This window comes from Haloarcula sp. JP-Z28 (assembly GCF_011440255.1).
GTDB lineage: Archaea > Halobacteriota > Halobacteria > Halobacteriales > Haloarculaceae > Haloarcula > Haloarcula marismortui.
Window position 1 is genome coordinate 1 of sequence record NZ_JAAOHT010000013.1, and the last position, 56,035, is coordinate 56,035.

At 63.8% G+C, this 56,035-nt stretch carries 57 protein-coding genes, 1 tRNA gene and 1 pseudogene (1 of these 59 cut by a window edge); 33 read left to right on the plus strand and 26 right to left on the minus strand.

Annotated features, from left to right (window positions below):
- The 3 genes from G9463_RS07425 to G9463_RS07435 all read left to right on the plus strand — a co-directional run.
- Positions 1–480 (plus strand): YegP family protein (locus G9463_RS07425; RefSeq protein ID WP_165896367.1); only part of this gene is annotated, 480 nt, incomplete at its 5' end.
- 88 nt (positions 481–568) lie between these two features.
- Positions 569–1,039, plus strand: coding sequence for a pyridoxamine 5'-phosphate oxidase family protein (locus G9463_RS07430; RefSeq protein WP_004960480.1), 471 nt, complete (start codon positions 569–571; stop codon positions 1,037–1,039).
- A 99-nt stretch (positions 1,040–1,138) separates the two neighbouring features.
- The gene (locus tag G9463_RS07435) at positions 1,139–2,272 is read left to right on the plus strand and encodes a thiolase family protein (protein ID WP_165896368.1); all 1,134 of its coding nucleotides are present in this window, start codon (positions 1,139–1,141) and stop codon (positions 2,270–2,272) included.
- 139 nt (positions 2,273–2,411) lie between these two features.
- Here the strand turns inward: G9463_RS07435 and G9463_RS07440 are convergent, their stop codons facing one another.
- The gene (locus G9463_RS07440) at positions 2,412–2,879 is read right to left on the minus strand and encodes an NUDIX domain-containing protein (RefSeq protein WP_004960485.1); all 468 of its coding nucleotides are present in this window, start codon (positions 2,877–2,879) and stop codon (positions 2,412–2,414) included.
- Positions 2,880–3,136: 257 nt separating this feature from the next.
- Here G9463_RS07440 and G9463_RS07445 point away from each other — a divergent pair, with 257 nt between their 5' ends.
- Positions 3,137–3,283, plus strand: coding sequence for a hypothetical protein (locus G9463_RS07445; RefSeq protein ID WP_007187853.1), 147 nt, complete (start codon positions 3,137–3,139; stop codon positions 3,281–3,283).
- An 88-nt stretch (positions 3,284–3,371) separates the two neighbouring features.
- On the plus strand, positions 3,372–3,824 hold the full coding sequence (locus G9463_RS07450; protein WP_004960489.1) for a PaaI family thioesterase: 453 nt from the start codon (positions 3,372–3,374) through the stop codon (positions 3,822–3,824).
- On the opposite strand, the gene G9463_RS07455 is transcribed toward G9463_RS07450, so the two are convergent.
- Both G9463_RS07455 and G9463_RS07460 read right to left on the minus strand, forming a co-directional pair.
- Positions 3,821–5,725 carry a cation:proton antiporter gene (locus tag G9463_RS07455; RefSeq protein WP_004960491.1) on the minus strand — a complete coding sequence of 635 codons (1,905 nt, stop codon included), beginning with the start codon at positions 5,723–5,725 and terminating at the stop codon, positions 3,821–3,823. The genes G9463_RS07450 and G9463_RS07455 overlap by 4 nt on opposite strands.
- Before the next feature lie 111 nt (positions 5,726–5,836).
- Positions 5,837–6,745, minus strand: a complete 909-nt coding sequence (locus tag G9463_RS07460) for an MBL fold metallo-hydrolase (RefSeq protein ID WP_127013898.1) — start codon at positions 6,743–6,745, stop codon at positions 5,837–5,839.
- 107 nt (positions 6,746–6,852) lie between these two features.
- On the opposite strand from G9463_RS07460, the gene G9463_RS07465 reads away from it, so the two are divergent.
- The 3 genes from G9463_RS07465 to G9463_RS07475 all read left to right on the plus strand — a co-directional run bounded on the left by G9463_RS07465 (position 6,853) and on the right by G9463_RS07475 (position 9,582).
- Positions 6,853–7,296 carry a universal stress protein gene (locus G9463_RS07465; RefSeq protein ID WP_165896369.1) on the plus strand — a complete coding sequence of 148 codons (444 nt, stop codon included), beginning with the start codon at positions 6,853–6,855 and terminating at the stop codon, positions 7,294–7,296.
- 81 nt (positions 7,297–7,377) lie between these two features.
- Positions 7,378–8,760: a serine--tRNA ligase gene (gene serS, locus G9463_RS07470; protein ID WP_011224444.1), complete on the plus strand. Its 1,383-nt coding sequence runs from the start codon at positions 7,378–7,380 to the stop codon at positions 8,758–8,760.
- A gap of 111 nt (positions 8,761–8,871) precedes the next feature.
- The gene (locus tag G9463_RS07475) at positions 8,872–9,582 is read left to right on the plus strand and encodes a class I SAM-dependent methyltransferase (RefSeq protein WP_165896370.1); all 711 of its coding nucleotides are present in this window, start codon (positions 8,872–8,874) and stop codon (positions 9,580–9,582) included.
- 27 nt (positions 9,583–9,609) lie between these two features.
- Here G9463_RS07475 and G9463_RS07480 read toward each other — a convergent pair whose 3' ends face one another.
- Positions 9,610–9,990, minus strand: a complete 381-nt coding sequence (locus G9463_RS07480; RefSeq protein WP_004960512.1) for a nuclear transport factor 2 family protein — start codon at positions 9,988–9,990, stop codon at positions 9,610–9,612.
- Positions 9,987–11,669, minus strand: coding sequence for a redoxin domain-containing protein (locus G9463_RS07485; RefSeq protein WP_165896371.1), 1,683 nt, complete (start codon positions 11,667–11,669; stop codon positions 9,987–9,989). The genes G9463_RS07480 and G9463_RS07485 overlap by 4 nt, the downstream gene beginning before the upstream one ends.
- Before the next feature lie 87 nt (positions 11,670–11,756).
- On the opposite strand from G9463_RS07485, the gene G9463_RS07490 reads away from it, so the two are divergent.
- The gene (locus G9463_RS07490; RefSeq protein ID WP_165896372.1) at positions 11,757–12,272 is read left to right on the plus strand and encodes a DUF367 family protein; all 516 of its coding nucleotides are present in this window, start codon (positions 11,757–11,759) and stop codon (positions 12,270–12,272) included.
- Positions 12,273–12,441: 169 nt separating this feature from the next.
- On the opposite strand, the gene G9463_RS07495 is transcribed toward G9463_RS07490, so the two are convergent.
- The gene (locus G9463_RS07495) at positions 12,442–13,515 is read right to left on the minus strand and encodes a hypothetical protein (protein WP_165896373.1); all 1,074 of its coding nucleotides are present in this window, start codon (positions 13,513–13,515) and stop codon (positions 12,442–12,444) included.
- Between the two features lie 137 nt (positions 13,516–13,652).
- Here G9463_RS07495 and G9463_RS07500 point away from each other — a divergent pair, with 137 nt between their 5' ends.
- A complete protein-coding gene (locus G9463_RS07500; RefSeq protein WP_004960523.1) occupies positions 13,653–13,802 on the plus strand; it encodes a 50S ribosomal protein L40e in 150 nt (49 codons plus the stop codon).
- Positions 13,803–13,852: 50 nt separating this feature from the next.
- Here G9463_RS07500 and G9463_RS07505 read toward each other — a convergent pair whose 3' ends face one another.
- Together G9463_RS07505 and G9463_RS07510 are read right to left on the minus strand one after the other, a co-directional pair.
- The gene (locus G9463_RS07505; RefSeq protein ID WP_165896374.1) at positions 13,853–14,758 is read right to left on the minus strand and encodes a hypothetical protein; all 906 of its coding nucleotides are present in this window, start codon (positions 14,756–14,758) and stop codon (positions 13,853–13,855) included.
- 50 nt (positions 14,759–14,808) lie between these two features.
- Complete coding sequence (locus G9463_RS07510; protein WP_049939184.1) at positions 14,809–15,420, minus strand: MBL fold metallo-hydrolase; 612 nt, start codon at positions 15,418–15,420, stop codon at positions 14,809–14,811.
- Between the two features lie 159 nt (positions 15,421–15,579).
- On the opposite strand from G9463_RS07510, the gene G9463_RS07515 reads away from it, so the two are divergent.
- The 4 genes from G9463_RS07515 (at position 15,580) to G9463_RS07530 (ending at position 17,647) form a co-directional block, all read left to right on the plus strand.
- Positions 15,580–15,765 (plus strand): DUF5786 family protein, encoded by a 186-nt coding sequence (locus G9463_RS07515; RefSeq protein ID WP_004515979.1) that lies wholly within the window; start codon positions 15,580–15,582, stop codon positions 15,763–15,765.
- Positions 15,762–16,313, plus strand: coding sequence for a DUF99 family protein (locus tag G9463_RS07520; protein WP_049939055.1), 552 nt, complete (start codon positions 15,762–15,764; stop codon positions 16,311–16,313). The genes G9463_RS07515 and G9463_RS07520 overlap by 4 nt, the downstream gene beginning before the upstream one ends.
- A 226-nt stretch (positions 16,314–16,539) precedes the next feature.
- The gene (locus tag G9463_RS07525; RefSeq protein WP_004960539.1) at positions 16,540–16,983 is read left to right on the plus strand and encodes a RidA family protein; all 444 of its coding nucleotides are present in this window, start codon (positions 16,540–16,542) and stop codon (positions 16,981–16,983) included.
- A 76-nt stretch (positions 16,984–17,059) separates the two neighbouring features.
- Complete coding sequence (locus tag G9463_RS07530) at positions 17,060–17,647, plus strand: uracil-DNA glycosylase family protein (protein WP_165896375.1); 588 nt, start codon at positions 17,060–17,062, stop codon at positions 17,645–17,647.
- A gap of 25 nt (positions 17,648–17,672) precedes the next feature.
- Here the strand turns inward: G9463_RS07530 and G9463_RS07535 are convergent, their stop codons facing one another.
- Positions 17,673–18,038, minus strand: coding sequence for a hypothetical protein (locus tag G9463_RS07535; protein ID WP_165896376.1), 366 nt, complete (start codon positions 18,036–18,038; stop codon positions 17,673–17,675).
- A 170-nt stretch (positions 18,039–18,208) separates the two neighbouring features.
- Here G9463_RS07535 and hisH point away from each other — a divergent pair, with 170 nt between their 5' ends.
- Genes hisH through G9463_RS07550 form a run of 3 tightly spaced genes read left to right on the plus strand, consistent with a single transcriptional unit; the run spans position 18,209 to position 20,507 of the window.
- A complete protein-coding gene (gene hisH, locus G9463_RS07540; RefSeq protein ID WP_011224435.1) occupies positions 18,209–18,907 on the plus strand; it encodes an imidazole glycerol phosphate synthase subunit HisH in 699 nt (232 codons plus the stop codon).
- A gap of 23 nt (positions 18,908–18,930) precedes the next feature.
- Positions 18,931–19,776 carry an SDR family oxidoreductase gene (locus G9463_RS07545; protein ID WP_165896377.1) on the plus strand — a complete coding sequence of 282 codons (846 nt, stop codon included), beginning with the start codon at positions 18,931–18,933 and terminating at the stop codon, positions 19,774–19,776.
- The gene (locus G9463_RS07550) at positions 19,773–20,507 is read left to right on the plus strand and encodes an acetoacetate decarboxylase family protein (protein WP_165896378.1); all 735 of its coding nucleotides are present in this window, start codon (positions 19,773–19,775) and stop codon (positions 20,505–20,507) included. Before G9463_RS07545 ends, G9463_RS07550 begins: the two co-directional genes overlap by 4 nt.
- Before the next feature lie 191 nt (positions 20,508–20,698).
- On the opposite strand, the gene G9463_RS07555 is transcribed toward G9463_RS07550, so the two are convergent.
- On the minus strand, positions 20,699–21,046 hold the full coding sequence (locus G9463_RS07555; protein WP_004960560.1) for a hypothetical protein: 348 nt from the start codon (positions 21,044–21,046) through the stop codon (positions 20,699–20,701).
- Between the two features lie 140 nt (positions 21,047–21,186).
- On the opposite strand from G9463_RS07555, the gene G9463_RS07560 reads away from it, so the two are divergent.
- From G9463_RS07560 to G9463_RS07575, 4 genes are all read left to right on the plus strand, one after another.
- The gene (locus G9463_RS07560) at positions 21,187–22,869 is read left to right on the plus strand and encodes a histidine kinase N-terminal 7TM domain-containing protein (RefSeq protein ID WP_165896379.1); all 1,683 of its coding nucleotides are present in this window, start codon (positions 21,187–21,189) and stop codon (positions 22,867–22,869) included.
- A 289-nt stretch (positions 22,870–23,158) separates the two neighbouring features.
- A complete protein-coding gene (locus tag G9463_RS07565; protein ID WP_165896380.1) occupies positions 23,159–24,262 on the plus strand; it encodes a tRNA (guanine(26)-N(2))-dimethyltransferase in 1,104 nt (367 codons plus the stop codon).
- Between the two features lie 104 nt (positions 24,263–24,366).
- The gene (locus G9463_RS07570) at positions 24,367–24,825 is read left to right on the plus strand and encodes a hypothetical protein (RefSeq protein WP_165896381.1); all 459 of its coding nucleotides are present in this window, start codon (positions 24,367–24,369) and stop codon (positions 24,823–24,825) included.
- Positions 24,822–25,232, plus strand: coding sequence for an SHOCT domain-containing protein (locus G9463_RS07575; RefSeq protein WP_193569558.1), 411 nt, complete (start codon positions 24,822–24,824; stop codon positions 25,230–25,232). The genes G9463_RS07570 and G9463_RS07575 overlap by 4 nt, the downstream gene beginning before the upstream one ends.
- 13 nt (positions 25,233–25,245) lie before the next feature.
- Here G9463_RS07575 and G9463_RS07580 read toward each other — a convergent pair whose 3' ends face one another.
- Both G9463_RS07580 and G9463_RS07585 read right to left on the minus strand, forming a co-directional pair.
- Entirely contained in the window at positions 25,246–25,932 is a 687-nt protein-coding gene (locus G9463_RS07580; RefSeq protein WP_241244094.1) for a helix-turn-helix domain-containing protein, read from the minus strand.
- Positions 25,933–26,007: 75 nt separating this feature from the next.
- Positions 26,008–26,424: a hypothetical protein gene (locus tag G9463_RS07585; protein WP_127013908.1), complete on the minus strand. Its 417-nt coding sequence runs from the start codon at positions 26,422–26,424 to the stop codon at positions 26,008–26,010.
- Positions 26,425–26,518: 94 nt separating this feature from the next.
- Between G9463_RS07585 and G9463_RS07590 the strand changes: the two genes are divergently transcribed.
- The 3 genes from G9463_RS07590 (at position 26,519) to G9463_RS07600 (ending at position 30,151) form a co-directional block, all read left to right on the plus strand.
- Positions 26,519–27,955, plus strand: coding sequence for an MATE family efflux transporter (locus G9463_RS07590; protein ID WP_127013909.1), 1,437 nt, complete (start codon positions 26,519–26,521; stop codon positions 27,953–27,955).
- A gap of 70 nt (positions 27,956–28,025) precedes the next feature.
- Positions 28,026–29,261: a YihY/virulence factor BrkB family protein gene (locus tag G9463_RS07595; RefSeq protein WP_004960133.1), complete on the plus strand. Its 1,236-nt coding sequence runs from the start codon at positions 28,026–28,028 to the stop codon at positions 29,259–29,261.
- A complete protein-coding gene (locus tag G9463_RS07600; RefSeq protein WP_165896382.1) occupies positions 29,258–30,151 on the plus strand; it encodes a phosphatase PAP2 family protein in 894 nt (297 codons plus the stop codon). Before G9463_RS07595 ends, G9463_RS07600 begins: the two co-directional genes overlap by 4 nt.
- A 12-nt stretch (positions 30,152–30,163) precedes the next feature.
- On the opposite strand, the gene glnA is transcribed toward G9463_RS07600, so the two are convergent.
- Entirely contained in the window at positions 30,164–31,519 is a 1,356-nt protein-coding gene (glnA, locus tag G9463_RS07605) for a type I glutamate--ammonia ligase (RefSeq protein ID WP_004960127.1), read from the minus strand.
- A gap of 126 nt (positions 31,520–31,645) precedes the next feature.
- On the opposite strand from glnA, the gene lrp reads away from it, so the two are divergent.
- The 3 genes from lrp to G9463_RS07620 all read left to right on the plus strand — a co-directional run bounded on the left by lrp (position 31,646) and on the right by G9463_RS07620 (position 34,325).
- Positions 31,646–32,104 carry an HTH-type transcriptional regulator Lrp gene (lrp, locus tag G9463_RS07610; protein ID WP_004960124.1) on the plus strand — a complete coding sequence of 153 codons (459 nt, stop codon included), beginning with the start codon at positions 31,646–31,648 and terminating at the stop codon, positions 32,102–32,104.
- 140 nt (positions 32,105–32,244) lie between these two features.
- Positions 32,245–32,841 carry a TetR/AcrR family transcriptional regulator gene (locus G9463_RS07615; protein WP_011224422.1) on the plus strand — a complete coding sequence of 199 codons (597 nt, stop codon included), beginning with the start codon at positions 32,245–32,247 and terminating at the stop codon, positions 32,839–32,841.
- Positions 32,838–34,325, plus strand: a complete 1,488-nt coding sequence (locus tag G9463_RS07620; protein ID WP_004960120.1) for an MATE family efflux transporter — start codon at positions 32,838–32,840, stop codon at positions 34,323–34,325. Before G9463_RS07615 ends, G9463_RS07620 begins: the two co-directional genes overlap by 4 nt.
- A gap of 45 nt (positions 34,326–34,370) precedes the next feature.
- On the opposite strand, the gene G9463_RS07625 is transcribed toward G9463_RS07620, so the two are convergent.
- Positions 34,371–34,913: a Rieske 2Fe-2S domain-containing protein gene (locus G9463_RS07625; RefSeq protein ID WP_007187830.1), complete on the minus strand. Its 543-nt coding sequence runs from the start codon at positions 34,911–34,913 to the stop codon at positions 34,371–34,373.
- Positions 34,914–35,010: 97 nt separating this feature from the next.
- On the opposite strand from G9463_RS07625, the gene G9463_RS07630 reads away from it, so the two are divergent.
- Positions 35,011–35,310, plus strand: a complete 300-nt coding sequence (locus G9463_RS07630) for a hypothetical protein (RefSeq protein WP_007187829.1) — start codon at positions 35,011–35,013, stop codon at positions 35,308–35,310.
- 167 nt (positions 35,311–35,477) lie between these two features.
- Positions 35,478–36,062 (plus strand): NADPH-dependent FMN reductase, encoded by a 585-nt coding sequence (locus tag G9463_RS07635; protein WP_127013910.1) that lies wholly within the window; start codon positions 35,478–35,480, stop codon positions 36,060–36,062.
- Positions 36,063–36,064: 2 nt separating this feature from the next.
- Here G9463_RS07635 and G9463_RS07640 read toward each other — a convergent pair whose 3' ends face one another.
- Positions 36,065–37,585 (minus strand): hypothetical protein, encoded by a 1,521-nt coding sequence (locus G9463_RS07640; RefSeq protein ID WP_165896383.1) that lies wholly within the window; start codon positions 37,583–37,585, stop codon positions 36,065–36,067.
- Positions 37,586–37,723: 138 nt separating this feature from the next.
- Positions 37,724–38,218 (minus strand): hypothetical protein, encoded by a 495-nt coding sequence (locus G9463_RS07645; protein ID WP_165896384.1) that lies wholly within the window; start codon positions 38,216–38,218, stop codon positions 37,724–37,726.
- 171 nt (positions 38,219–38,389) lie between these two features.
- Here G9463_RS07645 and G9463_RS07650 point away from each other — a divergent pair.
- Positions 38,390–39,249: pseudogene (locus tag G9463_RS07650) on the plus strand (transcription initiation factor IIB family protein).
- On the opposite strand, the gene G9463_RS07655 reads toward G9463_RS07650, so the two are convergent.
- The 6 genes from G9463_RS07655 to G9463_RS07680 all read right to left on the minus strand — a co-directional run bounded on the left by G9463_RS07655 (position 39,228) and on the right by G9463_RS07680 (position 45,850).
- A complete protein-coding gene (locus G9463_RS07655) occupies positions 39,228–39,944 on the minus strand; it encodes a P-loop NTPase (RefSeq protein WP_121302145.1) in 717 nt (238 codons plus the stop codon). The pseudogene G9463_RS07650 and the gene G9463_RS07655 sit on opposite strands and share 22 nt — an antisense overlap.
- The gene (locus tag G9463_RS07660; RefSeq protein ID WP_165896385.1) at positions 39,941–40,708 is read right to left on the minus strand and encodes a hypothetical protein; all 768 of its coding nucleotides are present in this window, start codon (positions 40,706–40,708) and stop codon (positions 39,941–39,943) included. The genes G9463_RS07655 and G9463_RS07660 overlap by 4 nt, the downstream gene beginning before the upstream one ends.
- 32 nt (positions 40,709–40,740) lie before the next feature.
- Positions 40,741–41,550: a hypothetical protein gene (locus tag G9463_RS07665; RefSeq protein ID WP_165896386.1), complete on the minus strand. Its 810-nt coding sequence runs from the start codon at positions 41,548–41,550 to the stop codon at positions 40,741–40,743.
- A complete protein-coding gene (locus G9463_RS07670) occupies positions 41,547–41,882 on the minus strand; it encodes a hypothetical protein (protein ID WP_049939047.1) in 336 nt (111 codons plus the stop codon). Before G9463_RS07670 ends, G9463_RS07665 begins: the two co-directional genes overlap by 4 nt.
- A gap of 166 nt (positions 41,883–42,048) precedes the next feature.
- Positions 42,049–42,321 carry a hypothetical protein gene (locus G9463_RS07675; RefSeq protein WP_004960088.1) on the minus strand — a complete coding sequence of 91 codons (273 nt, stop codon included), beginning with the start codon at positions 42,319–42,321 and terminating at the stop codon, positions 42,049–42,051.
- A 1-nt stretch (position 42,322) separates the two neighbouring features.
- Complete coding sequence (locus G9463_RS07680) at positions 42,323–45,850, minus strand: LAGLIDADG family homing endonuclease (protein ID WP_165896387.1); 3,528 nt, start codon at positions 45,848–45,850, stop codon at positions 42,323–42,325.
- Positions 45,851–46,006: 156 nt separating this feature from the next.
- Here G9463_RS07680 and G9463_RS07685 point away from each other — a divergent pair, with 156 nt between their 5' ends.
- Both G9463_RS07685 and G9463_RS07690 read left to right on the plus strand, forming a co-directional pair.
- Positions 46,007–47,149 carry a BMP family protein gene (locus G9463_RS07685; RefSeq protein WP_165896388.1) on the plus strand — a complete coding sequence of 381 codons (1,143 nt, stop codon included), beginning with the start codon at positions 46,007–46,009 and terminating at the stop codon, positions 47,147–47,149.
- Entirely contained in the window at positions 47,149–49,479 is a 2,331-nt protein-coding gene (locus G9463_RS07690) for a methyl-accepting chemotaxis protein (RefSeq protein WP_165896389.1), read from the plus strand. The genes G9463_RS07685 and G9463_RS07690 overlap by 1 nt, the downstream gene beginning before the upstream one ends.
- Positions 49,480–49,701: 222 nt before the next feature.
- Here G9463_RS07690 and G9463_RS07695 read toward each other — a convergent pair.
- Both G9463_RS07695 and G9463_RS07700 read right to left on the minus strand, forming a co-directional pair.
- A tRNA-Pro gene (locus tag G9463_RS07695) sits at positions 49,702–49,774 on the minus strand.
- Positions 49,775–49,829: 55 nt separating this feature from the next.
- The gene (locus G9463_RS07700) at positions 49,830–51,704 is read right to left on the minus strand and encodes an SLC13 family permease (RefSeq protein ID WP_165896401.1); all 1,875 of its coding nucleotides are present in this window, start codon (positions 51,702–51,704) and stop codon (positions 49,830–49,832) included.
- Between the two features lie 142 nt (positions 51,705–51,846).
- On the opposite strand from G9463_RS07700, the gene G9463_RS07705 reads away from it, so the two are divergent.
- A complete protein-coding gene (locus G9463_RS07705; protein ID WP_164734752.1) occupies positions 51,847–52,020 on the plus strand; it encodes a hypothetical protein in 174 nt (57 codons plus the stop codon).
- 37 nt (positions 52,021–52,057) lie between these two features.
- Here G9463_RS07705 and G9463_RS07710 read toward each other — a convergent pair whose 3' ends face one another.
- Both G9463_RS07710 and G9463_RS07715 read right to left on the minus strand, forming a co-directional pair.
- On the minus strand, positions 52,058–54,220 hold the full coding sequence (locus G9463_RS07710; protein WP_165896390.1) for a hypothetical protein: 2,163 nt from the start codon (positions 54,218–54,220) through the stop codon (positions 52,058–52,060).
- A gap of 79 nt (positions 54,221–54,299) precedes the next feature.
- On the minus strand, positions 54,300–56,035 hold the 3' portion of the coding sequence (locus tag G9463_RS07715; RefSeq protein ID WP_165896391.1) for a DEAD/DEAH box helicase. The gene runs 310 nt beyond the window's last position; 1,736 of the gene's 2,046 nt are visible here — the last part of the coding sequence; its start codon lies off the right edge, out of view; the stop codon is at positions 54,300–54,302.

The following is a 56,035-nucleotide window of genomic DNA, read 5'->3' on the forward strand; positions in this document are numbered from 1 at the left end:
GAGTTCCGCTGGCGCTTGCTCCACCGCAACGGTAACATCCTCGCCGACAGCGGCGAAGGATACAGCTCCCGGTCGAACGCCCGGCGGGCGGCCCGTCGAGTCAGCGAACTCGCACCCGATTCCGCGGTCGATGATCGTTTCGAGGTGTATGAGGACGCTGCCGAGGAGTGGCGCTGGCGGCTGCGGGCCGACAACGGCGAACTCATCGCCGACAGCGGCGAGGGGTACGCGAACCGGTCGAAGGCGATGGACGCCGTCGAGCGGGTCCAGTCCTACGCCGCCGACGCCGACTTGCTGGCTATCGGGAGCGCGGCGTTCGAAGTGTACGAGGACAAAGGCGAGGAGTGGCGCTGGCGGCTCCGACACCGCAACGGCGAAATCATCGCCGACTCCGGCGAGGGGTACGCCGAACGCAACAAAGCCGTGGCCGCCATCAAGCGGATCAAGCGCCACGCTCCGGGTGCAACACAGGAGGAGTAGCGGTGACCGGGAATGTCCTGACGGGGAGTTCTCTGTATCGAGGAATAGCCGAATTAATTAAGCAGGTTTCGATCGAAGTTACACCTATATGACAATAGACACACTCGAGGCGGCCGGACTCACGCACATGGACGACAGCGACATTGCGGCGTTTCTGTCGAACCAGCGGGTCGGTGTGCTGGGGCTGCCGACCGAGAGCGGACCGTACATGATTCCACTGTCGTTCGGGTACGATGGTGACAGCTCGCTGTATTTCACCTTCATCGGTGGGTCGGCGAGTCGCAAGCAACGGTTGACCGAGGCGGCAGCGGACGCGACCGTGCTCGTGTACAAAGTCGAATCGATGTTCCACTGGGAGAGTGTCCTGCTACAGGGCGATATCGAAGCTGTGCCCGAATCCGAGTGGGCCGATCTTGCAGAGGTGCTTGACGGAGCGTGGCGGCCGGAAGTGTTTGAGGACGCAATCAAAGACGACGATGTCACCATCTACCGGTTCCACATCGACGAGCGGGAAGGGCTCAGACACGCCGGCCTCCCGCCGGGGTTCGAGCGGGAGTGAAACGGCTGCTCGACCGCGGTCAGGCCGTCGGCCGACAACGGTTCCCCCACTGTGTCGAGTTTGTCAGGATTTAACACAGGCCGAGACGTTCCGTTGTCCATGCCCACACCTGTCATCGTGGATGCAGTCAGAACGCCACAGGGAAAGGAGGACGGCGCACTCGCCGGCGTCCGGAGCGAAGACCTCTCTGTGCCGCTTATCAACCAGTTGCTCGCGTCGACCGGCGTCGAGGCCGAGGACGTCGACGACCTGCTGTGGGGCTGTGCCCAGCAGCGCGGGGAACAGGGCAACAACATGGCTCGCGTCATCGCGCTGTTGTCGGACCTCGGCGAGAGCGTCCCCGCATCGACGATCAACCGCTGGTGTGCGTCTTCCGCCGAAGCGCTGATGCGGGCCGCCGACGCCATCGCGGCCGGCCAGCGCGACGTGCTCATCGCCGGCGGTGTGGAGTCGATGTCCCGCGTGCAGATGGACGAAAACACCCACAACGTCCATCCGCGGCTGGCCGAGCAGTACAACATCGGCGAACTCCAGATGGGGATGACCGCCGAAAAGGTCGCCAGCGAGATGGAGGTCGCTCGGCAGGAGCAAGACGAGTACGCGCTCCGGAGCCACCAGCGCGCCGCCGACGCGACGGAGTCCGGTCGCTTCGACGACGAAATCGTCCCGATCGAGACCGAGGACGGACAGCTCGACGCAGACGAGGGTATCCGCCCCGACACCACGCTCGAAAAGCTGTCCCAGCTACCGACGGTGTTCAAGTCGGACGGGACGGTCACGCCCGGCAACGCCTCGCAGGTTTCTGACGGTGCGGCGGGGCTGATGGTCACCTCCCGTGAGTTCGCGGAAAACCGCGGACTTGACGTGCTGGCGGAGATCGGCTCCCACGAAGTCGCCGGCGTCGACCCGACTGTGATGGGTATCGGTCCGGTCCCCGCCGTTCGCAAACTCACCGAACGAACGGACCGCGAGACGGACGATTACGACCTTGTGGAACTCAACGAGGCCTTCGCCTCCCAGTGTCTGTACTGCCAGCGCGAACTCGGCTTCGACGACGACATCTACAACGTCAACGGCGGCGCAATCGCCATCGGCCACCCGCTCGGGGCCTCTGGCGCGCGCCTTCCAGTGACGCTCGTCCACGAAATGAACCGCCGCGACGCGGAGCTGGGTCTGGCGACAGAGTGTGTCGGCTTCGGTCAGGGCGCGGCTATCGAGTTCCGACTGCCCTGAGCAGCCGCTGTCAGCGCGGTTTCAGTATTCTGCCCCAGCACGACGTTTGCGAATCCGTCGGTTTCGAGTCTGTTCTTATGAATCCGTCATTTGCGACCGCTGTGGCGCTTGCACGAGCGATATTTGAGAGAAGAAGTCGTTAATCGGCAGCCACATCGCCGGCTGTCGTCGCCTCAGCGGGACTCGTCAGGGAGTGGAGATAGTCGTCAAGATCAAGTGCGAAGGTGGCATCGGTCTGGAGGTCGACCCACGAGAACTCGAACTCTGCGCCGCGTTCCTCGCCCGTCCCGGTGACGGTGTGGACCCAGTGGTCCCGGGACTCGTGAACGGGGAGGTGGTAGAACGACCGCACGTACCGCTTCGGGGGCGACTCGCGGCGCGTCCAGACGTCGGTGGCGATGTGTTGCAGGCGCTCGAATGAAGCGAGACCGCTCTCCTCAACAGCCTCTCGCTGTACGGCGACCCGCGGTTTTTCCCCTGGTTCAACGGTTCCCTTCGGTATCTGTAGCCCGTCGTGACCCGGCCCGTCGAACACCAGCAGTTCCGACCCGTTTCTGGTGATGTAGGCACAGGCTTTCTTGACGTACGTCGCCCGCTGTGGTTGCATGGCATCCGGTAGCTACGGCAAACATATAGTAGTACCCACATATCTGCCTAAAATCATATTAGGTCATCAGGGGGGCAAAGAGGGGTGCTGATAGGAAGCGGGGGCCGGTAGCAAGGCCGCTACAGTCTACCGGCATCCTCATTCTCGGTGTACGCGCTGCGATAGTGGCAGTTCGGGATTGTAGATGACTAGTCACTATAAATTAATTTTAGGTTTTATTGTAAGGGTTAAAGTAGTGTCAATCACACATACTTTGTATGGACGGTCACATCACACCGGAGGAGTGGGAGCGAATCGAAGCGTTCGCACAGAAACCAAGCTACTTGCGTCGTCCGGAGCATCTGCTCCCCGAAGAAGCCACGGAGGGCGACGAGAGCGTGGACGGAACAGTGGCAGGCGACTAACCAGGACGTGTCCTAAGAAACCGACCACGCCTGACCCGTTGTTGTGCGTTCTCGGAGGCTTATCAGACTCGATTCCGTGGGGATAGCCATGAGTCTCAAATCGATGTTCAACGACATCCCGTTTGTCAAGCAGTTAGGGATGGAAATAACGGCCGTCGACGATGGCTATGCGGCGGGCGAACTCCCGCTAGAGGACGGCCACTCCTCGAACCCCGAATCGATAATCGCACATGGCGGCGTCACGTACTCGCTCGTCGACACCGTCGGCGGGGCGGCCGTCATCTCACAGTCCGGCACCGTCTCGCCAACGGTCGACATGCGGATCGATTACCTCGCGCCAGCGACCGCCGATTTACGGACTGAGGCGGAGGTGATCCGAAACGGCGGGAGCGTCTCAGTCGTCGATGCAGAAGTGTACGACACCGATGGCCATCACATCGCGAGCGCTCGCGGGACGTACAAAACTGACGGCGACCGCGGTGAGTCGCCGTGGACAGCGGGCGTCGACGAATCAGACGGTGCCCATCTTACCGACGACTAGTCGCCGCTGACCATCTTCATCCCGTCGCGCACGGACTCTCGACGGCCCAGCAGGGTCACCATGTCGCCTTCCTCAAGGATATAGTCTGCTGTGGGTACTTCGGCATTTTCGTGGAGTTCCCCGCTGACGAGCGCGACCAGACAGGCGTCGGGCAGCATCGGCCCGACATCGCGGATCGGCTTCCCGATGAGTTCCTGGTTCTTGACCTCGACCTCCTGCACATCGCCGCTCCGACCGACATCGGTCATCCAGTGGGCGATAGCGGGGCGCTCGATCTGGTTGTCGATGGCCCAGGCCGTTGCCATCGCCGAGGAGATGGTGCGAACGCCGAGGTCCTCGAAGGCCTCAACATTGTCCGGATTGTTCGCGCGGGCGATGACCCGCTCGACGCCGAACTTCGAACTCGCTAGCTGTGACACCAGCAGGTTCGCGTCGTCGTCACCGGTCGCCGCGACGACGGTTTTGGCGTTTTCAGCCCCGGCCGACCGCAACGTGTCGGTGTCGGTGCCGTCGCCGATCTCGACGGCGTAGCCGTCGTTACGGGCTCGTTCGACGATCTCTTCCTCCTGCTCGATGATGACGACGTTTTCGCCCCGGTCTTCGAGGCGTGCGGCGAGCGCTCGGCCCACCTGTCCGCCGCCGACAATGATGACTCGCATTGGTATCACATCCAGTTTTTCCGCGATGTATCGCGCCAGTCCACCCTCAAACAGGGCGGTCGCAAAGATAACGAGAAAGACAGTGCCAAGCAGGATATCGGCCTGCGTCCCCAGCAGTTCAGCCTGTGCCCCAGTGACCTCCTCGGCCGCGGCGTTCAGTTCGACGGCAAACAGCGTGGCAACAGACGCCGGAATAATACCACGCGGCCCGACAAAGCTGACGAACAGCTTCTCGTTGGTGGTGAATCTGTCACCGACGGTCGAGACGAACACCAGCAACGGCCGGATGAACAAGGCGACGGCGAGGACGACGATGATGCCCGCTAGCCCGACATCAATGAGCGAGGCGGGTTCCAGTTGCGCCGCCAGTGCGATAAACACGAACGACAGCACCAGCAGCGTGATATCGCCTTTGAACTCCTCGATGTCTTCCTCGTACGGGTGGTCGACGTTCCCGAGCGCCATCCCCGCCGTGGCGGCGGCGGCAACACCGGCCTCGGTCGCTATCGTGTTCGCGCCTGCGTAGGCGATGAGCGCCCCGGCGAGCACGAGCAGTCGGGAGTTCCGCGGTGCGTCACCGGGCGAGAGGTCGACGTACTGGAGGAGGTAGTACAACACACCGGCGACGATGAGGCCGACGAGCAGGCCCGTTCCCAACCGGAGTGCGAACGCCCGCAACAGTCCCTCGCTCGACGCCACCGGATTGACCGTCTCGAAGATGACGACGGCGATGATAGCCGCGGTCACGTCGTTGACAATCCCCTCCGTCTCCAGCGCGGCGGCAACGCGGTCTCGAACCGGAACGACATCGAGGATTGGCGTGATGACGGTCGGCCCGGTCGCGACCAGCAGCGCACCGATCAGGAACGCGAGGTTCCAGGAGACGGCCGCGGAGCTGAACGCGAACTTAACGGCGATAGCGGTGCCCACGAGTGCGATAGCCGCACCGACGGTAACGAGTCTGAACGTCGCGGCCGGAGCCTCGCGTAGCCGGTCGAATCGGAGGTGATAGGCCCCCTCGAAAACGATGATTGCGACCGCTAAGCCGACGATTGCCGACAGCGCTCCACCGAAGGTGCCGTCACCGATGATGTTCAGTCCGGGCTGGCCGATGATGACACCGACCAGCAGGTAGAAGATGATACTAGGCACCCGCAGTCGTGCTGCGAGGACCTGTGCAAGAACACCGAGCCCGATGATACCGGCGACAAGCGGAATCAGTAGCCCCGAACTACCAGCCACAGTTGGCCTCCATCTGTCCAGCCTAACGCATCGCCCTCGTATAAACGCATTCACTCACCGGCACACGGGGGCTCCATTGGGACCGCAGTGTCAGGCCTCTGTGACGTTTGGCTATTCGTCCCGGTTATCGAGCGCCACGAGGACGCCGCGGACGTTCAGGCGCATCTCGGCGCGGCCCTTTCGCTCGCCCCAGGTATCGGTGTCGGCCCGCTCGACGAAGTAATCGATGACCGCCTCGTCGTCGTCCAGTTCCTCGCGTTTTCGCTCGACCTCGGCGACCCATTCAGGTAGTATCTCGGTGTATGTTTCCAGCTTATCGCCGGTTTCGACGGCACCGAAGTGGCCGAACATGAGGATGTCCGGGCCGAGGTCCTGTATCATCGCCACGTCGTCGAGCGCCTGGTCGAGCGTGAAGTTGACCGGCGGGGTCGTGACGTGCATCTCGTCGGTCGACGGGTTGTAGATGCCGGCGGCGTCGGCGGTGAACACACCGTCGATGGCAGGGTCGTAGAAGACGACCTGATGTGGCGCATGGCCCGGCGCGTGCAGAGTTTCGAGGGAGTGGTCACCTAGGTCGATCACGTCGCCGTCAGTTAGCGTCTCGATACGGTCTTCGGCGACCGGGATCGGCTTGCCGTAGAACTCGATCTGGTCACCGACGGCGTGTTTGGTCCCCTCCCAGAGCCGCTCGGGGTCGACGAGGTGGCGCTTGCCTGACTCGTGGACGTACACCGTCGCATTCGGGCAGTCCTCGGCGAGGTAGCCGGCTCCGCCGGCGTGGTCCAGATGGACGTGGGTCGCCGCGATGACTTCCAGATCCTCGGGCGCGATCCCGACCGACTCCATCGCCGAGAGGATGGTTTCGTGTCGCGCGCCGGTGCCGGTGTCGACCAGCGCCGGTCGCTCGGCGTCGATTATGTAGACGGGCCCGTACTCGGCGACGCCGTACATCCCGACGTCGACGTAGTGGACATCTATGCAGTCCCCGACCGTCACCTCGTGAACGTCACCGATTCCCATACACTCTCTCGTGACCGGCGGGGGCAAAACCGTTATGCTGTGGCTGTCGTGACAGTCAGGCAAAAGGAAGGGCAAAGCCATTTACCCGGAATCAGAAACACCACTGTATGTACGACGCCGTACTCGTTCCGACCGACGGCTCCGAGGGGTCCGCCACCGCGGCCGAACACGCCATCGACCTCGCACAGCGCCACGATGCGAGGCTGTACGCGCTGCACGTCCTCGAAACCGAGCAGGTAGTCGACCAGATTCCCGAGTTCGAGGACAGCAGCATCTTCGACCGCCTCGCCGACGCCGGGCAGCAGGCCGTCGATGACCTGCAGGCACAGGCCGAAGACGCCGGCATCGACACCGTGACCACAGCGGTCGAACAGGGCGTCCCCCACGAGGAAGTCGTAGACTACGTCGAGCGCAACGACATCGACGTCGTCGTGATGGCGACGGAGGGGCGGACCGGGCCATCTCGGGAACTCATCGGCAGCGTCACCGAGTCGGTCGTTCGGGCCTCGCCGGTGCCGGTGCTGGCCGTCAAGGTCGGCGGCGAGGCATAGGGCGACAGAGGGGTCGACGGGCAGGGCCAGCCCCACCGCGGGACCGACACGACTAATTTCTGCCGTCGAGAACCGTCGGCCATGTTATCGAGACAGTTCGTCCGGGAGCACCCCGAGACGGTCCGTGACGCTATCGAGCGGAAGGGCGTCACGGGCGTCGACCTCGACGAAATCCTCGACATAGACGAGGAGTGGCGGGAACTGAAAGCCGAAGGCGACGGGCTCCGACAGGAGCGCAACGAGGTGTCGAGCAAGATCGGCGAGCTCAAGCAGGACGGCAAGGACGAAGAGGCCCAGGAGGCCATCGACCGCTCGCAGGAACTCAAAGACGAACTGCAGGATATCGAGGAGCGCGCCGACGAACTGGAGTCCCAGTTGGAAGAGGCGCTGCTAGAACTGCCGAATATTCCCCACGAGTCGGTCCCGACCGGCGAGGGCGAAGCCGATAACGTCGAGCGCTACCGCGAAGGGTTCGACGACCTCCGGGACCTGCCCGACGAAGTGGTGCCCCACTACGACCTCGGCGAGGACCTCGACCTGCTTGACTTCGAGCGCGGCGCGAAGGTGTCCGGCGGCGGCTACCAGTTCGTCAAGGGCGAGGGGGCACGTCTGGAACACGCCCTCATCCAGTTCATGCTGGACGTCCACCGCGAACAGGAGTACGTCGACGTGCTTCCGCCGATTCCCGTCAACTCCGATTCGATGGAAGGGACCGGCCAGCTTCCGAAGTTCGCCGAGGACGCCTACCGCGTCGGAGCCAGACAGGACGACGACTACGACAGCGATGACCTGTGGCTGCTCCCGACGGCGGAGGTGCCGGTCACCAACATGTACCGCGGCGAAATTTTACTTGATGACGACCTGCCGGTCAAACATCAGGCGTTCTCGCCGAACTTCCGCCGCGAGGCCGGCGAGCACGGGACCGAGACGCGGGGGTACGTCCGCGTCCACCAGTTCCACAAGGTGGAACTCGTCAACTTCGTCCGGCCCGAGAACAGCTACGACCGGCTTGAGAGCCTGCTTGACGAAGCCGCCGAAGTGCTCGACCGGCTCGAACTGCCCTACCGCGTGCTCGACATGTGTACCGGCGACATGGGCTTTACACAGGCGAAAAAGTACGACATCGAGGTGTGGGCACCCGGCGACGACATGGAGGACGGTCCCGACCGCGGCGGCCGCTGGCTCGAAGTCTCCTCGGTGTCGAACTTCGAGGACTTCCAGGCGCGCCGCGCCGGCCTGCGCTACCGCCCCGAACGCCACGAATCCGCCGACTACCTCCATACGCTGAACGGCTCCGGACTCGCCGTCCCGCGTGTCCTCGTCGCCATCATGGAGTACTACCAGAACGACGACGGAACCATCACCGTGCCCGAGCCGCTCCGCCCGTACATGGGCGGCCAGGAAGTCATCGAGGGCTCCGAGAAAATCGGCGAGAGCGCCGTCGGAGCCGGCGAGAAAGAGTAGGCCACCGCGGTCCGTTGCGCTCGGCCGGTGTCCCGCTTTCCCGTATGCGGTGTGTTACACGAAACCATATTTCAATACAGTATTACATTCGTTCGCCGGCACCGCCGAAGTATGCTGGACGACGCTTTCGGGCAGATGGTACTGGACTTCCACCGCGGGGACCTCGCCGAACGGCCCCGCTATCGCCGCGACGACGACGATCTGACTGAAGCACATCTTTCGGGCTACTTCGAGCCGCCATCGGCGTGGCATCCCATCGAACAGAACCTGTTCTCGGCGGTGACGGGCCGTGTCCTCGACGCCGGCTGTGGCGTCGGGCGACACACGCTTCCACTACAGGAGCGCGGCCACAGCGTGCTGGCGGTCGACCGGAGTCCGGGGGCTGTCGCGGTCGCCAGCGAGCGCGGCGTCACGCGTCCCGTGGTCGGCGACCTCCGACGGCCGCCGGGCAACGGATTCGAGACGGTCGTTGCCCTTGGCAAACAACTCGGCCTCGGCAGTTCGCTGGCCGACCTCCGGACGACGCTCACCGAACTGGCGGCGGTGACACAGCCCGGTGGCCGACTCGTCGCCGACATGGACACGCTCGACCGGGCAGAGCCGGAGACTGACGCGGCCCACCGCACCCAGCCCGGTGTCGCTTACCGGACCTTCCGCGTCGAGTACGACGGGCTGGCCGGCCCGTGGACCGACCTGTTGCTGGTCACGCTGTCGGAGTTCCGCGACGCGGTCAGCGAAACGCCGTGGACCATGGACACGCTCGTCGGGACCGAGACCGACGGGTCGATGTACGGCGTTCAGCTGTCGCTGCCCGGGCAGTAAAATAGCAACGCCGCAAGCGGGCAAGCCTTAGCGCGTGTACGTCTCTATTCGCTCGATGTCGTCCCCAGCGAAGGTGAACACATCGACGAACCCGACGATGCACTCGCCCTCAGCATCGAGCAAGCGGCCACGGGCGATGACTGCCGCCGTCGTCGCGTCGTCGCTGTCGGCCGGCTCAACCGCGCTGTCTTTCTGGCGACAGTAAAGGCCGTCGAGCGGATGCGTGGTGTCTGTCTGGGGTCGTTCCTCACGCATGAACTGTACGAACCGGTCCCGGCCTTCGATGGTCCGGTCGGGGCGGTCGTGGACGAACGACGGGGCGAGCAGCGAGGCCAACTGGTCGTAGTCGTCGCCGTCGATGGCGTCGTAGTAGGCCCGTGTCCGCTGACGGAGAGCAGGTCGCGTCACGGGCCTGGTTCGGGTTCGTCACCCGTGTCTCTATCGCTCTCCGCGTCGGATGTCTCGTCAGCCGCGTCCGGGACCGAGTCGGCAGCTTGCTCGGGGTCGGCTGATTCTCCCGTGTCGCCGCTGTCACCGTCGGCCATCGGGTCGGCCAGATCCAGTTCGACTGCGTCGTCAGTCTCCGTCTCGGAGTCAGTGGCGGCGTCCGATGACGCGTCGGGGGTCGACTGCTCGCCGTCCGACGCGTCCTGTGTCGAGGTGTCGTCGTCCGCGCTGCCGACCGTGTCGGGAGGCTCTTCAACCATCGCGGTCGGGGCCTCGTCCAGCGGGTCCGTCGGCTCGTTCTCAGCTTCGCTGGCGGCCAGTTCGGCCTGAATCTCCTCGATATCAGCGTCGTCGACATCCGAAAGCTCACCCTCGCCGTCAGGCGTCGGTGCCGACTCCGGTGAGGCATCGTCAACCGACGAGGCATCGGGTTCCGCCGCTGTCGACCGGTCCGCGTGAGCGGTCGCGTCGTTGGTTGCGGTCGGCGGATTCGTTGACTGGGTAGCTGTCCCCGTCGTCGTCCCCTCGGCCGATTCTGCCGTCGGCTCGTCGGCTGTGTCTCGTATGTCGTCGGCCGCATCGGCGGCTTCAGATGACGGCGTCGACTCCGGCGACTCGGTAGCCGACGACGCCGTCTCCGTCAGCTCGTTGTCTGTCCGTTCGACTTCTGCGTCGATGTCTACGTCGAGCGAGGTATCCACAGCGGTCTCGTCCTGTGTGAGGAACGTCGGCCGGTCGTTGTCCGTCTCTTTTTTCAGTGTCTCCAGATCTGGCGGCCATGGACCGTCGGGGTCGGGTGGTTCCTTGTAGCCGCGGGCGGTTTCAAGCGGCCGCTCTGCGTCGTCCCGGAGTTGCTGGCCTTCGGCACCGTCCCCGCTAGAGTAGGCGCGAGCGGCCTGTGTGAGCCAGTCGCTGGCCTGCCACAGCGAGTTCGCCTTCGTCTTTGTGTCCTCGTAGATCGGTTTCAGGGACTCGTCGTCGACGAACCGGACAGCGGTGTCGAAGTGGTCTTCGGCGTCGGAGAACTCTTCGCGTGCCTGCTGGAAGTCACCCTGTGCGACCATCCACTCCGACTCGCGGAAGGCCCCCATCGCCGACGTGAACGCGCGCCGTCCCTCGGTATAGTGGGCGTGGCCGACGCGGTAGCGGGCGAACGCGGTGTCGTCGCCACCGGTGTCGGCGATAGCGTCCTTGATCTCCCCAACACGAGGGAGCTGTTGGAGGTCGTCGGTACTCCAGGCGTACTGCACGTCGCCGTCGTGGTCGATGACGACGACGGCGCGCTCGATGAGTCGCTGGCCGATGTCGTCCACGAAATCGAGCCCGTACTCGCGGGCGACGCCGTGGTCGGTGTCGGACAAAAGCGGGATTTTCAGGCCGTAGTGGTCGGCGAAGGCCCGGTGGCTGTACACTGAATCCGGGCTGATACCCAGAATCGTCACGTCCTTCTGCATCGTAAAGAGATCGAGTTCGTCCAAATCACAGGACGTCTCGTCACAGGCCGGGTTGAAATCCGCCGGATAGAACGCGAGGATGACCACATCTTCGCCGAGATAGTCGGACAGTCCGACTCGCTGGCAGTCACCGTCGACGAGCGCCGGCAGTTCGAACAGTGGTGCTGCCGTCCCCTCTGAAAGCACACGTTGTACAACCGAGTCCGGCTATAACAGTGTTTGCACGCTATCACGGAACGAGTCGCTTTTATCCGCCACGGAGATAGTTCTCCTGTGGAACTGCACGTCCGGTACGAGGGTGACGACGACCCCGACAAATGTAGCGCGCGGAAGCTGGCCCGGATGGACGAGGCTGAACTCCACCGCGCGACGCGGTCGACGCCACCCGGCATCGTGCTCAACCCCTTCGCCGAACAGGCGCTGTCACCGGCGGACCGACCGACCCCCGGCAACGGCGCTCGCCACAGCCGCCTGGTCGCACTCGACTGCTCCTGGGAAACCGCCGAACGGGAGGCGTTCGACCTCGAAGGAGTTCATCGCTCACTCCCGTTCCTCGTCGCCGGCAATCCGGTCAACTACGGAACGGCCTTTCAGCTCAATACCGTCGAAGCGTTCGCCGGTGCGCTCGCCATTCTCGGGGAGCGCGACCACGCCGAGCGGATTCTCTCGACGTTCTCCTGGGGCCACACGTTTCTGGAACTGAACGAGGAACCACTGGAACGGTACGCGAACTGCGAGGATTCGAGCGACGTCATCGACGTACAGGACGACTATCTCGCCGAGGAGTAGTCATCGGGGCGTTGCTGGCTTTTCGAGGAGCGGCGCATCACAGTGTGGACAGGCCCGCCGCGCATGTGCCTCCAGTACGTCGTCGATGCGTTCTCCGCAGGCTTGACACCGCATGACAATAGTTAGCTCTCCAACAATAATGTAGCTTCGGCTTCATATTTAAGGCCGCTTACGAGAAGCTGGTGCCGATACCGGCTGGCGCGTCGGGAGGGGTGAGCGGACTCGTCGGCAGGTCCGCGTCGGGGTCGGGGTCGTTATACCCGCCGGGCGCAACGTCGTTTGGCCCATCAGGATAGCACAGCGACGCTAGCGCCTGGATATGGTCGCGGCCGACACCGAGTTCGAACTGCCCGCCGCCGTACAGGTCGATACCGTGTGCCTCGCAGTAGTTGATAGTCGCAAGCACGGACTCGACGGTCCCGCAACGGGATGGTTTCATATTGAGCCACGCCGGTTCGAAGGGCAGCGACTCGATGCTTTCAACGCCGGTGATAGGTACGTCCCAGGTGACACGGGCCTCCTGACCGTCGAAGATGGGTCGGGTCGTCTCGGTCAGGTCGGGGTCCTCGACCAGCGCGTCCGGGAGGCCGTCGACGACACGACGGTAGAACTCCGGGTCGGCCGCGACATCGACATCTGTCCCCTCGTACAGCCCTTTCAGGTCCAGCACGCGAACGTCGTAGTCCGCCAGCTGGTCGACAAGGGCGTCACTCCAAGACGGCGTCGGGTCGAGTTTGAACGACAGGTCGCCGTAGCGCTCACACAGCATCGCCAATCTGTCAGCCGTCGGTGGCGTATCGTCGGCCGCGTTCGAGAGTCGCGTCGAGACGACGAAGTTCACTGGGTCGTACTGTCGGCCGAGTGCTGCCCCGAGGTCCGTGTCATCCTGCTGCAGCGCCAGGTCAAGCGCCGCGCTCTCGAACCCCCAGCGGCGGTAGTGACGGAACCGCTTCTCGTCGGGGGGCTCGGGCCACAAATCGGTCGCTTCCAGCGTCGCCGAAAACGAATCAACGGTGTACTCGCCGGCCAGCGGGGAGTCCTCGCCCGGCAACGCATCGCTGTCCTGTAGCGCGTCGTGGGCTTCGGCTGTGTACGTCACGTCCTCGCCGCTGCCGGTCTCACCCTCACCGGAAAGGTGGATGACCGTCGTCACTCGGTCGAATCCGCTGGAGGTCGCCCGTTCTCGACGCTCGAACGAACAGCTCTCGATGGTGACCGGTAGGTCTGCGACCTGATCGTACATACTCCGGCTTCGTCGCTCGGGCATCTAAAGCCGGCGACGACTGGGAGGTATCTCCCTGTCTTTCACCGTCGTTCCACGCTGAATCGGTCCCGGACCGAAACTCAAAGCTTAAACGCGCGCACCGGGAATGACCGCGCATGGCTAGCTTCGAGACAGCGTCCGACCGACTCCTCAACAAGCAGATCTGCATGCGGTGTAACGCTCGGAACCCACAGCGCGCCCAGCAGTGCCGGAAATGTGGCTACGGCAACCTGCGTCCGAAGGCGAAAGAAACCCGCAGCGCCTGATTTTCGGGTCAGTTGCCACCGACATCCGGTGGCAGTTCGTCACCACTCGGCTACTGCTCAGTGGGTTCTTCATCCGCTGACTGCCGGTCGAGCGTCGCCATGCGAACCGACGCGTGTGAGACGAGAAGCTCCAGCAGCTTCTGGTCTTCTTCACCGACAGTCGTCTCGTCCGTCGTAACCGAGATGACGACTGTCGTCTCGTCTTCATCGTCCAGAACCACTGCCGACACGCAATCGGTGACTGACTCGGGGATGTCGACGGGGAACGGCCGGTCGTGAACGATGACCGCTCCCTGTTCCTGTGCCCGGACGGCCTGCGCGAACTCGGCGACGACGTCGACTGGGACGGTCCGAACCGTGTTCGCGAGCGCCACCGCATCGCCGTCCCTGAGCTGGATGACGGCTGTCTCCTCCATGCCGGTCATCGTGCCGAAGGCCTCAACAACGAAGGCAGCGACGCCGTCGACGCTGGGGGCGCTGGCGATGGCGCGCCCGTAGTTGTTCACGTCGGCCGCCTTCCCGGCGAAAGCCTCGACGCGGTCGCGCTCGGCCGCCAGTTCGCGGAGCCGACTGCGGCTCCGGGCGTCGTACAGCCCGACCAGAACGCCCGCCAGCGCGCCGACAGTAACGAGGTCAACCGTCAGGTACGACGCTCGGGCGAGTGAGCCAGAGGTCACGCGCTGACTGAACAACAGGAGCGCCGCCACGGCGGCGAACGTCACAGTTCCGCCGGCGGCCCACGCGGCCACTCGGGACGTGGCCCCCTCAAATGCCGTGTCGCGGGCGAGCCAGACGCCCGCGTACGTCACCGCGAGGCCCATCGCCACAAAGGGGAGCGCATCGACCGCGACCGCCACCGGAATCCGGGTCTGCTGGACCGCGTGAAATACCTGCATCGCGGCCAGTACGACGCCGGAGACTGCCAGAGCCGCCCCCGTCAGAAGTCGCTGGTTCATAGCGTCGAATATCGGCCCTATCACTAGAGCGTTGTGCCGGTTTCGAGTGGTCAGTCGTCGGGATACTTCGGCTCGCGGCGCTCGGCCCGTTCGAGGGCGCGCTCGACGACCTCGCGGACATCGCCGTGGAAGACGCCGCCGTGACCCGAGTACATGTGTTCGACGCCTGCCGGCATTCGGTCGAGAATACGCTCGATGCTCTCGATGAGGCGCTCGCGGGACTGGCCGGGGCGGTCCGTGCGGCCGAACGAGCCGTCGTCGAACGCGCCGTCGTCGTGGACGACCACGTCGCCGGAGAACAGGGCTGACTCGGAGACGAGCGAGACGTGGTCATCGGCGTGGCCCGGCGTGTACACGACCTCACACTCTTCATCGCCGACGGTGAGCGTGTCGCCGTCAGCGAGTGCGTGGTCCCGGCGGGGATGGGAGCCGTAGGCGTACAGCGGCGCGTCGAAGGCGTCGAGGACGGTATCAAGTCGCTGGACGTGGTCGCCGTGCTGGTGGGTTAACACGACGGCATCGAGCGCGTCGGCGTGCTCCCGAATGACGTCGACGACGCCGCGCATCGCACCAGCGTCGACGAGTGTCGTCTGCTCGCCGGTCGCGAGATAGGCGTTGCAGGTGAACGTCTCGGCTTCGGCGGTGACGTTGTGAACGTCCATACACGAAGCCTGTGGCGCGGCCCGCTTGAGTGTACTGTCCCGGCCGCCGGTCGCCACAGCAGTTCCGAGAGTGAGACCGAAGAACATCGTGTTAACGAGCTAACACGCTGGAGTCGGCGAGTGATTTTTTACTGTGAACGTCATAGTTGTACACGTACCATGGGGTTCGGGAGCTACGACGAATCGGAACAAGACAATCAGGAGTACGACACAGACTTCGAGGACGAGGACGGCCTCGATGCTGAAGAAAACGCCCACGAGGGCGACATCGAGTACGAGTTCACCGCGTCGAACGACGAACTACTCGACAGACTGGAAGACATCAAAGACAACCAGAACACGTGAAAGCAGGGGCACGGGCCCTCGGCGTCGCGGAGTCGTATCGGGCTGAAACCAGTCAGTTTGCTGGCGCTGTCGTCCGCGCCAGTAGAGTGGCCGACGGCTTTGTTTTCAGTACTGCCACGGTCGGCGGGAGCGACGCAACCGAGACAGTGTGTGCGATGGTCGACCGACTGGACCGCGAGGACATCCGCTACCTGCTGGTGGCGGGTCTCGCGCCGGCGTGGTTCAACGTCCTCGACCTCCGCCGGATTCACGACCACACCGACCTGCCAGTCGTCTCAGTCACCTTCGAATCCTCGCCGGGGCTCGAGGGGGCCATTCGTGAGGCGTTCGACGATCCCAATGTCGTACAGGACCGGCTGGCGACCTACCGTGCCCAGCCGGAGCGCCGACCGGTGTCGGTGAACGACGAGACGGTGTACGTTCGGAGCGTCGGTATCGACGACAGCGCCGCCGCAGATGTCGTCCGGGCGTTCACGCCGGAAGGCGGCCGTCCGGAACCGCTCCGGGTGGCCCGACTGGCAGCGCGGGGACTGGCCGAGATGGAGTGAGTCGGACAGCGGTAGCGGCCGACCGGCGACGCTGTGACACTGGTCGTCAAGACAGTGGAACAGGCCAGAGTTATTGCTGTCAGGAGCCACAGCGAAAAGTTGTCTATTACTAAGTTATATCTGCGGCCCGAAAGCATCCTGCTAGCTAGTACTGCCTCATCATTGTCTACAGTTAGTAATAGCTAAAGATATCCTGATTAGCTGGCACTGTGTTTGTACGAATACAATGGCAGAGAGCAAGACACAGGCGAGGAATGCTGTAGACCCCGCAGAAACGAACGAGCAGACGAATATCAACAGTAGCGTGACCCGGTCCGAGGGCGACCAGCCGACAGAACACAGCGTGTACGGCAAGCGCCAGCAGGACAGCCAGCTCATATTCTTCGACGGGCAGGTTCCGGACGCGGACACGGCTCGCAACGGCGATGTGCAGGAACAGACGCTGGCCGCACTCGACCAGATTCGAGCGATGGCTGCCGAATCCGGTCTCGAACCGCGTGACCTGCTGCGGACGACGGTGTACCTCACGGAGATGGACCAGCTACCAGCGGTCAAGCAAGCGTACGCGGCGTTTTTCGACGGACAGCGACCGTCACGAAGCGTCGTCGGCGTTGCAAGCCTGCCAAACGACGCGGCGGTGCAGATCGAAGCAACCGGTGTAAAGCGGTAGTCACGGCCAGCGTCCGCGGTCGGGTGCCTGCCGGCGGACCGCTGCGTTTGAGAGCCTCCGGTGCAAACGACGGTGCATGGAGCAGATGGACGGCCTCGATGTCGTCGGCTGTGAGCGCTGTGATGACCTCTGTGGCTCGCGCTCGCGCATCGTCAACGGCGTCGGCCCCGCGGACGCGGACCTGCTGTTCGTCGGGGAAGCCCCCGGCGCGAACGAGGACGAACAGGGCGAGCCGTTCGTCGGCCGGAGCGGCGACGTGCTCGACGCTGGGTTACGCGATGCCGGCCTCGACCGCGGCGACGTGCGCATCACGAACTGCGTCCGCTGTCGCCCGCCGAACAACCGCGACCCCCGAAACGGTGAACTCGCGAACTGCCGCGACTATCTGGAGACGGAAATCGACCGTGTTGACCCCGAAGTCGTCGTGACGCTCGGGAAAGTGCCGGCCGAGCACCTGCTAGAGCGTGATGTCGCCGTCACCGGCGAAGCGGGTGACGTGTTCGACGTGGCTATCGCCGGCCAGCCACGGCGCGTTCTCGTCTCCGTTCACCCGGCGGCGACGCTGTACGACCCGAGCCAGAAAGAGACGTTCGAGGCGGCGCTGACGACTGCCGCGGAGTTTACCGACGCCCAGAGCGGCCAGTCACGACTCGGCGAGTTTTAAAAGTCGGATAGTGCGCTCGGAACCGCTAGTTCGCTGCGATGTCCATCGCTTCTGCTCTGGTATCGACCAGCGAAATGTCAACACCCGGAATCTCGCCGACCTGACTCTTGAGCGCCATTTTCTTGATCCCCTCGGAGACGATGACCCAGTCCGTGATACCGAACTCCTTGCCCGCTTCCGCGGCCTCCTGTGCTCGCGAGAACACGTCGTCGTTCAGTGACGCCTCCATCTGGAGATTTGAGATGTGCGTATCGACCGCCGGCTGTGAGGCGAGTTCTTCGAATCGTTCGTTGACTTTCGCAAACGTCTCATCCGTCATCTCCATCTCTTCGGGAAATTCAGCGATGAGAACGTTACCGTCGACGTACAGGACTTCTGCAAGTTCAATCATCAGCGGCTGTATGCGGTAGGTGGATAAAACTGGGCCGGACTATTCTCAGCTTTGATACTCTTGCAGGACCGGACGTGTAAGCGGGGTCGAGACCGCCCGCTTGACAGTGGCGGTGCTGAAGGCTTGTTCGAACAGGAACTCACTTACCCCCCGTTCGCCTACGAGAAGGTATGAGTGTCAGACAGACGACTGCGGACGTGGTCGTCGTCGATTACGGACTGGGGAACCTCCGGAGCGTCACGCGCGGGCTCGAACGCGCCGGCGCGAACGTTTCGCTCTCGGAGGACCCCGCAGAGTTCGACGCGGCTGACGGCATCGTCCTGCCCGGCGTCGGAGCCTTCTCCGAAGGGATGGACAACGCTGGGCCGTTCCGCGAGGCGCTGGTCGAACAGGCCGAGGCCGGGAAGCCCCTGTTCGGAATCTGTCTCGGGATGCAGATGCTCCTGACGACGAGTGAGGAGGCCGACCACGAAGGACAGGGCGACGCCGAGGGGCTGGACCTCATTCCGGGGAAGAACGTCCGGTTCAGCCGCGACCAGACCGTGCCACACATGGGCTGGAACGAACTTGACGTGACGCGGGACCATCCCCTCGTCGAGGGCGTCGACAGCGTGGGGTCGAAGACCCCACGGGCAGACGGAACCGGTGGTTCCGTCGACGGCGAACACGCCTACTTCGTCCACTCCTACTACGCCGTTCCTGACGACGAGAGCGCGACGGTGGCGACGACGGACTACGGGACAGACTTCGCATCGATTGTTGCCAACGACGCCGGCAACGTCTTCGGGACGCAGTTCCACCCGGAGAAGTCGGGCGAAACCGGGCTTCGCATCCTCCGGAACTACGTCGACTACTGTCTCGACCACTGAGTTCTGGACTTGGGTTCGTTTGTATGTCTACAGGAGCTTCTGTCGTGCTGCTCACCGGCGCAGCGTCGGGTATCGGAGCGGCGACGGCGCGGGCGTTCGCCGACGACGGCTGGACCGTCTACGCGACGGATGTTCGGACCGAGTTTCCAGCGGATATCCGCGAGCGCTGTCGCTGTCTCGAACTCGACGTAACTGACAGCGAGCAGGTCGAGGCTGTCGTTGACCACATCATCGAGGAAGCGGGACGACTCGACTGTCTGGTGAACAACGCCGGGTACGGGGTCGCCGGCCCAGTCGAGGATGTTTCCAGCGACGACGTTCGCGAGCAGTTCGACGTGCTGGTCCACGGCCCACACCGACTCGCACAGGCAGTGCTGCCCGAGATGCGCGAACACGGCGGGCGCATCATCACCGTCTCAAGCGTCCTGGGCCACACCGCGTCGCCCGGACTCGGCGCGTATTCAGCCGGGAAAGCCGCCGTTGAATCGCTTTCTGACGCAGTTCGGATAGAGGTGGCCGGCGCGGACGACATCCATATCTCGCTCGTTGAACCGGCGTGGGTCGAGACGGGGTTCGCCGATGGCGCGCTGGAGAGCCTGCGTGATGCGGACCGGACGCCGACCTACGACCGGACGTACGACGCGCTGGAGGACGGCTGGGTCCTCACCGGTGGACCGCTGGCGACAACGCCAGAAGCCGTCGCGGCGACGGTACTCGCCGCAGCGACCGACGACCCGCCGAAGGCCCGCTATCCTGTCGGGGCCTTCGCCACGTTCGTCCGATGGACCCACTGGCTCCCGGCGCGACTGCAGGACCCGATACACCGTGGATTCGGTCGAGCGAGCGCGCTTCTGGGGCGGTGGTTATGATACACCTGTCCGACGGCGACCGGGTTCGGCTCTCGACCGGCCACGAAGTGACGCTGCCGCTGGTCACCGAGGCGACGGTTGCCGGCGCGGTGCTCCCGGCGCGATACGACGTTGCCGAGTCGCTGCTGCCCGATGGACTGACACCGGTTCGAGTAACGGCCCGGCAGGCCGCAGTCGTGCTCCTCTGTGTCGAGTATCACCGTATCGGCGACGACGCGATGGCCCCCTACGACGAGTTCGCGGTGCTGATTGGCGCAACGGCGGACGAGTGGCAGCCACCACTGGTGCCACTGCTGACCCGCGATATCGGTGGCTACGTCTGGTCGCTCCCGGTGACAACTGAACCCGCTCGCGCCCTCGGCGACGAAATCTGGGGCTATCCGAAAACAGTCGCCAACATCAGCCACCACGACAACACGACCCGCCGCGAGACGACGGTCGTCGAGGACGGCGACCGCGTGGCGACGGTCAGTATCGACTGGCCCCGGACCTGGGAACACCGAGAGCAGATAGAGAGCTACGCGGTTCGGGAGGGACGACTCGAACGAACATCTGTCGAGTTCCAGGGGAAACTAGGGGCTGCGCCGCTGAGCAGCCGCATCGACGTGGACCCGGGCGACCACGAGCGAGCCGACACGCTCCGCGCGCTCAACCTCGGCTCCCGGTCCGTCCTTCGATTCTCACTGGAAGGACGGATTGCGTACGGGGCTGGGCGGCCGGTGGAGTGGTAGCGGGGGCAGTAGCAGGAGCGGAGCAGTGCGGTAGCAGTAGCAGAGCGGTGAGGAAGCCGTACCGCATAGCATACCGCGCGCCGACGGCGCGCGGTTTCACGCGAATCGCTCCGCGATTCGCGCCTTTTTCGCCCACGTTTTTGCCGCGAGAGGTGAGCGCTATGCGCTCACCCGAGCGGGAAAAAGGTGGTCTAGAGGAACTCCCGGACCTCAGAGTACCACATATCGTGCTCGTCAACGGCGTCAATAGCCTCGGCGATGCGAACCGCGATAGCGTGCCAGCAAAGCTGGTCGGGGTCGTCGGCGTCGAGGTTGTACTCGCTGTCGGCGCAGGTGCAGCCGCCGTCTTCAACGATGTACTCGTCGTCATGGCCGACAACGACGGTGAAATCGCGGTACTGCTTGACGCGGCCCTCGCCGACGGCCTCGATAGCTTGATGACCGCGGTCATCGTGGACGGCGACGATAGCCGACACTGCATCGGGGGTCAGCTCACCGGCGGCTTCGAGGTCGGCCACCCACTCCTCGACATCAGTCACATCCGTGCTACGGAAAGGGGTGACAAAACGGCGTCGGCTTCAGCAGCCAGATTCCAGCTGGCTCGCAACCGGCGGCGAGAAGTTATCAATGCTTGTACTGTGCCCAGAAACATAAACACGGAGTACAGATTTATTCCGGCATGAACCTCGACCTCCCGTGGCTGGCGCTGGGCTCGTTTGCCTCGGGATTCGGGTCGCTGTATCTGCTGGCCCAGCTCCAGGCACACTGGGACAAGCCCGGCGCGCGGTGGTTCGTCGCGACCATCGTCACACAGACGGTCTGGTGTTTCAGCTACGGCGCGGCACTGCTGGTGTTCGACTCGACACTGCGCCTCGCTCTGGAGATGGTATCGTGGCTGGGCATCATCTGGATTGGCTTCTGTTTTCTCTCGTTCGCGCTGGGATACACGGGCCGGACGAACGTCCTCGAAAGCGGCTGGTACCGTGGCGTGGCGGTGCTGCCGCTCGTCGAAACGGCGCTCGTCGTCACAAACCCACTCCATACTGTGGTCTGGCAGGGGTTCCGGGTCGTACCGGCTGCCGGCAGCGCGGGGGCCGACTACGCCGTCTTGCCGGTGGGACTGCTCACAATCATCGTCGCGATGCTGTTCGTCAGCTTCGGGACCCTGCTGGTGTTCGATACGGTCGTCAGCTACGGCCCGCTGTACCGGCGCGAGGCGCTGGCGGTCGGCTTGAGTCCGATACCGCCCGGGGCCGCAGTGTTGCTGTGGGCCGGCGGTATCGGGCCGGTTCCGGCAGTGAATCTGACGCCGCTCCTGTTTCTGCCCCACGTCGCGCTGGACCTGTACGCGTTCGTTCACAGCGATATGTTCGAGTTCCACCCGGCGACCCGGCGGGCCGGCGAGCGGGCAGCAATCCACGACATCGCCACGCCGGTCGCCATCGTCGACGAGCAAGGGCGCGTCGTGAATCTCAACCCCGCCGCCGAACAGATGCTCGCCGTCGACAAGCACGAGGCACTGACGGAGCCGCTGAACGGTTTTCTGGGTGGCGATGACATCGCAACCGACGGGGGGAGTTCGCGGGTGTCCATCGAGGCCGATGGTCGGCACCGCGAGTACAAGGTCCAACAGACGGCGCTCCGAGACGAGACGGGCACGCAACTGGGATACACCGTCGTCTTTCAGGACATCACCGACGAGATCCGGCGTGAACGCCGCCTCGAAGTGCTCAATCGCTTTCTCAGACACAACGTCCGCAACGAGAGTGTCGTCATCCAGGCTCGGTCGGAGTTGCTAGCAACGGAACTCGAGGGCGACCACGCGGACTATGCGGCGACCATCGAGCAGTCTGTCGGTCGTCTGGTCGACTCCGGCCAGAAGGCCCGGACCCTCGCCGAAGCGGGGGCCGGAAATGCGACCCCCGAACCCGTCGTGCTGGCCGACCTCGCCGCCGAAGTCATCGACGCCGCCCGCGAGGAATACGACGGCTCGGTCACGGTTGAGATACCCGACGACCTCCGGCTGACGACCCAGCCCGCCCTGCTGGAAATCCTGCTTACCAATCTCGTCGAGAACGCTCTCCAGCACGTTCCGGACGCCGTCGTCACCGTCGGTGCGAAGGTCGAGGGCGACGATGTCGTGCTGACCGTCAGCGACAACGGCCCCGGCGTGCCCGAACACGAACTCGGCGTACTGGAGCGGGGCCGCGAGACGGACCTGAACCACGGCAGCGGCATCGGCCTCTGGCTCGTCCGCTGGACCGCGACGACGCTGGAGGGCGACCTCGATTTCGACACGAGCGACGGGACGACGGTAACCGTTCGACTGCCCCGAGAGCGGACGGCCGCCGAAGCAAGATGAGTGTGGTAATCACGGGGACAGTCTGCCGGCCGTGCTGAGTGCGACTGCACAGCCGGCATGCGCAGTGCGATTACACTGCCAGCACGGGTGGGACTGGAAGGGGCGAGGCGCTGGCGGACGGCGGGCGACGCAAGCACTGCACGAGCGACTGTAAGGAGCGAGGCAGCGCGCAACGAGACCTCCGATGCCAGCGCCTCGGGGCTTTCTGGCTGTTCACGCCACCCTCAACTATGGAAGCATCAACAGGCAGGTTCGAACGACTTAACGGCACCCGCACGGACCGGTGAGTATGCGCGTCAGTGAGGGCCGGGTGACGGTCACGGTGCCGGAACAGCCGGAGGCGGGGAAGGGTGCGGACGTATTCTTTAACCCCGTACAGGAGCTGAACCGCGACATCACCGTGGCGGCGCTGCGGGCCTACCGAGAGCGAACCCCCCGCGTGTCGACGTATCTGGACGCCACCGCCGCCAGCGGTATCCGTGGCGTCCGCGCGGCGGCCAACGACTGGGAGACGACGCTGTGTGATATCGACGACGACGCAACGGCGCTGTGTGAACAGAACCTCGAACGCAACGACCTCGCGGCCTCGGTCCGGCGGTCGGACGCGAACGTGCTCATGCACTCCGAGGCGTTCGACGTGGTCGACGTGGACCCCTTCGGCACGCCGATTCCGTTCGCCGACGCGGCGGTGCAGGGGACCAAACACCTCCTCTGTGTGACGGCCACCGACACCGCGCCGCTGTGTGGCGCGCACTTCGAGAGCGGCGTCCGCTCGTATGGCGCGGTGCCACGAAATACCGAGTTCCACGCCGAGATGGGGATGCGCGTCCTTCTATCGGCGATGGTCCGCACCGCCGCCCGCTACGACATCGCTGCCCGACCGATTCTCAGCCACGCGACCAAACACTACGCCCGGACCTATCTGGAGTTCGACCACGGCGCGAAGGTCGCTAACGACTGCATCGACGAACTCGGCTACGTCCACCACTGCCAGCACTGCCTCTGGCGCGACCACGATTACGGCCTCATCGCCGACGCGCCCGACGTCTGTCCGGTCTGTGAGAAACACCTCCAGACGGCCGGTCCCATCTGGCTCGGTCGGACCTGTGACCCCGAGTTCGTCAGCGACGTCTCCGAGCAGGTGAGCGAAGAGATGGGCACCGCCGACGAAGCCAAAGAACTGCTGGCGACGCTCGGGGCCGAAATCGACACGCCGACCCACTATGACCAGCACCGCCTCTGCAAGCGCTGGGGGCGCGGCGCTGAAGCCATGGACGAGTTCATCGAGAAGCTCCGTGACGCTGGCTACGCGGCCTCCCGAACGCACTACGGCGGCACGACGTTCAAGACGGACGCCGACGTGGTAGAGATACGCGAGGCGACGGCAGACTGAGACTGCCGGTTGCTCGTTGACCGCCGGCGAACAGCGGTACCGGTACTAGCGGGATGCAACATGTTGCTGTAAGCGTCACCTCACTGTGTCCGTTCTGTGTACATATGGAACGGAACGAACACCGTTCGAACAGTCGCGTCGCAAGTACGGCTACCGTCCCGAGAAAGATGATTCTCGTGTTGTTCGTGCCGGCGCTATTCGGGGCCGCGCATCACGTCGACCACATCATCCGCGGGAACCACGTGGGTTGGCCGCTGACCCCCGAAGTAAACGCGTTCACGCTCAGTCTCGCCGTCTACCCACTCCTGGCAATCGGCCTCGTCCTCACGGTAACCGGGCGGACCGGACTGCGGTACTGGCTCGGATTTTTTACGGCGAACAGCGTGGTGCTCGCGTCCGTCCACCTCGGTCCCTGGGCTATCGAACCACCGTCGGACATCATTGCACCGTACAGCGATCCGATGCTCGGCTACGGGGCCTTCGGGGTCCTGCTTGCACTCATCGCTGCTGTCGCCATCGGGGCAGCGTACACCGGGGTCCTCGTTCTTCGAGGTGGCCGATGAGCCAAACGCTGTCCCACGCGCGCCCCAAGCCGGTGAGCGCAGTCGTCTCAGCAGTCGTGACGGCGGCCACACTGCTCATTGCGTTCGGATTGCTGGCACTGGGCGTCGAGTCGTTCTGGCTGGTGTTCGTCGTCGGCTTTGGTGTGGTCCTCCCGGCGGCAGTGGGGGTGGTCGAATACAATCAAGACAGTGACACCCGCAATACGACCACCGACCGGGAGAGCGAGACAGAGTCGGCGCTGGCCACGCTTCGCCAGCGGTACGCTCGGGGCGAACTCTCAGAGGTTGAGTTCGAGCGGCGGCTTGAACAGCTTCTCGAAGCGCCGTCATCGCCGGCAGAACGCACACGTGAGACGGCTCACTGGACCGAGGAGCAACACGGTGTGTCCAGAGTGAGCGACCAGTAGTCGTCACTCACGGTTAGCGATTCTCCGGGGACTGCGAGGCCGCCGTGGTGAGAAACCACTTGACAATTCGCGTCTGTCCACGTCTGAGCACACGGCTCGCGGTCGACTTGTCGATATCGAGCGCCGACGCTAGGTCGGCGAGCGTGCAGTCGCGGGGCAACTCAAAGTAGCCCGCTCGGAGCGCAGCCATGAGGACGTCCCGCTGGCGCTCTGTCAGGAGTCCGGACGGATCTGTGCTGTGAACGAGCGACAGCAGCTCGTACTGCCGACCTGCGTCCTCAATCGCCGTCCGGAAGTGGTCGAACTCCGCACGGGACCCGGTGAGGTCGAACTCGTACCAGCCGTTCTCGGCAGTGACCGGGTACTCGATAGGGAGGCCGGACTCAGCGACGAACTCGTACAGGTCCGTGTCCGTCGTCTCGTACTTCGCGAGTACCCGATCGGCAGTGCGTTCCAGTTCCTCGTATGCGGTAACCGAGGGATGCGTCGCGATAGCGTCGCCGGCGGTCGCGGGGTCATCGGTAATTACCTCGCCGAGTTCGACCGCCCTCGTCGCGGCTCGAATACCGGAGAGCAACCGGAACGTGGCCTGCGGGTTCGCCTGTGAGACGTCAGCGATCCAGATGTCCTCTGGGAGGCGAATTCGAAGCCGAGCGGCAATCACGCCGACCGCCTCCGGCAAGATGTTGGCTGTGGCCACGGCATAGTGTCGCCAGTCGTACCACACAGCCGGACTGTGTAAATCCCGTGGCGAGCGTCGCCGTCGGCAATCGCCTCACCGACCGTTCGCCCGGCCGACGCTCTCTCGAACCGCGGAGACGAGGTCATAGCCCAGCAGATACACCGGGCGCAGGAAGTAGTTCGCCATCCCCGCGAGCCCAAGCAGCCCGCCGATAGCCTGCACCTCGCCGGGTGTGGCCGACAGGCGAACGAGCAGCGGCAGAGCCGTAACGAGCGGCGCGAGCCACAGCGACTGGACGACGCCGTCCAGATCGACACCGGCGACGGAACCGAATCGGTCCTCGTCAGGGCGGACGGCGTACAGCACAGCCGTCAGTACCAGCAGGCCCACGACAATCGGCAGGGACGCGCCGACCCCGGCGACGCCAAAGCCAATAGCCAGCGCGGCCGCGACGAGCAACAGGATCGTCACCTGCATCGTCCCGTTCCGGATGGCCGCTTCCGTATCCATACCCGGTCGTTGCGGCGGCGCTGTATAAACCCTGTGAGGGCGGCTCCCCTTTCTTAACGCCTTTCCTGTTCGACTGCAAAGGAGGGGCGAACACGTGCCCTCCACGTACAATCCAGTCCGTGGCGTCCTGCTGCTCGTCGGCAGCTTGCTCGCGCGGTTCGGGCTTGTCGAACGCGAGCGGGTCCGGCGAGCGACGGACCTGTCCTGGCCCCGGATCGTCACCGGACTCGCCCGGATGTCGAAGTCGACGGTCGACGTGGCGATGGTGGGGCTGGCGCTCGGACCGACCGCCATCGCCGGCGTCGGCTTCGCCGCGCCGTTCTGGGAACTGGTGTTCGCGCTGGGCGCAGGTGTTGCTGGTGGGACTATCGGCATGGTGTCACAGCGCTACGGGGCCGACGCCGGCGAGGAGCTAGCGGTCACCGTTACGACCAGCAGTGTCGTCGTGGTAGCGGCCACTGTCCCGTTCGCAGTGGTGTACTGGGTCCTTCCAGGCTTACTCGTCGATCTGGTTGGGACAGGGCCACAGGCAATCAGGTACGGTGTGCGGTACTTGCGCGTCGTCGCCCTCGGTGTGCCGTTTGCAGTGCTCAACCTCATCGGGAGCCGAGCACTCGTCGGGGCTGATGACGCATGGACGCCGATGCTGTTACGGGCCGGCGGTGCGGTCGGAAACATCGTGCTGAGCGCCGTCCTCATTTTCGTGGCTGACCTCGGTGTCGTCGGTGCGGCGCTCGGGACAGTCGTTGCGAACGTCCTCGTCACGGTCGGGTTCGCTGTCGGGCTGACTCGTGGACGACTCCCACTCGTCGGTACACTGCCGATACAGATACCGGTCACCCGGCCGTTCTTCGATAGCGGACTGGCTCGCGACCTCACGAGGACCGGGGCCCCGCTCGTAGGGGCCAACCTCGCACGGACCGGGGCGCAGTTCCCCCGGCTGTTCATCGTCGGCCTGTTCGGGCCCGGCGTCGTCTCGGCCTACGTCGTGGCACTCCGCGTCCGGGCGCTGCTTGATACGCCGAACTGGGGGCTGAGCCTCGCATCGAGTAGCCTCGTTGGGCAGGCACTCGGCGACGATGACGAGGCCGAGGCGACCATCTGGGCGGAGACAGTACTCCGGCTGAGTATCGGCGTGTACATCGTCGTCGCAGCAATGCTGCTCCCGTTCTCGCGGGGCATCGCCCGTCTGTTCGTTTCGGACCCCACAGTGCTCCCGCTGGTGACAGTGTTCGTCGCCGTTGCGTGTGCCAGTGTCGTGTTCCGTGGCGTCGACGGCGGCTCAGTCGGGCCGCTCCGTGCCAGCGGCGACACGCGCTGGCCGTTTTACTCACAGCTGGCCGGGATGTACCTGTTTGCCCTCCCACTGGCGTATCTCGGCTACGTCACGCCGCTTGGCAAACTCGCGCTATACGCCTCGCTCGTCGTCGAAACGGCGGTTCCCGCGGCGGTGACCTACTATCGGTTCCGGTCGGGGACGTGGCGGGTCGTGAGCCGGTCGTACCGGCCCGACGCAGCGCTCGACGACTGAGATAGCGTCGATGGCCGACTGACATCAGCCAGTCGACAGTATATTTGTGGCTCCACTCTGACGTGCTCGCGTGGACCGCACACGCGCTGTCTCCGTCGGTCGGGCTGTCATCCGAACCGTTCAGGAAGAGGAGGTCTCCTTTCTCGCCGCCGGCATCGCCTACTACATGTTCGTCTCGCTCCTGCCGCTGTTGTTGCTGACGCTGGTCGTCGGCACGCTGGCGGGCGGAGAAGCCTTCGCAGAGCGAATCGTGACGGCGGCGGGAGATGTGCTCACACCGGCGGCGTCGACACTGCTCGAAGACGCGCTGACCAGCGGGGCCGGTCGCGGTGGTGCGACTGTGCTCGGTGTCGGCGTGACGCTGTGGAGCGCGCTCAAGGTGTTTCGCGGACTGGATACGGCCTTCAGCCGCGTCTACGGGACGGACGGCCCCGACTCGATTGTCCGAGAAATCGTCGACGGGCTGGCCGCGCTAGGCGGCATCGGCATCGCACTGGTCGGGCTCGGTATCATCGGCGCGTTCGGGACGGTGCTCGGCGTACAGGTCGCGCTCGGCGGGCTCGCGCTCGTTCCCGTGCTGGCAGTCGCCTTCCTCCCGCTGTACTACCTCTTTCCCGACCAAGAGATGACACTGCGGGAGGCCGTTCCCGGCGCGGTGTTTGCCGGTGGTGGGTGGACACTGCTCGGGACGGGGTTCAACGTCTATGCGGCGCAGGCCGATTCCTATCAGGTGTATGGCGTCATCGGCGGGGTCCTGTTGCTCGTGACGTGGTTCTACTTCGCCGGACAGGTGCTCCTCGTGGGCGCGGCGGTCAACGCAGCGCTCGCGGACCGGCAACTACAACAGGTATCGCGCCGACGGTCCGGCAAAGCGATGAGTGAGGACGCTGACGAGACCGACACGCCCCCGCCAGCCGGAACCGGGCCAACCGGACGAGACACTGATACGCTGACAGACGAGGAACTACAAGAACTCCGCGAGGAGTTCGAGTCGTTCCGCGAGGACATCGAGGGCCGGACGCTCCACCGTGACGAGGTGCGGTCGGACCTCAAGCAGTACGTCCGCCGCCGGATGCGCCGCGGCCACGCCCGACAGTGGGGCCCCTACATCGTCTTGCTGTACGGCACGATCATGACCCTTGGCGCGTTCTACTACCTGAAGGGGCTCTGGGCCGTGCTGGCGATGCTGGTCATCTGGCTGTCGGTACTGGGCCTTTACGCTATCATGATTGCTGTCGGTGTGACGCTTACTGCCACCGGCCTCCCCGGACGACTCGTTGACCGCGTGCGCGACTGGCGACAGTGATACGGGCTGTCGGCGTCACCGAGGTGCTGTCGGCGCTGCCCGGCGCAGTCGTCGTGCTGTTCTCCCTAATCACCCAGCTGGGTGATTTCTGGTTCACGTTTCTGGCCTGTGGCCTGCTGTACTGGCTCGGCCCGTGGACGCCGAAACTCGGGCAGGACCTCACTCGCGACCGGACGGCGATGCTGGTGGCACTGCTCGCCGTCGGCGTCGCGCTCGTCGTGTCACTGAAAGGCGTGTTCGCGCTGCCACGGCCGCCCGGGGCGGGCACGGCCACCCACGCCGAACTGCTCCCGGCGGCGCTGCGGGGCGTCTACGAGTCGATGGCGACCGGCGAAGGGTTTGGCTTCCCCAGTGGCCACGCCACCCTTTCGCTGCTCGTCTGGGGCGGCATCGCGTGGGCGCTCCGGGTCGGCACGCGTCGACAGCGCACCGCTGTCGCCGCGACAATCATTGCCCTCGTCGGGCTCTCCAGGCTGGTGCTCGGCGTCCACTACCTCGCCGACATCGTCGCGGGCTTTGCCATCGCCGGGACAGCCCTCGTACTCGCCCTCGGCGCACTCAAAACGCCCGAGCGAGTATTCGGCTTCGCGGCAGTCATCGCCGTGGCAGGGCTGTTCGTCACCGGCGTTTCCCGCAATTCGGCCGGCGCGCTGGGTGTCGCTGTCGCGGGTGCCGTGGTCTGGGCGCTCCTAGGAGATTCAATCCCGGAACCGACCCGGCACGGTGTCGGTATCACAGCGCTGCTGGGCGTTGTCTCGGTTGGAACGTTGCTCGGGGTGACGTTCGGGTTAGACCCGACGCCGGGCGTCGTCACGTTACTTGCGGGGCTTGGGACCGGGGCCCTGCTAACGCTACCGCTGGCCGGCGAGCAACTCGCGAAAAAATACTGAAGTGGAAGCCGTTTAGAACTTCTCGAGGTAGCGGTCGAGTTCCCAGTCGGAGACGTCGACGAGGTACTCCTTGTGCTCCTGCGTTTTGGCCTCGACGAAGTTCTCGTAGACGTGCTCGCCGAGAGCGTCCTGAATCACTTCGTCGTCTTCGAGCGCTTCGACGGCTTCGCCGAGGTTCGACGGGAGCGTGGTGATGCCGTACTCCTCGCGTTTCTCCTCGTCGAAGTCGTAGATGTTCTCGCGGACAGGGTCGTCGCATTCGAGGTCCTGCTCGACGCCGTCGAGACCGGCGTGGATGAGTGCGGCGAAGGCGAGGTACGGGTTACACGACGGGTCGGGGAAGCGAGCCTCGATACGGCTTGCGGCCGGGGTGCGGGCGGCCGGCTTGCGGATGAGCGCCGAGCGGTTACGGTCGGACCAGGCGACGTAGACGGGTGCCTCGTAGCCCGGGACCAGACGCTTGTAGGAGTTCACGGTCGGGTTCGAGACGGCCGTGATAGCCGGTGCGTGCTTGAGGATACCGGCGGTGAAGCTCTTTGCCGTCTCGGAGAGGTTGAACTCGTCGTCCTCGTCGTGGAACGCGTTCTCGCCGTCCTCGGTGAACAGCGAGAGGTGCGTGTGCATCCCGGAGCCGTTGATCTTCGGGATAGGTTTCGGCATGAACGTCGCGTGCAGGTCGTGCTCGGCCGCGATGGCGCGGACGACAGAGCGGAAGGTTGCGACGTTGTCGGCCGTCGAGAGCGCGTCGTCGTAGGTGAAGTTGATCTCGTGCTGGCCCTGAGCGACCTCGTGGTGGGAGGCTTCGATGTCGAAGCCCATGTCTTCGAGGCCGTAGATGATGTCACGGCGCACGTCGGAGGCGAGGTCCTTCGGCGCGAGGTCGAAGTAGCCACCGGCGTCGTTGGTCTTGGTCGTCGCACGGCCCTCTTCGTCTTCTTCGAACAGGAAGAACTCGGGCTCGGGGGCGGCGTTGACCGTATAGCCCATGTCGTTTGCGCGCTCGATCGCACGCTTCAGGACGCCGCGCGGGTCACCGGAGAACGGTTCGCCGGTCGAGGTGTCGATGACATCACAGATGAGACGGGCACTGGAACCGCCTTCGACGTTTTCTCTCCACGGGAGCACGGAGAACGTCGAGGGGTCCGGGTCCAGACGCATGTCGGACTCCTGAATCCGGACGAAGCCGTTGATCGAGGAGCCGTCGAAGTAAATCCCCTCTGTGAACGCTTTCTCTGCCTGGTCGGCTGTGATCGAGACGTTCTTGATCGTGCCGAGGATGTCGGTAAACTGGAGCCGGAGGAAGTCGACGTTCTTCTCGTCGATTTCGTCGAGTACCTCCTGTGCCGCCTCTGAAAGTTCGCTTGTCATCTTTGGACACCCGATAGGAGCGGTGCTACTACTAAAACCCTGCTGATTTGCGCAAAGGTTTCGACGCTTTCGCCTACATTTGGACATTCGTAAAATTCTAATCCCTGGGGGGCGTCCCCCGATGTAATGACGTACGAAAATCTCGACCGTGAGCTAGTGAATGCCCTGCTTGGGGATGGCCGTGCCAGCCTCCGAAGCCTCGGAGAGGACCTCGACGTATCGGTAACAACCGTCTCAAATCACCTCTCCGATCTTGAGGACGAGGGGATCATCAACGGGTACACCCCCAAGGTCGATTACGACAAGCTTGGCTACGACGTGACGGCAATCATCCAGCTCAAGGTGGAGGGGTCGTCGCTCCCGGCAGTCACCGAAGACCTCAAAGAACACAAGCAGATGATCTCCGTGTACGAGGTCACCGGCGACTACGACATCATCGCGGTCGGGAAGTTCACCGATACCGACGGCATGAACGCCCAGATCAAAGAGCTCCTCACCGACCCGGATATCAGGGAGTCGAACACCTCCGTCGTACTCAACGCCGCAAGCGAACACGAACAGTTCGACCTCGACCTGAAGGAGTAGCGACTGGCCTTCTGCCGTCGTTCCGACCTCTCCCAGAGCGACGGCTCCCGCGAGTCTGAGCCCGATATAGCAGGGCATGCGAACCCACCCGCAGACGGTACCGACGAATACTTGACTGACCAGTCAGTTAGTAACACGTAATGGATGACGGCGATACGGCCGACGATATTATGGATGCGACCTACCGTGCGCTGTGTACGCACGGCTACGCGGATCTGACGATGCAGGACATCGCTGACGAGTCGGACAAGAGCAAGGCTGCCCTCCACTACCACTACGACAGCAAACACGACCTCCTCTGTGCGTTCCTCGAATACCTCTATGACGGGTTCGTCGACCGGATCGAGGACCCCGCCGGCGAGACCCCACACGAGCGCCTGCTTTCGCTCATCGATTCCGTGCTGGACAAGCCGGATGACGGGAGCGAAGAGTTCGGGACGGCGATTCTCGAAATCCGCGCCCACGCGCCATACGAACCTGGCTTTCGCGAGCGGCTCACGAAGTTCGACGATTACCTCGTCGACGAACTCGAAGTGATTCTCGAAGACGGTATCGCTGACGGGACGTTCAAATCGGACCTCGACGCCGATGAGACCGCCCAGTTCATCGTCACCGTGCTGACCGGGGCTGCGACCGAGCGCGTCACGACCGGACGCCCGGTCAAGTGTACCAGACGGATGCTCACCGAGTACGTCGAGACGCACCTTCTCGACGGACAGCAGGAGGTCACAGCGTGAGCGTCCGGCAGAAACTAGGCCGCTTGGGAGCGCGACTCGGGAACCTGTTCAAGGGGCAAGAGGAACTAGAACTGACAAGCGGCGACATCGGCAAGCCGCTGCTGTTTCTCTCCTTCCCCATCGTCATCACGAACCTGCTCCAGGTGGCGTACAACCTCGCCGACACGTTCTGGCTCGGCCAGTATTCTACGACAGCGCTTGCGGCAATCTCCTTTGCCTTCCCGATGATCTTCCTGCTCATCTCGCTCGGCATGGGACTGTCAGTGGCAGGCAGCGTGCTGGTCGCCCAGCACACCGGGGCCGAGGAGCACCGCGAGGCCGAGTACGCCGCCTCCCAGACCGTGACGTTCGCGCTGCTGGCCTCCGTGTTGCTCGGCACGGCCGGCTACTTCTTCGTCGAGGACTTTCTGTCGCTGCTGGGCGCATCCAACGAGGTGCTCCCGGGCGCGACAGGCTACCTACAGGTCGTTTCGCTCGGGCTGACGGCGATGTTCGGCTTCTTCGTGTTCATCTCACTGATGCGCGGGGCCGGGGACACCATCACGCCGATGCTGGTGATGTTCGGGACCGTCGTACTGAACATCGTCATCGACCCGTTCCTCATCTTCGGCTGGTGGGTGTTCCCCGAGATGGGTGTCGTCGGCGCGGCCGTCGCGACCATCTTCTCCCGCGGTGTGGCGCTAGTCGTCGGCATCGGTATCCTCCTGTCGGGGAGGCGCGGCGTGCGGATTCACCTCAGCGATATGGCCCCCGACCTGGAGTACCTCCGGAAACTGCTCAGGCTGGGCATCCCGGCCTCCGTTGAGGGGACTGGCCGCGCACTGTCGGTCAACGCCATGCTGTTCATCGTCGGGACGTTCTCCGTGACCGTCGTGGCAGCCTTCGGCGTCGGTATCCGCGTGTTCTCGCTGGTGTTCATGCCGGCCATCGCGATGGACCGCGGCGTCGAGACGATGACCGGCCAGAACCTCGGTGCCGAGCGGCCTGACCGCGCAGCGACGGCGAACCACTTCGCCGCAAAAGTCTCGTTTGCCATCCTCACCGTCCTCGGCGTGGTTACTATCTTCGCCGCCCCAGCCGTCGTGAGCGTGTTCAGCGACGACCCCGAGGTCGTCCGCATCGGGGCCGAGTTCCTCCAGTGGGTCGCCCCGACCTTCGGCTTCATCGGCATCGTTCGGGCCTACTCCGGCGGGTTCCGTGGGGCCGGCAAGACACTCACCGCAGCGGCGCTGGCAGTTACCATGCTGGGAATCATCCGCCTGCCGGTCGCCTGGGTCGCCTCCCGCCCGGTCTCGGTCCCGGCATGGCTCGGCCCGCAGGTCGTCGACCTCTTCGCGTACTCACTGGCCGAACAGGGCATCTGGCTGGCCTTCGCCGTCTCGAACGTCCTCGCGGCCGGCCTTGCAGCGGCCTGGTTCCTCCGAGGAACGTGGCGTGAGGCCGACCCGCGGAACAACAGCGAACCGGCCGTCGCCGACGACTGACGGCGCTGCTTATTGGGAGATAACCGAAAACAGTCTGACAGCGTGTCAGCGCCGGTCGGCCCGCTCGAAGCGCTCGTCGGTCAGGTACACGTCGCCGTCCCGAACCGAGACCTCGATACTGTCGAGAGCATCGCCAGCGCAGGGCCCATGCGTGCAGACGCCGTCGTCGGGTTCGAACTGCGCGCCGTGTTTGTGACACACCAGCTGGTCACCCCGTACAATCGCGCCCCGGCCCGGGTCCAGCGGGACCTCGGGCTGGTGGGGACAGGAGTTGCGCCAGGCGGCGACGGCATCGCCCGAACGGTGCAGGATGCAGTTGACACCGCGCCGACCGTCGCGCGCCTCGAAGACGAGCGTGCTGTCGGTGGGCACCGAATCGAGGTCGACGATACGGCGCGGCTCGTCACCGTCGTCGTTGTCGTCGGGTGACTGCTCGTCGTCACCGCTGGACTGCACATCGTCGCCAGTCCCAGAAAAGCTGAATCGGACGGTCGCGTCGCCGGCTTCGACCTCGCCGCCGTCGTCGTGGATGCGGACCGACTCCGACTCGTCGTCAGCGTCAACGGTCACATCCACGGGGTCGCTCATAGCAACCTGTCGGCGATTGACACACATATCGATGTCGAAGTCGTCCGCAGGGTGCCGATTGCAAAACGGAGTTATGTCAGCCCCTCAGAATATGAGTATGGACCGAGACGACGTTTCCGTCGAAGTGGAAGTCGAAGTAGAGATAGACACAGCGGAACTGGAAGCCGAAGTCGAAGACATGGCTGAGTTCGAGGCAGAACTAGAGGGCAAAGGCGTCGAAATCGAACTGGAAGCCGAAGTCGAGTTCGCTGAACACGACGAACACGAGGAGATGGATGAGACGGAGGAGGCCGAACACGAGGAGATGGACGAGGCAGACGCAGAAGCTGAGACGGCGGAGTCCGAAGCCGGCGGCGAGACGGACGAGACAGCGGGCGACGACGAAGACCAGGCGTAGTCACAGACAACGATAGCCGGGGTTGGCAGGGTATTCCGCAGTGAACGCGGGTGAAAATCGCAATGTCACAACGGATCGTCTGGCGACGTAGCCACCTATCAGAATACGTACTGAAATCCATTTCTCAGAATACTTACTGATAGGCGGCAGCTACGAACAGGCACACAATGCACGACACGCCACACGTTATCGGTGTCAGCGGCAGCCTTCGTGACGAGAGCGGAACCAGAATCGCCGTCCAGCACGCCCTCGATGCAGCAGCGGGGGCTGGCGCGACGGTTGCACACATCGACCTTCGAGAGTGGGACCTCCCGCTGTTCGACCCTGACGCGAGTGCGGCAGACTCCGGTGACGGCCCGGAACTCGCTGCCCGTGTCCGCGAGGCCGACGCGATGGTCCTCGGAACGCCCGTGTATCATGGCACAATCGCCTCACCGCTGAAGACGGCGCTCGACTACTGCAGTATCGAGGATGTCGAGGGGACGACCGTCGGCATCCTTGCAGTGGCCGGCGGCGGGTTCCCCACGCCGACGCTACAGCATCTTCGGGCCTCCGTCCTGGAGTTGAAGGGCTGGCCGCTCCCGCAAGATGTCGCCATCCCCGACTCGTGGGCCGCCTTCGAGGACGGCACCATCGCCGACGGAGACATCATAGAGCGTGTCGAAGAACTGGGCGCAAGCGTCGTCGCGTGCGCAGGGATTGCGGACCAACGCGAGGAGGCGGAACAGTCGGAACTAGCGACCGGGGACTGAGGTTACTCGAACCAGTCGACGAAACTCCCCTCCAGCAGGTTCCCCTCCTGATGGCGGATGTAGGTGGCCTGCATCCCCCAGATGGCTTCGGCCAGCGGGACGTTCTCCTCGACGCGGCGGCGGACGTAGTCGTGTTTCCAGCGTGCGGGCGTGAGCCGGCGGTCGACGCGCTCGCGCAACGGCCGGATGTATCCATGGGCTTCCTCCGCCGAGAGGCCGCGCTGTTCGAGGCCCTCGCGTGCGTGCTCGAACAGTTCACCGTATATCTCTTCGGTGCTGGTCGTCGTTGCTCCATCAGCGGTGATCCACTCGATTTTCGCCCGGAGGCCGTTCCGAGCGGCGGTGTAGAAGTTCTGCTTTGCCGTCTCCCAGTCCAGTGACTGGATTGGGTGTTCGAGTCGCGGTAGGCTCTCCATCAGGCCGGCAAAGACGGCTGCAAAACCAATCGCGTCGTCGACGGTCGGCTGTGCGGCCAGCGGGCGGAACTCGATGCGGGCGTTAGCCGCCGACCGGGTGGCTCCCTCAAACACCGGCCTGACCCACCGCCAGTAGGAGCCATGCTTGTGCCGGAGGTGAACGAAGTCGTCGTCGAAGCGGGTGCCCGACGGCAGGTCGACCGGGACGATGGTGTCGTCCGCGACGATGTCGTCGATGGCATCCTCAACGGTGTCGAAATCCGGTGGGAAACAGACCTTCGGTGGCGTCGAATCGCCATCGGGCGGATTGAGGACTGACTCGAAGACGCCGATGCGGTTCTCCATGTTCGCCCCCGCAACGATCTCCGGGTCGGGCGCGTCGTCGTACAGGTCCGGCGGGAAAAACGGCGAATTGACGCCAAGCGCCAGCAGCGGCGCAGCAATTCGGAGCGCGTAGCTGAAATACTCCGGCAGGTCCGGGGCGTGGGGAATCTGGTAGTGGGGTTGAATCGAAGTGATAAGTGATTCCGGCATCACCGTCTCGGCCTGCAGGGAGACGTGGGGTGCGTCAATTTCGAACGCCGAGGGGTAGTCCGTATTGGCCATCGTGTGATAGCGGACGGAGTCCGACATGTTCGTCCCAATGCGGACACCGCTCTGTTCGACACAGTCACAGAGATACGTCTCGGCTGTCTCGCCGGCGGGCGGAACAGTCCACATACCGTCGGAGACGAGGCGGATGCCCTCGTTGCGTACCCGTTGCTGGGCTGGCATCAGCGACGCCTTCAGTTCGTTTTGCTGGGCCGCCAGCCCGTGGGTGTTCAGCGGCTGCGGGCTCGTCTGCATCTCGGCATTGTGCAGGCCAAGTTCCTTCTCGAACCCGATGAGTTCAAGCAACTGGCGGGGAACCCGCTGGAGCGCGTCGGTTTGCTCATCAACAGCATACAGCTCCAGTTCCATACCAACGATCGCTTCCGTGTTGTCAAACGTCCCGTCACGAACAGCGGATTTGAGCGCCTGCGCCTCCTCGCGAGCGCGCTCATTGAACGCCTCGCTGTCCGTCGCAAGCACCTCTGCCACCCGGTCCGCCAGTTCCGAAGCCGACATATCTCCGGGTTTGCAGCCATGGGTGTTAAGCATGCCCCAGACAAGAGGTGGGGAGCGAGAGAGCAGTTGCGACACCGTCACAGCAGCTCGCCGACATCGCTCACTCCCGACCTCGCCGAAAAAGCTATTCACACACGCTCACAGCAGCTCGCCGACGTCGCTCATCGTCTCTCCTAACGGGTCCCGGTCCTCAGTTGTAAGCGCTCCCTCGACGGCGTCACGGGCCGCGGGCAGCGGGTCGTGCGTCTCGATGTACACAGCCAGGGCAAACTCCTGTTCAGTCACGTCAGCGAGTGCGATGGCGTCGCTGCGGGAGAGGTCTCCGGCAAGCCAATCGGCGATTATCTCACGGCCCTGTGGGCCGACCGGTGACACTTGCTCGCCGACGAGATGGAGCGTCTTTGCGGCCAGCACGGGCGCAACACCGGCGGCGCGGCCTGCATCGCCCACACTCCGACCGGCTGCGTAGGCCTCGACGACAGTTGCCGCTGCCGCCGCCGAACACGGGAGGTCGTCGGCAAACGGGACCAGCCGCTCCGGGAGGGGCGCGTCCGTCTCGTCGACAGCAGCGACGCCGCGGTCACGCTGGCGGGTCGTGACCTCGACACCAGCGGCGATATCCGACAATGCCATTAAAAATTTACTTCTCTACATTGGAATTTAATGCTGTCGGTATCTCGATAGGCGCTGGTGTCAATCCCAGTTCCTACCTACCGGTTACCGGTAGGCAGTTTCGCCGAAAAGCGCCCGGAAACCCGCCGTTGCATCGGTTTTTTAACCCTCCATCCAGCCGTAGGTGGAAACATGAGTACGACGGTAACGCAATGTCCGGAGTGTAACGGGTCAGTCAAACAACAGGGCGTCGAATCGGTCTGTGGCAGCTGTGGGCTGGTCGTCGGCGAGGACGCCATCGACCCCGGCCCGGAGTGGCGGTCATTCGAGGATGACGACACCGACCGGGCACGCACGGGCGCGCCGCTGACGCGGTCGCGTCACGACCGCGGGCTCTCGACGAAGATCGGCCGGTCGACACGGCTGAAAGGGCGCAAGCGGCGGCAGTTCGCCCGCCTCCGGCGCGAGCACAACCGCGCCCAGATCAGCTCGAAACGCGAGCGAAACAAGGTGTACGCCTTCACCGAGATCCGACGTATCATCAGCTCAATGGCGCTTTCAGACGCGATTCGGGACCGGGCCTGTGTGCTGTTCGAATCCGCACAGAACGAGGATCTGCTGCAGGGACGGACGCTGGAAGGGTTTGCGGCCGCGGCCATCTACGCCACCTGCCGGACCGAAGGTGTTGCCCGGACCGTCGACGAACTCTGTACCGTCGCCAAGGCGACACAGGCGGAACTCCGCGCGGCCTACGACGCTCTGAACAGGGAGCTCGGGCTGCCGACCGGTCCGATTGACCCACGCGAGTACGTCCCTCGGTTCGCGACGACGCTGGACCTGCCGACGGCGGCCGCCAGCGCGCGGAACAGCTCGTCGACGAGGCACAGGACCGCGGGCTGGTCAGCGGGCGCAATCCGGCCGGCGTCGCAGCGGCGTGTCTCTATACTGCGGCTCAGGAGCAGGACGTGGCACTTACGCAGGCCGAAGCGGCAGAGACAGCGGACGTAACGCCGGTCACGCTACGCGGGACCTACACCGAGCTACAGGAATAGACGGCGTCAGCGAGCGATTCAATCGAGCGCCGAGCCGACGTGTCTGGCGCTGTTTCTCGAAGCGGCTGTCCATGGGCCTGTGCCGTCGCTAGCGGCTCACTTTTCGGGATAGCGACAGCTGGTGCACCGAACCGGTCCGCGACAGCCCCGGTCGCGGGGTTCGGACCGGCACGGTTGAGGACGACCCGACAGAGTCCGGCGTCGAGTTCGCGGGCCAGCGCCCGGACCCGAAGCGCATCAGCGAGCGCCGCGTCCTCCGGCGTCGTGACGAGTACCGCAACGTCGGCAGCAGCAAGGGGTAACCCCACGTCGGCGTGCATCCCCGCCGGCGAGTCCACAATGACCCAGCGATAGGTCCGCTCCAGCGCGGCGAATACATCTGTGAGCCCCCGCAAGTCGGCACTCCGAGCACCGGCCAGCGTTCGTCCGCATGGGACGAGAGTCACTGGACCGTCCTCCCGGACAGCTTCGTGCGGGTCGGCGCGGTCGGCAAGAACGTCGTGCAGGTCGGGACCACGACTGGACGGGAGGTCCGCCATCCCGAGGTCGCCGTCAACGACGACGCTCCCGGCGTTCGCGGTCGAGTGCGAATCCCTGCTGTCGGTCCGTTCGAGCGCGTCGAGTTCTGCCGCGAGATTGTACGCGACAGTCGACTTGCCGACACCGCCTTTCCCGCCGGTGACTGCCAGAATCATGCCAGGCGGGACAGGGTCTCAGTCGGCACCGTGGCAGCCGCTCGTCGGTCGGCGAGCCGCTCGGCCCGTCGGGCCAGCGCCCGGAGCATTTGCTCGTCGGTCTCGCCCCGTGCCGCGACCGTCCGGACGCCAGACAGGCCGTCTGCCGTGCGAACCGCAGCCGTCGCCGCTGACAGCGAATCCGCCTCGGCTAGCCGCTCAGCACGGTCGACCCGCCCAGCAACGGTTTCGAGCCACTGCGAAACTGCATCGGGGAGTTGCTGGTCCGGCTGGTGCCCGGCCGCAGTCCTCGGTTCGGCTGACGGTTGGCGTCCCGCTGGCTGCGGTTCGATGTCTTGTTCCGGCATTGGACCGGGCGGCCCAGCGCTCGCGGCTTCGGCTACGTGCACTGACTCAGCTGTTGGGACGGCAGCAGCAGGCGGCGACGGGTCACCCAGTTCTCTGAGAACGGCGTCCGCGGAGTCGAGTCGGTCGTCCGCTATCGTCGTATCAGGTGCCGGCTCGGTACTCACCAGCTCCGCCGGCTGTGCAGACGGTGGGGCTGGCGTCGCGTACCCGAGCGCCTGCGTTTCCGGTCTGAGGACCCCTTCGAACCCGTCCTCGGACCAACCGGCTGCAGGAACGCCCTGCGTTCTCGGCGGCCAGAGAGGGCCATCGAGACGGTTCCGGACAGTAATTCGAGTCGGTTCGGCGATGTTGCCGACAGTCGCTGTGACGAGCGTCACGCCGTCGACTCGCTCGGCGCGACAGTCGAAGGTAACCATAGGAACGGTGGCCCGGCCTTCCGATTTAAAACTCAGCAACGGACGACGGGGGCGTCAAGACAGTCCGACGCAGCCGCTGGCGTCCTGAACCGGTCCGTTTCGAGGACGACCGGTGCAGGCGTTTTGGCGACCCGAAGTACGGCCAGGGCAGCCGTTACTGGGTCGGCATCGAACGGGTCGTCCGGAACTGGCCCGGGAACGGCTTCGATGGCCCGAGCGAACGTATCAGCGCACCGGTCAACGAGGGTCGCTCGGGCGCTCCGCCGGAGGTTGGCCAGTTCGTCGGTAAGCCGACGCTGTTCCTCCAGCGTGTCCCGATAGGCGCGTGCCCGCTCCCGACGGAGTTCGCGTGTCTCTCTGGCGGCAGCCCGCCGGGTCTCCCGTTCGCTCAGTTCTGTCGCCGCGTCCCGGAGGTCAGCCTGTACCGCCCCGTCGTCCGCCCCGACCGCCTGCCGAGCGGTAAGGCGACCGCGGTGGGTAGCGACCGCTTCCTGCAGGCCGTCGATGGTCGACTCCGGGACTGGGTCGATGGGGTCCGGCAGCTCCGGCGGCGAGCACTCAAGTTCGGCCAGCTGGGCGTGGCACTCTGTGATGGCGTCGTCCTGTGGCGTCTCGTATCCCCGTGACCGAGCGGCAGCCGCGAGCGCAGTCCGCGTTCGCAGTCCCATCGATGGATGGACGTGCCCTGCGTAGGCGTACACGAACGGTGGTTCCGGACAGGAAACGACCGGAACGGACTGCTGCCCGCGGATGCTTGCGGCGATGGTCCGACCGTCGACGTTTCGGGTGCGAAGGTCGACGACAGCGCCCGTGTACGTGGTTCCAGCGACGTGGAGCTTCACAGGTCAACGCCTCGGAGTTGGTCCGGGTCCGGGAGGTCACGCCCCGACGCGAACCGCTCGTATGGCGTCGCCGGTTCCTCGCGTGCCTCATACCGTTTGGCCGCCTCACGGATATGCTCCGGAGCATCTGTCGGCTCGAACGGTTCGACGTGCTCGATCTGCACGTCAAGGTCGTGTTTCTCGTGGAGCCGAAGCGCCTGAAAGGCCCCGAACTCTGTTCCGGCGAACAACGCTGCTCTCCCGAACTGCCGAACGACACAGTCTTCATGGGCACGACAGGCGTTTCGCAGGTCTCTGCGTGCCGCCCGGGAGTACGTGACGACGAGTAGCACTGGGTAGACATTGCTATTATTACTATAAAATTTTACTGAATTGAATGGGCAGTAGACTGAATATATATGCTAGTCGCCAAGAAAGATAGGGGCAGGCGGACTCGGGAGTCAGTACTGTAGGGGAGGTGTGGAATGTGCCGACAGTACTCACACTGCTCGAAAAGGTCTACTCGACGACTGTGACGGTGAATTCGCCGGCATCTGAGACGAGGTCCTGAACCCGCTCGCGGGCCGCTGTCTCAGACGGTGCGAGGACGACGAGACCATCCACGGTGGCTCCACCGTTTGCCCGATAGGCCTGCAGGTCGCCCTCGAACTCAGTCGCATAGGTCCGGAGCGTCCCACGAACGTCCCGTTCGAGGTCACTGAGCGACCGTGACCCTGCCTCGAACTCGGCCAGCGCCTCCTCGATGTTGCGGAGTGCGGAGATACGGTCCATATCAGGTTGTCCGAAGGTGATCCGTCCGAGGTTCGTACACCTCGCCTTTCTGTTTCAGCTTGTCAATCTCGTGTTCGGCCTTCGACTCGTCGATGCCGACCTCCTCGGCGCGTTCGATGACTACGTCGGCGGGTGCGCCCTCATCGTACTCGTCCTCGATGTCGGAAATGATGCCTTTGATGTTCTGGATGCGGTCGCGCTGAGTCTTCGACTGGCCGGTTTCGACCACGTCGGCGTCGAACTCGCCGGTTTCGGGGTCGACGCCGATCTCCTTCAGGCAGTAGTGGGCGATGTCGACCGCCCGGTCGGCGTCAGCTTCGTCGACGGTATCAGACAGCCGAATTCGAGCGGACGCCTCGGCAAGCCGGACCAGCGCCTCCAGTTTCCGGGCGGTGACCGGCACCGGTGCGTCCTCGTCCTGCCCCTTGAGCCGCAGGTCGACGTAGAAGTCTTCGATGCGCGATTTCGCCTCCTCGGTCATCGTCGGGAAGCAGTTGCGCTTCGCGTAGGCGACGTACTTCCGGAGAAGGTCCGGCTCGATAGTCGGCGCAACCTCTTCGGTGACGGTCCCAACCTCCTCCTCACTGAAATTCGACGTGGGATTTTCCGTCCGATGCGTGTGGAGTTCACCGGCGTAGTTGGTCTGGATAATGTGCTCGGCGAGGTTCCGGTCTTTTTCTTCGTCAGGCTTGTCCGTCACGGTGAAAATGAGGTCGAACCGGGAGATGAGCGCCGGTTCGAGGTCGATCTGCTCGCCGATAGGCTCGTACTGGTCGAAACGACCGTACTTCGGGTTAGCCGCGCCCAGCAGCGAACAGCGGGATTTGAGTGTCGCGTTGATTCCAGCCTTCGAGACGCTGATACGCTGCTGTTCCAGCGCTTCGTGCATCGCAGACCGATCTTCCGGAGACATCTTGTCGAGTTCGTCGATAGCGGCGATACCCTGGTCTGCGAGTACGAGCGCGCCCGCTTCCAGCGTCCACTGCTGGCCGTCGCCGAAGTCGTCACGAACGGCGGCTGCGGTAAGCCCCGCACTTGATGACCCTTTGCCGGAGGTGTAGACAGATCGGGGCGCAATATTCTCGATATATGACAGCATCTGTGAGTTATGCGAGACAACTCCGTTAGTGAGATAGTTGTGTGTCCCCTCGATTTCGAGGTCGTAGACCCACTTTTCATCGTGTTCGATGGGTTCTATCGATTCGATCCGGTCCCACGCGATGTCACCTTCGACGAGTGCAGCGAGTCCGTTCAGGTCTTGACGGAGTGACCCCGTTCCGCCGCCGTCGCTACGCGCAGTGTCGCTGATAGGTGTGTCATTGTTCATCTCAGCCAACCGCGTCTCGAAGGCATCGAGAACCGATTCGAGACTGTCACGGCTTGGGTTTCGGCGTCCCCGCTCGTAGTGTTGATACGTCGAACGCGGAAGGCCGCACTCGGATTGGGTCAGTCCAAGTGCTTCCCGGATGCGACGGAGTTCCGGACCCAGATTGGGGACAATATCAAGATTCGTATTTCCGTGGGTTCCCTCGAATTGCCGGCACGCTTCGGTCTTTCGCGCTGTGATGAATCCGATTTGTTCGGCGTAGTCGTGGAAAGACTGCCCGGAGATTCGAAGCCGGTAGCTGCCGTTGTTCCGGGGTTGGAGTTGTGCCGTGATTCCCTGTGTGACGAGCAAGGTTCGAACGTCTTCCAGCAGCGGTTTACTCATCGAAGCAACAGTAATCTCTCTCTGTGATGTCGAAACGTGTCCCTCTCCCTCGATATAGCCTCGAATAAATCCGGTGACAACGTTGTCGCTGGCTCGCATGATATCTTGCGGAACGCGTCTCTCCGCCGAGGACTGGAGCAACGTTTCGTCCAGAGATGCGAGGAAGCTCACGAACTCGCCGGCAGAACACAACAGTTCGCGGGCGGTCTTCCCCTCGTGTGAACTCCGTTCCGTAACGTTGAGGTTCAGTGTCTCCAGAACAGATTTCGCGTCATCGAGAACTTCGCGGTCGTTATTGGTTATCGAAACATACCCCGTGTTATCCGGACGTTGCTCGACGTACCCCTCGGCAACAATATAACCGATCAGACGGGCCAGTTCGGGTGTCCACTGCGGTGGAAGGTCAGGATCGATTCTGTTGTGGGCCTGTGATTGTCGGAACGTGACATCCAGTTCGTTACAGGCATTTGTGGAAACCTTCCGTGGAACGGCAACGTGTGTCTCGCTCTCTAATTCCTCGGCTTTCCTGGCCTGGAACCGGCCGTCAGATTGGACGAACAGTGGATGGGACGGGGTTACATCGAGTTCACGACCAGTCGCGGTTCGTATCCGATACAGTGTCTCCGGTGCCTCGCGCTTCCAAACCTTGGTCGCGTTTTGCGTGGCTACTGTTCCATCGGATTGGAGTGAGGGGACATCGAAATCAACAGTGTCCCACACGCCGTCGTCGACTGGTTTGGGATCATCTAAGTTTGATTCAACGACCTCTCGTATCGGCCGTTCGTGGCCGTCTGCGAGAGTTACCCGCGTGTCACCGTGGACGCATTTCCCCGTCCCCGGATCGCCTATCAGCAACATATGGAGGTCCCCACGTATTCGAGATCCGTCAGGTAGCTCCTTCGTTACGCCGGAGAAGAGCTGGAGCATCATCGCGAGCTTCTCTTTTTCGTAGCCGTAGATAGAGGGGGCGATGGCCCCGACCATCTTGTCGTAGATGTCGGGTTCGCTGGAGAGTTCGACGATTTCCGTCTTGTCAGCGTCGGTGATCTCCATGTCCTCGAACTGCTCGTCCTCGATTTCAACGCTGACGCCTTCCATGTAGATGTCGAACATCGGGGACTTTTCGTTGTCGTTGCCCCGCTGGTCGAGTTTGAGGATACCGGTCACGCGGACGTGGTCACCGGCGGTGACGTGGCCCGTGATGTCGTCCTCGATGTTGATGTCGATTGACTGGGGCGTCTCCCCACCACGCAGTCCCTCGGGAGATTCCTGCACACGGAGCTTCTGGGCGTCGATGAACTGGGACTGGTCGGTGTTGAGCCGGAACGGCCCCTGTCGTTCACAGCCCTGGCAGTCGTGCGGTTCCTGAAAGTCACCGGCGGTCTGGGGGATACGCGTGAGCGTGCCACAGCGCTGGCACTCGAAGGCCGCCTCGATGACTTTCGGGCGTACATCGGTCGCTTTCCGGATGATACCACGGACGGCGACGAGGTTGCCGTGGTGTTCATGGCGCAGGTCACGGATGTCCTCGGACTCGGGAAGGTTCCGAACGCGGACGTGGGCCTGCCCGAGTGAGACATCAACCGGGAGGTCATACAGCCGAAGGGCCTCCTCGGCGTACTCCTGAATCTGCTCTGGCTTTGTCCGGTAGTCGTCGGCCAGATCCGGGTCGAAACGATAGAGGTCGTCCCAGTCGATATACAGCGATTTCTGGTCGTTCGGATATTTCTGGGCGAGCTCACCGATCTCGTTGCGGTAGTAGTTGCGGTAGAACTCCTCGAAGCGGTCGATGAGTTCGGTGTTCTCGGCGGTCGCCATTTGAGTGGACAGTGGTTATGCCCACTGGCCTAAGAAGGTTCGCAAACCGGGGTGGAACTAAAATAAGGCGGCACGAGGACGGTATCAGTATCACTGTCGAGAATTGGGCCCCGTGGTTTTTGCTGGTATAGTTGATTCACTCAGAGTAGAATAATCGTGCGCAATCACAATATTACAAGACGTCAGCTCCTCGCCAGCGGCGGCGCGGCCGCGACCGCAGCACTCGCCGGCTGTGCGGGCGGCTTCGGAGGGAGCGGACAGGGAGACGAGGGGGCCAGCGACAGTCAAGAAGCAACTGCCAGTGGCATCGACGAGAGCGATGCGGCGGCGACTGTCGGAATGGTGTACGCGCTGGGTGGGCTCGATGACCGCTCGTTCAATGATGCTGCGAACCGCGGCATTCAGCGCGCACGCCTCGATGACGGGGTCGAGTACACGAACCACGAGCCAACCAATGTCGCCGGGTTCGGCGAAATACAGGCCGAACTGGCGAGTTCGACGAGTCCGTCATACGACCTTATCTGTTGTATCGGATTTCTGCAGGCTGAAGGGCTATCTGAGGCTGCATCGGAGTACACGGACCAGCAGTTCATGATCGTCGACTCTGTCGTGGATGCAGACAACGTGGCGAGTTACGTGTTCCGCGAACACGAGGGGTCGTTTCAGGCCGGGAACCTCGCTGGGCTGCTCACAACCAGAGATGTCGACCTCGGTGCGGGTGCGACGAACCCGGAAGAGACGACAGTCGGGTTTATCGGCGGCCTCGACCAGCCGCTCATCCACAAGTTCGAGGCCGGCTTCAGAGCCGGCGTCGAGTACGCTAACACAGGCGTTGATGTCCTCACCGAGTACCTCGGGAACTTCGACGACGTGCAGGGCGCTCGGGACATCGCAGCCAAGATGTACGACAATGGAGCGGACATCGTCTACCACGCGGCGGGTGGCGCAGGTGTTGGTATCTTCCAGGCCGCACAGGCTCATGGCCGGTACGCAATCGGGGTGGACTCAGACCAGTCCCGGAGTAACCCTCGGTACGCGGATGTCGTACTCGCGAGCATGGTCAAGCGAGTGAACGTTGCGGTCTACGACGCGGCGACGGCGACGGTCGCGGACAACCTCCCCGCTGGTGAGGTTGTCTCGCTCGGGCTTGATAGTGACGGCGTCGGCGTCGTCTATGGCACCTCCCTCGAGCCGGCAATTCCCGACGATATCAGGGAGGCGCTGTCGACATCGCGGGAGCAAATCGCCGCCGGCGACATCGTCGTGCCCACTGAGCGCTCCAACACGGGTGGTGCCTGATGGCGGGCGGTCCGCTCGACGGACTGGCGAGCGCGCTTGATCGAGTCGCTCCCGAATTCATACGGCAACGGTTCGCTGCGAAGTTTGCTGTTGCGTTCCTCGCCGTGTTGCTCGTCATCGCGGGCGCCGGCGCGTTCACGTTTCAGGCGACATCCACAGCAGTCGAGCAACAGACAACCGAACAGCTCGCCGAGACCAGCCAGCTGGAGGGGGACTCTATCGGCTCGTGGGTCGAACAGCAACGCACGCACACCCGGTCCATTTCGCAGGGTGAACCACTCCGGAGCGACCGGCGCGCTGCGGCGTACATCCTGCTGCAGGACCAGTTACTGCCTGACGACGTTGTCAGTATGCACCTCGTAAACGAATCCCGTGGCGAGGTAGTCGCCAGCACGGAACTCCCGCTAGAGGGACGGTCGCTGTCCGAACTTGACGCGCCGTGGACGGCCGCCGAAGTGCCGGAGGGGCCCGGCAACAACACACAGGTCTGGTCGAGTAGTCGGTCGTACCGCTCGCCGGTCCTCAACGACGAGCCCGTGATGGCGTTCGCGAGCTCGGTCCCGAAGCGTGACGGCTCGCACCTCGTCGTCGTCACGCGTATCCAGAGTCAGGTCGACCGGCTCAGCGATACGAATTCGACGAAGGAAACCACGATTCTGAACACCAACGACGAGACGGTACTGAACATCGACCGCGAGTTCGATGCTGCCACCCACAGTGAGAGCCTCGCGGCAATCCGCGACGCGAACGGCACTGCAGCCCCGGTGACAGCGGTGTCCGATGGTCGCGTGTACGCGTTCGCGCCCGTCCCGACCACGAACTGGGTCACAGTGACCAGTCTAGACACGGCACAGGCGTTCAGTGTCCGGGATACGGTCGGGCAGACGGTCGGACTGCTTGTCCTGCTGGCACTCGTTTCGTTGTCGGCTGTCGGCCTCGTGCTCGGGAAACGCACGGTCGACCCCCTGAAGAAGCTACGAGACCGTGCTGAACGCATCGAGGCCGGCGACTTCGATGTCGACCTCTCGACGAACCGCGCCGATGAAATCGGCCGGCTCTACGGGACGTTTGACGATATGCGGATCTCTCTGCAGAACCGCATTCAGGAAGCGGAGGATGCGGTTGAGGAAGCGAAGACGGCGCGGTCGGAGGCCGAGGAGCTCCGCACGGAAGCGGAGGACGCACGGGCTGAGGCGGAGGAAGCCAGCCAGCGGCTTCAGGAGCGCGCTACCGAGTACAGCGCGGTGATGCAGGAGATCGCTGACGGTGATCTCACGAAGCGACTCGACGAAGACGCGGAGGAGACGGCAATGCGAGAAGTCGCAGTGGAGTTCAACGCAATGCTCGACGGGCTCGAAGCCACCGTCAGTGAGGTCGCGGCGTTCGCCGACGAAGTCGCAGATGCCACAATCGAGGTCGCAACTGGGGCCGAAGAAATCGAGACGACGAGCCAGACCGTCAGTGACCGCATACAGGAGATCGCCGACGGCGCTATCAGACAGCACGACGACCTTGAGGAGGCTGCCGCCGAAATGGACGAGCTATCGGCGAGCATCGAGGAAGTCGCAGCGTCATCGACGACGGTCGCAGAGACGGCCAGGGAAGCCGTCGACCGTGGCGAAACGGGCCGGGAAGCCGCCGAGTCAGCCATTGACGACATGGCGGAAATCGAGTCCCGCTCGGCAGACGCGGTCGACCAGATTCTCGCGCTACAGAAGCGGATGGACGACATCGGCGAGATTGTCGACTTCATCTCGGATATCGCCGAGCAGACGAATATGCTCGCCCTGAACGCCAACATCGAGGCCGCCCGTGCCGACAAAGACGGCGAGGGCTTCGCCGTTGTCGCCGACGAGGTCAAGAACCTCGCGGAGGAGACGAAACAGGCGGCCGCAGAGATAGAGGCCGAAATCGCGGCCGTGCAGACGGAGACCGACGAGACTGTCACGGACATCCGCGCGACCAGCGACCACATCGACACCGGTGTGAAGACTGTCCGCGAGGCTGCCGACGCGATAGCGGACACTGTCGACGCAATCGAGAACGCCAACGATGGGATTCAGGAGATTGCGGACGCCACCGAGGACCAGGCCGACGCAACGCAGAGCGTCGTCCACCGCGTCGACGGAGTGTCCGAGATCAGCCAGAACGTGACGGAAGACGCCGAGCAGGTATCGGCGGCCGCCGAAGAGCAGTCCGCGTCCGTCGCTGAAATCGCCCAGAGCGCGGACGAACTCCGCGACCGTGCCGACTCGCTGGCCGCGACCGTCGACGAGTTCGACACCAGTAGCAGGGAGGACGACCACAGCGATGTCGGAGGCCAGCGATAACACGCCACGCGTTCCGCCCCTGACGGGACTGGCGACTAGCGCGGTGTGACATCGCGACGGCTTCTTTTTGCAGTGTCGCCCGGGGAGTCGGTACGGGCATAGTGGTGAGGACGGGCCGCGGCTACGAGTGGGAGTGGCGATGACAGCAAGGGGCTGGCAAGACAGGCTGCTAGAGAAGTAGCGGTAGACGCGGCAGAAAGGCCGCGTTCGTTATCGCAGGTATGGGATCGCCCAGATTTGAACTAGGGGCGCGGGCACCCAAGGCCCGAAGGTTACCAAGCTACCCCACGATCCCGTACTACTCTCTCGATTCGACAGCCTGTAAAGCGTTTCGTTGCGAGACGGCCATGTCACGCGGGAGCGAGGCCCCAGAAATACGCGATGCCAAGCGTCGTTGCGACGGCGAATACGGCCTGTAGCGGCGCACCAACCTTCAGATAATCGGTGAATCGGTACCCACCGGGACCATAGACAAGGAGGTTGGTCTGATAGCCAACCGGCGTCATGAACGCCGTCGAGGCGGCAAAAGTGACGGCGAGGACGAAGGCGAAGGCGCTGGCGTTCAGTTGCTGGGCGGTTTCGATGGCGACCGGGATCATCAGGACGACAGAGGCATTGTTCGAGATGATGTTCGTCAGCAGCGCCGTAACGAGGTACATGAGTCCAAGGACAACAGCGAGGCCGCCCCCAGCGGTAAGGACGCTGCCAGCGCCCATGACGAACAGCTCCGCGAGCAAGTCAGCGCCGCCAGTCTCCTGTAGTGCGGTACCAAGCGGGATGACGCCGGCGAGCAGGAAGATGACATCCCACTGGACGGCGTCGTACAGCTCCGGGGGGCGGAGACAGCCAGTGAGCACCATCGCCAGCGCGCCGCCGAGCGCCGAAATGACGATGTGAACCGGCGTCAGCGCCGCGACGCCGACGACAGCAGCGACGATGCCGATAGCGACGGGAATCTTCGACCGCCGGAAATCCGGGCGTGCGACCTCCTGGGCGACGATGAAGTCGTTGTTACGGTTGAGACGGTCGATGCTTTCAGGAGTGGCCTGCACCAGAAGCGTATCGCCGATGCGGAGTGTAACGTGGTCCATTCGTTGGCGGTACAGCTCCTGCCCGTGGCGAAGCGCCAGCACTGTCGCGTCGTAGCGCTGGCGGAAGTTCGTGGAGACGAGTGTCTCGCCAATAAGCGAGGAGCCGGGGGCGACGACAACCTCAACGAGGTTTTTCCGCTCGTTTGCGGTTTCCAGTTCCGCGTCGTCGACCTCGACATCCGGAATGATGTCCAGCCCTTCGACATCGAGGAGGTCGACGAGCGTGTCTCGGTCCGTCCGAACGGCGAAGACATCACCGGCCCGAATGGATTTCTGGCCGAGCGGTTCGAGGAACGTGCGTTTCTCACGGACCAACTGGACGATGTCCACGTCAAACGCCGAAACTCTGAGCGCCTCGTCGACAGTCTGCCCGATGAGCGGGGAGTCTTCGCGAACGACGACCTCGGTGAGATACTCACCCATCTCGAACTCCTCGGTGAGGTCCTCTTCGACCGGAATCCGCGACGGGACCAGATAGCGCCCGACGGTAAGAAGATAAACCGTTCCGATGACGGTCACGATGATGCCGAGCTGGGTGAACTCGAACATACTGAACGGCTGGTCGATCAGTTCCGCCGAGAGCTGCGAGGCGAGGATGTTCGTCGACGTCCCAATGAGCGTCAGCATTCCGCCGAACATCGAAGCATAGGACAGCGGCAACAGTAGTTTCGACGGCGAGAGCTTGCCCTTGTGTGCGATGTCAGTGACCATCGGCAGGAGGATGGCAACGGCGGCAGTGTTGTTGATGAACCCGGAGATAGGCGCGACCAGCCCGACGGTCGCACTGAGCTGTTTCGTTTCGCTGTCTCCGGTCAGCGAGGCGATTTTCGCGCCGAGAATCTGGACGATCCCGGTCCGCTGGACGCCGTCCGAGAGAATGAACATCGCAAGCACCGTTATCGTCGCCGTCGAGGCAAAGCCGGAAAGCCCACGATCCAGCGGCGAAATCCCGTCACCGGCCTGATGTAACACGTACACCGGCTCGGCAATGAGTCCGGCATCAGCCGCCAGAGTCGTTGCTGGCTCGGCCAGCATCAGCGCGACCATAACGGCGATAGCGGTCACATCGACGGGCAGCGCCTCCGTCGCAAACAGCACCAGCGCAGCGACAATGACCGCAAACACGAACAACATCCCCGGCGTGAGAGGTGGCAGCGACACGTCTGGCCCCTGCGCCGCCAGTGACAAAAGGATGGGTCGTTTGCGAGTGGCGACATCCTCACGCGACCCGGAACCGCAGCCGACGTTTATGCCTGTCCGGGCCGAACGTATCATAATGAGCCTTTTCAACGATATCGGTCGGAAAGTCGAGACGCTGAAGCAGGAAGTCGAAAAGGCGTCTGACGACGAGGCCACCCACCAGTGCAGCGAGTGTGAAACGCGCCTCTACACGGATCACGACGAGTGTCCCGACTGTGGGAGCACGGCTGTCCTCCCCCTGTCTGACTAGCAACAGCGGGGAAACGACGGACCGGGACTCACATCGCTCACCGTGCCGGCGCCTCACGACCAAGATCGTCGAGCAGGGCGTCGTAGCTCCGGCCAAACACCGCCTGTTTTCTGAGCGACGTTATCGCGACCTCGAAGACAGGGACTGCGAACTGCCCGGCCGGCCCACCGACGACGACGGCCGCTTCGTGGTCCGTCTCGTCGGTCCAGTCGCCATCGAGGTGCCGGACGAGGACTTCGCCGAAGTAGCCGCCGAGTTCTCGCACGACGCTGGTGAACGCGCGGTCGTCGAACGACGCGTCGCTCCCGAAGGTCGTCTCGGCGAAGCGCTCGTCGTCCCACTCGGCGTCGACTAGGTCGTCAAGCCGCGAAAGCGAGGCCGGCGAGAAATCGAGGTCGTGCTCGCCCCAGAAGTCAGCGAACTCGACAGCGGTGTCGGCGTGGTCCGCCCGGACCGTGCCGGATTCCCACGAGCGGGCCATCGAGCTAGCGGTCGAATCGCTGTCACTGGGTGCAGATAGGTCACTCTCGTCGGTGTCTGCTGTCGCAGCCGTCTCGTCAGCGGTTACGTCCTGTGACGCTGCGTGCTCGCTGGTATCGGTCGCCTTGACATCTGCGACAGGAGCCGATGTGTTGGGACTGTCATCAAACAGCTCCGTGGTGTCAGAGTCCGAAACGGCTGCCGGGGTATCATCGACCCTCGTGTCGGCGATGCCTGCAGGTGACTCATCAGCCGTCGTTTCGGCAGCCGCCTCTGCGTCTGGAACGGCATCTGACAACGCATCCGGCGAGCTATCGCGGGTCGGTTCGTCGTTCATCGATGTGTCGGACGATGTGTCGTCGGCTGTGTCCGTCGCTGCTTCGTCAGCGGCTGTGTCCGTCGCTGCTTCGTCGTCGGCTGTGTCAGTTGCCGCCCGCGCGGGCGTGGTGTCATCGGTTCCATCCTCATCGCGGGAGTCGACAGCCGAGTCTTCGGACGGTGTCTCGGCCGCTGGCGTTTCATCAGAGGAGGACGCTGTGGCACTATCGAACGACGACTCCGCTTCATCGATATACGCAACCGGCTCGTCGGCTGCGGCCGCATCGGTCGTTGTTTCGACAGCATCAGTCGTATCAGCGGCCGGTTCATCCGCAGAATCATCGACGGCTGACTCCTCGACCAGCGTTTCAACTGTTGGCTGCTCATCAGCAGTGTCATCAGCCAACCACTCTGTGGCGGTGTCATCTACTGACCGTTCTGGGGCGGTGTCGTCAGCCGCCGGCCTGTCACTCGGATCGGCAATCGATTCTTCTTCGGTAGCTGCAGTGGCTGGCGGCTCGCTACCAGCACCATCTGACACTGAATCAGTTGTATCGGAATCTGCGCTCTCGTTGCTGTCGGGGTCGTCACTGCCCCGCGGTGGCTCGTTCTCCGGTTCGTCATCAACCGCACTGGCGACGGGCGTGGGGTCGGTGTCGTCCGACCGGGCATCAGCTTCCGACTCGGATTCGACCCGTTTGATGATGCGGGTCGGCTCCGTTTCGACAGCTTGAGACGGCTCAGAATCAGTGGTATCGCCGGCAGGTGCCTCACCTCGCTCGTCCGCCTGTGCATCACCAACACGGCTAACGATCCGCGTCGGCTCGGAGACGACGCTGTCAGCGTTGGTTTCATCTGCCTCCAAATCTGCCCGTCCGTCACCGTCGGGAGTCTGTATGCTATCCAGTGCCAGTTCGGATTCCAGACGTGTCACGACAGCCGCAAACACCGGCTCGTCGCCGAACGAGCGGGCGGCCACGTCGAACACCGCGACGGTCACCTCGTCGTCCGGGCCGGAAACGGTAACGCCCCATCGGCCGTCGGACTGGACCCACTCGCCGTCGTACGCCCGCACGAGGAGTTCACCGAGATAGCTCCCGAACCGAACCGTGTTCTCGGTGTAGGTCGTCGTCCCCGCGGCGTCGCCGACGGTCTCGCCGCCGTAGCTCTCCTCGATGGCCGTATCGAGGCGGGCAAGCGCATCGGGGTCGAATGTCAGCGGGTCCGCGCCATCGACGACGTTCTTGGCGTACTCCCGGAACGTCGTCGGGTCAAGCGCCGCCGTGTCTAGGCGGTCCGGCCCATCGTCGGACGGCCCGTTATCCTTTGCCGTCCGCTCGTCCCCGTCGGTCGACGAGTCATCGCCACCGACGGCACGACGGATCCTATCGAACAGGCCCATGGACACCGGAAGTACGTGCCGCTACAAGAATGTACGCCGAAAGGATATTCAGCCGACAGGTTGGACGGGCGCGGACCGCTCAGTGCTCGTCGCGTAATTCCATGTCGGCGACGATTTCGTAGGGATGCTGTCCCTTGCGGATGCCGTCGAGCAACTGGAAAGACTCGTCGGGCGCGAGGAAATGCCGGGTCACAGCCCGGCCAAGCGGCGTCGGCGAGAGGCCGTCGATAAACTCGTATTCGAGCAGTTTCCCCAGCGCGTGTTTCGTCGGCACCTCGCCGACCATCCGGTCGTTGAGCCGCTTGGCCTGCTTGCCGGCGACGGTGACGTTAGCCAGCGTCTCTTCGACGGCTGCGCCCTCGTCGTAGCGGGTGATGACCGGCTCCATCTCGCCTTTCAGCAGCTTGAACGCCACTTCGTCTTCGGTCATCTCCATGCTGTTGTGGTACGAACAATCAGGCTCGACCAGCATGTAGACGGTCCCCTTGTCGTGGTAGTCCGGGCGGCCGGCCCGGCCGAGCATCTGGCTGAACTCCTGGACTGTGAGCCATTCGATACCCATCGCCAGTGAGTCGAAGATGACCTGCGAGGCGGGGAAGTCGACTCCGGCAGCCAGCGCCGCCGTCGTCACGACCGCTGCGAGGTCCTGATCGGCGAACTGCCGCTCGACCCGCTGGCGCTTCCGGTTGTCCAGTCCGGCGTGGTACGGCGCAGAACTGTACTCCAGTTTGCGTGAAATCTGGTGACAACGCCGCCGAGAGTTCGTGAAGATGATAGTCTGGCCGCGGTACCCCTTGCTCGACTTGTTGTCGAAGGCCCGCTTGACGAGCTTCTTTTCGGTCTCGATCTTCTCGCGGCCGTCGGCGAACGTGACGTGGCGCTCGATTGGAACCGGTCGCTCCTCGAATTCGATGAGCGTCGCCCGGAGCTGGTCGGCCAGCTGTCCGGGGTTGCCGACCGTCGCCGAGAGATAGATCCATTGCGTGTCGCCGCTATCCGGTGCGCCACCGGACTCGCAGTAGTATTTGAGTCTGGAAATCAGCCCGTCGAGCCGGTGGCCCCGCTCGTCCTCCCCGAGCGTGTGGACCTCGTCGATGACGACGGTCCCAACAGTACCGAGGTCCTTGCCGGTCCGGAGCGCGTGGTCGATGCCCTCGTAGGTCCCGACGATAACGTCGGCTTCGGGGTCGAAGCGCCCGCCTTCGTCAGCAATGCGGCTCGCGCCAACGCGCAGCGACACGTCGACCATGTCGCCGTAGCGGTCCTGAAACTGCTCGTATTTCTGGTTCGCAAGGGCGACCAGCGGGACGAGAAACAGCATCGTACCCTTGTTGTTCAGGACGCGGTCGATGCCGGCCATTTCGCCGATGAGCGTTTTCCCCGTCGCCGTTGCGCTCACGACGAGCTGGTCGCGGCCCTCCGTGGCCCCGTGCTCGACGGCGAGACTCTGGACCGGGAGCAGTGTATCGAACCGGGATTCGAGATGCTCCTGCATCCCGGGATGGAGGTCCAGCGAATCGACGCGAACGGGGTCGACCTCGTCGACGGTGGCCGAAATCTCGTCGAACTTCGTCAGGTCCGGGTCCAGTTGGCCCGACAGGAGGTTCGTCACCCGGTCGAGGTCCTGCACTTCGAGCAGCAGCTCTTCGAGCCGGTCGCGAGCGTCGCCGCCGATGTTTCCTTTGTAGGCGAGTTCGCGGTCGAGTTGCTGGCGAGCGCACTCCGGACAGATTGTCTCGTTGTCGGTCTCGATAGCCGTCTCGCTGGTAATCGGTGAGTAGCGCCCGTCGGAGGCACACAGCCGGCAGGTCCGGA

Bases quoted from the DNA above. Each gene is read 5' to 3' on its own strand.
- G9463_RS07430 (WP_004960480.1), top strand. From the start codon at position 569: ATGACAATAGACACACTCGAGGCGGCCGGACTCACGCACATGGACGAC.
- G9463_RS07435 (WP_165896368.1), top strand. From the start codon at position 1,139: ATGCCCACACCTGTCATCGTGGATGCAGTCAGAACGCCACAGGGAAAG.
- G9463_RS07440 (WP_004960485.1), bottom strand. From the start codon at position 2,879: ATGCAACCACAGCGGGCGACGTACGTCAAGAAAGCCTGTGCCTACATC.
- G9463_RS07445 (WP_007187853.1), top strand. From the start codon at position 3,137: ATGGACGGTCACATCACACCGGAGGAGTGGGAGCGAATCGAAGCGTTC.
- G9463_RS07450 (WP_004960489.1), top strand. From the start codon at position 3,372: ATGAGTCTCAAATCGATGTTCAACGACATCCCGTTTGTCAAGCAGTTA.
- G9463_RS07460 (WP_127013898.1), bottom strand. From the start codon at position 6,745: ATGGGAATCGGTGACGTTCACGAGGTGACGGTCGGGGACTGCATAGAT.
- G9463_RS07465 (WP_165896369.1), top strand. From the start codon at position 6,853: ATGTACGACGCCGTACTCGTTCCGACCGACGGCTCCGAGGGGTCCGCC.
- serS (WP_011224444.1), top strand. From the start codon at position 7,378: ATGTTATCGAGACAGTTCGTCCGGGAGCACCCCGAGACGGTCCGTGAC.
- G9463_RS07475 (WP_165896370.1), top strand. From the start codon at position 8,872: ATGCTGGACGACGCTTTCGGGCAGATGGTACTGGACTTCCACCGCGGG.
- G9463_RS07495 (WP_165896373.1), bottom strand. From the start codon at position 13,515: ATGTACGATCAGGTCGCAGACCTACCGGTCACCATCGAGAGCTGTTCG.
- G9463_RS07500 (WP_004960523.1), top strand. From the start codon at position 13,653: ATGGCTAGCTTCGAGACAGCGTCCGACCGACTCCTCAACAAGCAGATC.
- G9463_RS07505 (WP_165896374.1), bottom strand. From the start codon at position 14,758: ATGAACCAGCGACTTCTGACGGGGGCGGCTCTGGCAGTCTCCGGCGTC.
- G9463_RS07510 (WP_049939184.1), bottom strand. From the start codon at position 15,420: ATGGACGTTCACAACGTCACCGCCGAAGCCGAGACGTTCACCTGCAAC.
- G9463_RS07515 (WP_004515979.1), top strand. From the start codon at position 15,580: ATGGGGTTCGGGAGCTACGACGAATCGGAACAAGACAATCAGGAGTAC.
- G9463_RS07525 (WP_004960539.1), top strand. From the start codon at position 16,540: ATGGCAGAGAGCAAGACACAGGCGAGGAATGCTGTAGACCCCGCAGAA.
- G9463_RS07530 (WP_165896375.1), top strand. From the start codon at position 17,060: ATGGAGCAGATGGACGGCCTCGATGTCGTCGGCTGTGAGCGCTGTGAT.
- G9463_RS07535 (WP_165896376.1), bottom strand. From the start codon at position 18,038: ATGATTGAACTTGCAGAAGTCCTGTACGTCGACGGTAACGTTCTCATC.
- hisH (WP_011224435.1), top strand. From the start codon at position 18,209: ATGAGTGTCAGACAGACGACTGCGGACGTGGTCGTCGTCGATTACGGA.
- G9463_RS07545 (WP_165896377.1), top strand. From the start codon at position 18,931: ATGTCTACAGGAGCTTCTGTCGTGCTGCTCACCGGCGCAGCGTCGGGT.
- G9463_RS07550 (WP_165896378.1), top strand. From the start codon at position 19,773: ATGATACACCTGTCCGACGGCGACCGGGTTCGGCTCTCGACCGGCCAC.
- G9463_RS07560 (WP_165896379.1), top strand. From the start codon at position 21,187: ATGAACCTCGACCTCCCGTGGCTGGCGCTGGGCTCGTTTGCCTCGGGA.
- G9463_RS07565 (WP_165896380.1), top strand. From the start codon at position 23,159: ATGCGCGTCAGTGAGGGCCGGGTGACGGTCACGGTGCCGGAACAGCCG.
- G9463_RS07570 (WP_165896381.1), top strand. From the start codon at position 24,367: ATGGAACGGAACGAACACCGTTCGAACAGTCGCGTCGCAAGTACGGCT.
- G9463_RS07575 (WP_193569558.1), top strand. From the start codon at position 24,822: ATGAGCCAAACGCTGTCCCACGCGCGCCCCAAGCCGGTGAGCGCAGTC.
- G9463_RS07585 (WP_127013908.1), bottom strand. From the start codon at position 26,424: ATGGATACGGAAGCGGCCATCCGGAACGGGACGATGCAGGTGACGATC.
- glnA (WP_004960127.1), bottom strand. From the start codon at position 31,519: ATGACAAGCGAACTTTCAGAGGCGGCACAGGAGGTACTCGACGAAATC.
- lrp (WP_004960124.1), top strand. From the start codon at position 31,646: ATGACGTACGAAAATCTCGACCGTGAGCTAGTGAATGCCCTGCTTGGG.
- G9463_RS07615 (WP_011224422.1), top strand. From the start codon at position 32,245: ATGGATGACGGCGATACGGCCGACGATATTATGGATGCGACCTACCGT.
- G9463_RS07625 (WP_007187830.1), bottom strand. From the start codon at position 34,913: ATGAGCGACCCCGTGGATGTGACCGTTGACGCTGACGACGAGTCGGAG.
- G9463_RS07630 (WP_007187829.1), top strand. From the start codon at position 35,011: ATGGACCGAGACGACGTTTCCGTCGAAGTGGAAGTCGAAGTAGAGATA.
- G9463_RS07635 (WP_127013910.1), top strand. From the start codon at position 35,478: ATGCACGACACGCCACACGTTATCGGTGTCAGCGGCAGCCTTCGTGAC.
- G9463_RS07640 (WP_165896383.1), bottom strand. From the start codon at position 37,585: ATGTCGGCTTCGGAACTGGCGGACCGGGTGGCAGAGGTGCTTGCGACG.
- G9463_RS07645 (WP_165896384.1), bottom strand. From the start codon at position 38,218: ATGGCATTGTCGGATATCGCCGCTGGTGTCGAGGTCACGACCCGCCAG.
- G9463_RS07655 (WP_121302145.1), bottom strand. From the start codon at position 39,944: ATGATTCTGGCAGTCACCGGCGGGAAAGGCGGTGTCGGCAAGTCGACT.
- G9463_RS07660 (WP_165896385.1), bottom strand. From the start codon at position 40,708: ATGGTTACCTTCGACTGTCGCGCCGAGCGAGTCGACGGCGTGACGCTC.
- G9463_RS07675 (WP_004960088.1), bottom strand. From the start codon at position 42,321: ATGGACCGTATCTCCGCACTCCGCAACATCGAGGAGGCGCTGGCCGAG.
- G9463_RS07680 (WP_165896387.1), bottom strand. From the start codon at position 45,850: ATGGCGACCGCCGAGAACACCGAACTCATCGACCGCTTCGAGGAGTTC.
- G9463_RS07690 (WP_165896389.1), top strand. From the start codon at position 47,149: ATGGCGGGCGGTCCGCTCGACGGACTGGCGAGCGCGCTTGATCGAGTC.
- G9463_RS07700 (WP_165896401.1), bottom strand. From the start codon at position 51,704: ATGTTGTTCGTGTTTGCGGTCATTGTCGCTGCGCTGGTGCTGTTTGCG.
- G9463_RS07705 (WP_164734752.1), top strand. From the start codon at position 51,847: ATGAGCCTTTTCAACGATATCGGTCGGAAAGTCGAGACGCTGAAGCAG.
- G9463_RS07710 (WP_165896390.1), bottom strand. From the start codon at position 54,220: ATGGGCCTGTTCGATAGGATCCGTCGTGCCGTCGGTGGCGATGACTCG.